Raw genomic sequence first — 45,208 nt, 5'->3', positions numbered from 1 at the left:
ATCCAGCTCCGCCGCGGCAAGATCCTCGTTCACGACCAGGCCCGACTGGCCGCGCTCGCCGAGGGCACCAACCCACGAACTCCCGCTCCGTGAACACCCGGTCGAGGTCGTAGTGCCCACAGCCCCTCGGCCTGACCGAAGCCGCCTGTAGTTGCAGGCGGCGCGTCCTGGCCCGCCGCATATAAACAGGCCGAGCACGCTCGTCTCGCACACGGTGCCGACGTGCACGGCGTCAAACTTCGCCGCACCTGCAGTTCCACCGGTGTTGGGCGGCGGGAGCGACAAGCTCGAAGGTCCGGCGGAGATTGTCCGCTGTGTGACAGTTGCCGAATGGCGGGCGGTGCCGCGGGGAAGTCTGTTCCTAATCGGCAGGGGTACCCGGCTGTCATGCCGGTACCCGCCGGGCCGCAGACAGGAGACAATTCATGTCGACCCATGGCAACCCCAGCACCTCGTTCGATCCGGCGCGTACGGCGGTTCTGGTGATCGATCCCGTCAACGACTTCCTGCACGAGGAGGGCGCCGCGTGGGAGATGACGAAGTCGACGGTGAAGAAGAACGACGTGGTGGCGCAACTTTCGCGGCTGGCGGAGGGCGCGCGGGCGGCGGGTGTGCCGGTGCTGTTCGGGCCCATGGCCTACACGGCCGAGGACTACGCCGACGAGGGGCTTCAGCGCCGCAGTGGCATCAACCGGCTGATGTTCGAGAACCGGATGTTCCTCGCCGGGTCCTTCGGCGCCGACTTCCACCCCGACATCCAGCCGCAGCCGGGCGACATCATCCTGGCACCGCACAAGGGCACCGACGTCCTGCAGACCGATCTGAGGGAGCACCTCGACCGGCTGGGCACCACGCACCTGGTCATCGCGGGGATGACGGCGAACCTGTGCGTGGAGTCCACCGGCCGCCACGCCACCGAACTGGGCTACGACGTCACCTTCCTCTCCGACGCGATCGGCGCGGAGAGCCTGCCCGCCTACGAGGCGTCGATCCACCTGAACTTCCCCCTCATCGCCAACGCCGTGCTCGAAGTCGACGAATTCCTTGGCTCCATAGCGACTGGGGCCACTCCTGCCGAGGAAGGTGCGCAGCCCGGCGACACCGTGTACGGGTCGGACCGCGGCCAGGTCGGCACCGTGGAGGAGGTCGTCGCGGCGAGCGATGGCGTGCCCGCGTACCTCGTCGTGCAACGGGGAGCCATCTTCGACAAGCACCTGTTCGTGCCACTGGATGCCGTCACGCACCGCAGCGGCACCAGCACCTTCATCAACATCCCCAAGCTGGTGGTTTCCAAGCTGCCCTGGGACGAACGCCCCACGGCGGAGGCCGCCGCCGCCAAGCTCGGCCCGTCGGCCGCCGAGGTCGCAGCGCTCTACCGCACCCACGCCCCCACCGGTGGCTGAGCCCGACGACGGCAACCGGTCGACCGGTGCAATGTCACTCACGACGCAGCCGGGCGAGTCGCCGTGGTCTCGGCTCGTTCGACGCCATTCCGTGTACTGCTGGACAATTCGACATCGCCTGGCGGGTCTCAGGACATACTGTCGCATGTGGACAGTCGTGCCACTGTGCTGACCGAAGCCGCACGCGTTGTCATGCCAATGGATCCGGGGCGAACGACTTGGCCACGACGGCGCGCAGGCCGAGGAAGCGCAGGGTGATGGCCGTAGTTGTCGCGCGCGGCCACGACTTGTCCGCCGTGGTCCTCGTCCGCGACACCGTCACCCAGGCAACGACGACTCACTACGTCAACGTCTGGCCCTGGCGCACGAGCGAATCAATCAGCGGGTTCAGCGCCGGTTCCCGCATCCCACCGCCACCCACCTCCGGTGAGGCCAATACTCCAGCGAAGTCAGTGCTTGACCGGCGGAAGCATCGCTCACACAGCGGTCATGATCGCGAGAACCCTAACGTCGCGGAAGAAGGTGTTGGTGCGCTCAAAGCCTGTGCCAGCACGGTTCCGGCAGTCTCGACGGAGGCCATGAGGGCGCCCAGCAGTGACTTCGGTATTGATCCGGCGTCGAGGCCGGCTCGGTCCACCAGACCTTGCAACGTTTCGGCCTGGCCTGCTGTCATTCTCGTGCGGCATGTCGGGTGGTTCAGTAGTTCACGAGCGGCGTAGGAATCGGTGGAACGTTCGGCGTCCTCGATCAGCTCGGCGCACAGGGGGTCCGTTTCGAATTGCTGCGCCTCCATACATAGGTCCAATGCGGCGAGGCCGAGTCGAATGCGGAACAGCGTTGTTGACCTGTCGGTGGGCTTTCGGGCGAGCCTGACCGCGGCGAGCGTGGCGGCAACGTCGTCCACGCTCAAGCGTCCGCCCTTGAGATACGCGTAGCTGCGAAGACAAGCTGCCAGTGCGTACTCGTGTGGCTCGGTCATCATGCTGGTGTCGATGAGCCTGAGTGCGTCGTCGACTTGTCCGCTGGATGCGTACGCGATGACGCGCGTCTGGCGGGATTCACGGAGCATCTCTTCGGCTTCGTCGTGTTGTTCCGCGTGTTCTGTGGCTTCTGTCCATTTGCCTGCGGCGGCCAGAGCTCGGGTGCCGTCCTCACGCAGCAGTACCTGGAGCCAGCGATCGAGCTCGGATCGATCGCCGTCGGTGGAGATGAACTCGTCGAAGGGGATCGACGTGCCGTGGATCGTGGCGTTGCCGCCGTGGCGGGCGGCTTGGTCGATCGCGTGAAGGGCACGGTAGGCGCCTTCGGGGTCGCCGGCCCTGCTGGCGAGGCGGGCGAGGTTGACCAGTGGCTGGAGCGAGGCGATGGCCGTGCGACCGGATAGGGGCCAGGCGGCGTGGAAGATCTGAAACTGCCGCTCGCACAGCTCGACCGCCAGGCCGGGCAAACCGCAGTCGGCGGCGATCAATGCTGCCAGGTTCCAGACTGAACAGGCCCGGTCGATCCGGTCCTCGGGTTCGGCGGGGTTCTGGCAGGTATCGGCGAACTGGCGTACTTCGCGCACCCGTGCTTCCAGTTCGGCGCAGCGCCGGCGGCCCTGAAGTACCAGGGGGAATTTCCTCATCGCCAAGTCCGCGGCGGCCTCGGCTGCTGCGGTCGGAGTCACCTGTCGCGCCGAGCCTGCAGGTGGTGAAGCCGGTGGTCCCGCGGCCGCTGCGGGGGCGTCCAGGATGGCGGAGCGAGCCGCCCAGGCGAGGATGCTCTGTGTCCTGGCGGGTAGTCCCAGGCGGTTCCAGTGAAAGATCACCAAATAGCTCACGACCTCGCGCAGTCCCCGCCGCAGCGTTCCTCTGCGAGCGGCGGACCCCAGGGTTCGGCCGGCCTGGCGGAAGGCGTCCGCCCACTCGGCGGCGGAGGCCAGGGGGCCGTTCGTGCCCAGTAGCGGTCCGTCCGGCGAGACGTCGGCGAGCATCAACTGTCTGAGGTCGCCGGCCATCGCGGTCACCTTCGAGACCGGGACGTCAGCGGGGAGGTGTCGTTCCTGTGCGACTCGGTGCCAGACGTCGCCTTGCTCGTACCACTCCAGCCCGGCGGCGCGCATCAGGGTGGTGCACAGCAGAAGGGACAGCTCGCGGCGGCCGAGCCCGATTCCGCCGTCCCGGAGGAGATTTACGACGGAGCGGCTGTCGGCGCAGAACAGTTCGTGGGCGAGATCCATGCCCATTTGGCCACCGAACGCCATGGTTTCAGCCTCGTAGATGCCTGGCCACCACCCGGTGATCTGGCCGTTGGTCGCGAGGTCGTCGAGCGCCGTACCGAAGCGGTGTCTCATGGCGCGTCCGGCCGATCCTGGTTGCAGGCGCAGTCGCCAACAAGGGTGTTTGCGCATGAACCACCACGCGGTGATCACGCCCTCGTCTTCGGCACTGTGGATCAGGGGTGCGAGGTGATCGACGACGGCGCGTTCCGCGTCGTGCCAGTCGGTGAACTGGATGTAGAGCTGCCACCAGCCAGAGGCGATCTGCTGTTCGAGGGCGTGCTGTCCGGCGCGCCGGTAGACCTCGGCGGCCTCTGCGAGCTCCGCCGAGTCGAGGGCCTCGGCGCAGGCGGCCTCGGCCAGCGGTGTCCCGGTCAGCACAGTAAGCACGGCGCGCTCGGTGTTGCGTACGACAGCCGACTCGTCCATTGCACGCGAGGCTTGTGTCGAGGCTTCCGGAGCTAGTCGATCAGCAGACATGCGTCCCATCCGGAGATCGGCGCGACATTGTGCGCAGCGGTGTGCAAGGCCAGGGCGGTTCCTGCCCCGCCCTCAAGAAGCCCTGTTCCGGCCGTAGCGCTGGATCGCGTGTAAGGGATCAGGTTCTCGGCCAGACGCGGCAGGTGGTCGGCGAGAGCTGGGCTTCGGCTGTCCTGGGTGGCCCGCCACACGGTCTGATAGATCCCGGCCCAGCCGTGGCACAACCCAGGGTCGGTGATTCGGGCCTGCTGTGCGGGGTCGTCGAGGCACCGGACCAGTGCTTGTTCGTACTCCTGCTGGAGACGCACGTCGTTGGTTGCGATTCCGGCTAATTGCCCGGCACGGGCGATCCCCGGCGTGCCGTAGCACCAACTGGGGCGAGCCGGGCCAGGCTGGCTGGGGTGACCGCTGCGCAGGTCGGCCAGGGTGATCCATTCCGGCCACCACGGTCCGGCCTCGCCGTCCTGTTGCCAGGCATCGAGCCATCCGCAGATCGTGGCGATCGCCTCGTGGTGCCCGTCCACGGTGACCCCGCGCCGCATCGCCTGGCTCAGCAACGCCAGAGGGCCGCCGACCCCGTGTGCTGCGCCCAGGTTTCCGTGGCCGTCGCGGTAGGCGCTAGAGGACCGGCGGTGCGGATCGTGACCCACCCACCACCCAGGCAGTGCGTGGCTGTCGATCTGCAGTGGCAGAGTCAGCGCTACGAGGTAGTCCAGCACTCGCTGCATCGCGCTGCCGCCGGGATCGCGGCGCAGCAGCAGCGCACCGAGCCCGCTCAAGCCGAAAAACACGTCATACTCGCGGAACCCAGGAAGTTCGCCTGCGCTGATACGTGCCATCGCGGACTCGACTCGCCGGTGCGCAAGCGCGGCCACGTGCACATCGACGTCCGCGAGGGCCTCGCGGTAGCGGCTGGTGTTGCCCGCTGCCGCCGCGTCGAGCATGAGCGTGACCGCCGGTGCCCCCAGGTACAGGCCGGTGGTGTTCGTGGCGCTGATCTGACCGGCCACCGCGTTCACGATCCAGTGATGGGCTTGCTGCCACGTCCCTGTCCCGGCGTGAGCGCGTTCGATGTGCAGCAGCGCGATCCCGGCGGCGCCTCTCGTGAGGGACTGAGCTACCCAGGGCTCGTTCTCGGGAGGCGGCCCCGGCAGCGCGATCTGCTCGGCGTAGCGCTCGGAGGCTTCCGCGAGGGTGGCCGTGGAGCTCGTCGTAGCCGCCACTTCAGGATGCTCCACGGCGGGCGGTGTGGCGCAACGCGCATGCCCGCGCGAGCCGGCCTGTGACCCGTTCGATGGCCGGGTCGACGCCGACTGCGCGAATGTGGTGCAGGTGCAGCAGTGATCCCAGGACGGACAGAGGGTTTCGCTGTTGCGCCAACTCTTCCCGATAGGCGATCAGCGCCTCGGCGCGCGCCTGCCACGCGGCCACGACGTGTTCTCCGCCGGGTAGGGAACGCAATGTCGTCCACCCGCCGTCTGGATCAGCCAGCTCCAGTGCTTGGTTGCGCAGTGCCGGATCGACTCGTCCGTGCTCTCGCCGAAGTTCAATGATCAACCAGTCCAGTCCCTTGTGGATTGTTCCCGCGAAGCGCACGGTGAGGTCGACCATGCTGGCGGCGGCAAAGGCCTGTGGATGGCCCCCGGTTTTGACCGCAGCGCTGATCTGGGCGAGTGCTGCGACCGAGTCGGCGGCGAAGACGTCCTGTGCGCGGTCCAGCGCGGAACCGTGGCCGTAGCGGCCGATCTGGGGTTCGTGGGCGGCGAGAGTGAAACGGGACAGCAGTCGGCCTCCGTGCAGGCTGTCCGCCCACGTGGCAACCCGTTCGGCGGCCGAGCCATACGCGGATGCGTCGGACAGGCGCAGGTATACGGCGAGGTACTGGTCGACTTCGGGGCGGCGCATCTCGCGATGGCGGCGAAACCACCAGGACGGCACGTGGTCACTGAAGGTGCCAATCAAGTCCGGCACCTGTTCGGTGAGGATCTCGTCGAAGCGTGCCGGATGCCCGTAGATCTGTGCACAGAGGACCGTGGAATTCCCAGGAAGGTGGCCCGCGGTCCGAGTGGCGGTGCGGGCCGCACTCGTGACGAACGAGGGGACTTCGGGCGAGGGCGCGTCCAGAACCAGGGGTATGAGCACCTCATGAGCGCGGCCCAACCAGGCGAGGTCCTTGGGTGCCGACGTTTCGCGGAGTTCGAGGCGGTCGGCGCGTTCCAGGCGGGTGCGCAGCAGGAGCCGGTGAAGTGGGTGACCGAGGTCCACCGGTTGCCGTCGGTCGTGGTCAACCAGCGCGACGCGATCGGGTACGCGCCACCTGGCCCGCCAAGAATCCAGCCCAGCGTGCCACTCGGCCATCGGGGCGTCACGGCCCGGAAGATCACCAGAGGCGAGCAGCCACCGAGCCGGGGACAGAATGGTTCGCCGGTATCGAATCCGCGGAAGGTACGGGAGTTGGGCGGCGGCGCCGAAGTGGAACGCCTTGTAGACCGCGGACCGTGCGGTGGTGATCTCGGCGAGGAACCTCGCCAACGGCGGAGTTTGAACCCCGGCCTCCAGGGCGTGGGTGACCCGCGGCTCGACCCGACGACCGGTGGACAACTCGATGAGGTGGAACCGGCTCTCGTCCGTGGTGATCGCGAGGTCCGCCAACGGGATCAGGTGCTCGTCTGTTCCGCGGTGTTCGGCCACGGGGATCACGTGCGGCAGCAGCTGCCCGGTGCGGGCTACGTTCTCATTGCGGCGCCGGCGCGGGGCAAAGGACAGTTGGGCGGCAATCGTGCCGGGCCCGGCCGCGGTGTAGGTACCCGCGAGAATTTCCCGGCCTTCGTGGGGCAGCAGGTAGGCGTGGCGACCGGCCATGCTGCTGCCAGGCCTGGGTGTTCCGGTCACCGCCAACCCGAAGCGCCCGCGCGCCAGCGCCTCGACAGACTCCGCCCGAACTTCCACGGCCACTTCGACACGAGGCGGAAGGTGCACCAGATCCGCACGGTCGCCGGCCGTCAGGTCCTCGATCACCTGATCGGTCAGCACGATCTCACCGCTACCGTCCATTATGGCCCGCTGGATCAATGCCAGGAGCTTCTCGTCGCGTTCACTCACCTTGCGCGCCGCACGCCCGTGTGCGGAGCCGAGATACTCGGCCGGAAGGCCGAGCCCGCTGTCGGCGACCAGCTCCAGCACCGGCACGAGCGCGCCGGTTCCGTAACGGGAACGAAACCGTGTGTGGTAGTCGCGCCACGCTGGATATCCGAACGCGTACGGGGAAAGGCGAAGCAGGACGCGGACGGCATCGGAGGCTTCCTGAGCCACCTGTTCGGGGATCAGAACGTCACAATCCAAGATCGTGTCGACGACCAGTGGCACCTTCGCGGCGGTGCTCAACGCCCTCATCCGATCGGCCACAGCCGACGTCGGCGCCACAGCTGATCCGCCGGTGGACAGGTCCCGGTGAATCGCGGTCAGTTCGTGCACCGTGCCCCTGATCTCGGCGATGGTGAGGGCGTCGGCGGCCTTCAACACCGCGCAGGCGTGGCCGAGCGCGTCCAGACCCGTCATCGGCGCCCACAGGCTGCTGATCAGTAGTCCTTCGTCGAGCAAACCGCGAAGCACGCGGTCGATCTGGTGCTCACTGGCAGTGGCGAACTGGCTCAGGAGCACAGCGCGCAGCGCGGCGAAAGGTATAGGTGCACGGGCGGCTTCCAGTGCGGCGCGAACCGGGCGGCTGTGGCGCACGGACACCTCGACGGGGGCCAACGTTGTGGCAGCTCCGACCGGTGGTGACCCTGGTGCTGCGAATCGGTCACCTCGCACGGTTCCGGCGTCGTTGACGACCACGGGCAGCCGGTCCAGTAGCCCTTGGCATCGGTGCAAGCGGGTGAGAATGTCGCCGAGCCAGCTTGCGTCCGCTCGGACTGCGACTGAGTGCTCGCGGCCCCACTGAACCTTGGCCCCGGTCCCGATCCGGGCCATGCCGACCCCTGCGAACAGACCGAACGGGGTGGGGCGCTGTTGCCACCGCACCAGATAGGACGCCAGCGAGAGCACGGCGCGGTGCATCGTCCGAGCATCGCGGCTCGGGGCGGACAGCAGGTCGTCAATCTGCCGGGACAAGGCGGGGCTGGCATGGACAACCGCGGCGCGAACATCCTCGCGCTGCCACACCTGCGACAACCACGTCTGGCATTGCTTCGCGGCGTCCTCGCCGGGCAAGTCCAGGGTCGTGGGCAGGTCCAGTCCGCCTGGATCAGTGCTGGCACGTAGTAGTGCCACGCCGGACCATCGATATACCGGTGATGCAGATGTGGCGGCCACGTCGTGTCTCCCCCTCGGAGCTCTTACCGGACCCCTGCTGCTGCCGGTGCACAGTGGCACCGGCAGCAGCAGCAGCCGTCAGGACGGGTCGTCTGCGAACGAACCGCAGCTACTGGCGTCGCCCTCGCAGGTGTTGCCGCAGCCATCGTCAGTGGGGCAGTCCCCCATGACCGGGCCGTAGGCCACGACGACCCGCACATCCAATGCGAACTCGTCGTCCTCGGCTGGCCGTTCGGCCAGCGCGGTCGCGCCGCCCGAAAACTGAACCTCCGACATCTAGGCCACTCTCCTCACTCGGTTGGGTGTTGCAGGGCACCCTGACCTGCTGCGGTGATCGCCGCCTGCGGCCAGGAGATCGTGACCCGGCTGTGCTTCTTGTCGATGACACGTCCCTCGGACAACTGGTCGTCGGGGGTGCCAACCGGGTAGACGCGGAACTGCGGGCCGGGTCCACCTCGGTGCTCCCTGCCCCAGATCCGGAGCAGTTCGGCTACTTCCTCGCCGAGATCGTCGGCGTCGGGGCCGAAGGCGTGCACGCCCCACTCGAGGTTCTCCTCGTCGGCGCGACGGGTCGTCACGTAGGCGAAGCTGCCGCCGGCAACGACGGCCGACGCCCCTGACTGCCGCCCCGGTGGGGTGATCACACCGGAATCGAGCTTGCGATCCAGCACGACGCGGCAGAAACCGGGCAGTGCCGACGCCAGCCACATGTGCGCGTCGGCCCACAACTCGAACCGCCCGATGGTCGCCCCGCTCCAGACCTCCACCCGCGGCGTGTCGAACAGACCCTGCAGCGCGGTCGCGTCGACAGGGAACTCGTCGTCGAAGCGCAAGGTGACCTCGCCCCCGCGCATCACCAACTGCTTGCCCTGGTGTGCTCCGGCGCCCTGCATCGGCACGAAGCCGAACAACCGCGACGACCTGCTGATCAGGAAACCATCGGCACGCTCAAACGCGAGCGTGCGTGACAGACCCCTTACCTGCAACGGAACCAGCAGGCGACCACCCTCGGCCAGCTGCGCGATCCAGGCAGGCGGGATATCCCACGTACCCACCGTGACCAAGATCCGGTCGTAGGGCGCGTACTCGGGCACACCACCCTCGGCGTCGACGAGGACGACATTCACCTGCGAGTAGCCGGCTTCCGCGAGCTGGCGCTCGGCGCGGTCGGTCACGTCTTTGTCGATGTCGACCGTGGTGACCTGACCGGACGGACCGACGAGCTCGGCCAGCAGCGCGGCGTTGTAGCCGCCCGAGCCGATCTCCAGGATCCTCATGCCGGTGGTGATTTCCGCTTGCTCCAACATGTGCGCCTGGACCTGCGGCGCGGAGATGGAACTGGTCGCGTTCCCCTCCGCGTCCCGCTTGGTGACGAAGCCGTTGTAGCAGTGGTAAATCTCGTCCAGGTCCCCGCCTGGAGCGAACAACTCCCGGCGGACCTTGCGCATCGCCTCTTCAACCGGTCCCGAGACGATCGTGCCCTCGGCGATGAGGTCATCGACCACCTGCTTCCGAAGTTGCGCGGCGCGATCCGAGTTCGCAACCTCGCTAGCCGTGTCTTCGTGAGTCGTCCTGTCGGTCACTAAGGGCTTCCTTGTCCTGGTGCGGTGCGGACGGTGAGAGGGGACGCCCTCGCGGTGCGTTCGAGGGCGGCAAGTCGTATCCGTGAGATTACTCTCAGCAACCGTTTGCGCCGGTTCGATCTGGGCGTGTCGGTCAACCATCGCGTCGCTTCTGGTCGAACCACCCGTCCCGAGCCTGGGGTGGTGGTCGGTGGGTCAAATGCCGGAGACGCTCGTGTAGGTCCGGAGGTACGAGATCGTCAAGCCGCAGTCCGATGGCTTGCGCGCGCTGCGCTGCGTCGCCGAACTGCGCGCAGGGCCAGGGTTGAACAGAGCAAAGCGGACATGTATGGGGCGTCTCTGGAGCTGGCAGATGCGCAGCGACGTCATCGACCGCTCGAGCAGCCCGCCCGAGTCGGCTGTCCGCTGCGACGATCACAGCTATGACGTTCCGTATCGCGCCCATGCGTCACACCGCCGCCGCATGCCCGGCATCCACCGGCTGAATGAATCCCGCGAACGAATCTGACGTGCCATCTCCAGCATCGACAATCGCGAACCTCGGCGACCACGACCAACGTGGCCGGACGCATCGGATGTTCGGCACATCCCTCCTTCCGTCACAGCACGTGGTTCTCCCGAGGCAGAAAGTCAACACCCCAAGATCGTGACTAGATACCGTCCACGGCCCGTCCATCCACCATCCGGTGTGCCCTCCCGAACGCCGTGCACTGTCGTCCGGCACCATGGGGGGAGAGCAGCACATCGTGCGGGGGAGGAACTCCGGGTGGCAAGGATCGAAGCGGTCTTCTTCGACGTCGGCGAGGTACTGATCGACGAGACCCGCGAATACGGAACCTGGGCAGACTGGCTCGGAGTTCCGCGCCACACGTTCTCCGCCGTGTTCGGCGCCGTGATCGCCCAAGGGAAGGACTACCGCGAGACCTTCCAGGTGTTCAGGCCGGGGTTCGACCTCGCTGTAGAACGCGAACTCAGGGCTGCAGCAGGGCAGCCGGAGAGCTTTTCCGAGGAGAACCTGTACAGCGATGCGAGGCCCTGCTTCCAGGCCCTTCAGAGTTCCGGCCTGCGCGTCGGTCTCGCCGGAAACCAGACCGCACGGGCAGAACAGATTCTCAAGGCACTCGAGTTGCCGGTCGACGTGATCGGCACATCCGACGGCTGGGGAGTCGAAAAGCCGTCACCGGAGTTCTTCGATCGGGTGGTCGAAGAGGCCGGCGTTCCCGCGAGTTCGGTGCTGTACGTCGGAGACCGGCTGGACAACGACATCAGTCCGGCTCAGGACGCTGGCATCGCAACGGCTCTCGTCCGCCGTGGGCCATGGGGACACATCCTCCGCAAGCCCGAAGTCGAAGAGCGGTGCCTGTTCCTCCTCGACAGCTTGGCCGAGTTGCCTGCTCGGGTGGCGGCTCATAACGCCGACCACAGCTGAGTCAGGCTCTCTCGCCCACGCTGGCCAGCGCGCGGACCTGCTCGTCCAGCAGTTCGACGTGGTGCGCTGTGCTCAGGGCGGCACGCAACTCGGGTACACGCTGGAGCGCGGTGGCGTAGTGGGTACGGCCGACCACGTCGCACGCCTGCTGCGCCGTGGCGAGCGCTCGGTCAGCGTCGAGTGGCGCCTGCGCTGCAGCGAGGTCGAACAGTAGGACGGCTTGTTGCTTGCCGGCGGTCTCGGCGAGGGTGTCGACCGCCTGTTCCAGCCTGCATGCGGCACCGCGGTTCTGGCCCGCCAACAGCAATGCGTTGCCGGCAAAACCGTCGAGTCGAGAAGCATCGAAGTAGTCGAGCCAGACCGGATCGGTTCCGGCCGTCGTCAGCGCGTCCTCGGCCGAGCGAATACGTGCAAGGCTCGCTTTCGGCTGGCCGGTGCGGGCGGATACCTCGGCATCAACGCAGTGCAGCCACGAGCGCAACAACGGCCCGGTGCCGTAGCGCGCGTGCGCATGCGCGGCCTTGAGAAAGCCGCGCGCAGGTTGTTCCTGCCCGGCGAAGCCAGGGACGAACGCTCGATGGGCCAGCACCGCGACCGCCAGAGCGTGATCTTGTGACGCAAAGGCGGCGTCCTCTGCCAGCTGAAAGAACGGTCCTGCGGCATCGGCACGGTTCAGATCGAAGAAGTTGAGACGTGAGGCGAGAAGGGAAGACTCCGCCACAGCGGCGGCCAGTCGCCTAGGCAACGGTCCATCGACGTCCGACACCGACTCGAGCATGCCGGCGCCGAGCTGAACGTGCGCAGCGACGGACTGCAAGAGATCCGATGCCGGGGTGGTCCAGTAGAGCTCACGGTGCGAGGCGGTGATCGCGGAGTACGCCTCGATTGACTGCGGGTCCAGCCGAGTCCGCTGTTCCTTGGCCAGAGCATCGACGCCGTCGGGAATCGCGAGTCCGTTCGACAGCAACGCACCCAAGCTCAAACCGAGCAGCCCCTTCAGGAACACGTGTCGGCCAAACTCGGGTTTGCCGCCCAGCAGCACCAGGATCACCTTCTCCGCCACCGCATCGACGAGCTGCTCGCTCATGGGTATGTAGGTCGCTGCACTCGGGCCAGGTCGGTGCGTCGGACACATCGCCGACTCCTCCTCGGACAGCAGACCGAGTTCGTCGGCGAGCATTCCGAAGACCAACACGAGGTGCTTCCGGTACCGCGGCTCAGGCTTGCGGTCCCCGGTTTCCCATCGCCGAACGACATCCGCGTTGAGGCCCGGCCCCGCCTCGTCGCACTGCTTCATGCTCCGCTTGATCTGCTCCACCAGCTCCTCGCGACTCCACCCACGCTGGAGGCGTTGCCAGGTCAACCGGGTGTTCGGCGGGTGCTTGGGGGCAGACGTCCGACGTGATCCCACCTCATGTCCCTTCGGTCGACTTGACGATGTCTCACCGTGCCCGAGCGTAGGAGCCGACACCGCCATTTCGCGACGCTGGTCGAGCCATGGACGGGCAACGGACGGTTCGTGGACGGTAGTCAAACGCAGCGTCTGGAGGTTTGATCAACGGTGGACAACTACCAGGCGCGAACCTCGGGGGCGTTGACGATCGTGGGCGAGGAGCTGCAGGTGCCGACATGCGGGCAGCGAGTCTTTCGCCGCCCGGTCGCTCTACTGCGGCAGTCGGAAGCTTCCCCGCCTTACTCCGCCACAGAACGCCTCCCACTCGCCGTGGTCGAAGACCAGGACGGCTCCGTCCGGGTTCCGGCTGTCCCTGAGACCGACGGCGTCGCAGGTGAAGGAGACCTCGACACACTGGTTGTCCGGCGGGCCGCTGAGGGGCGACTTCTGCCAGTCGACGAAGTTGGTGTCGAGGTGGCTCTTGTGGGTGTCCTGGATGTACATCAGTGGCCGTACTCCTCCCGATCTCCAGCCGCGCCAGCGGCTACAACGACGCGGCGATGTCGAGCAACATGCGCCGGGTCTGTTCGGGCCCACTGGCCACGGCCTTCTGGTAATCCCAGAGCGTCAGGTACCGCGCCGTGCGCTTGCTGTTGTCGACGTACTCACCGCCGTCATGCTGCTCAAGGTAAATGATGTCAACCAAGGGCTTCGTGTCATAGCCGAAGATCGTGTAGTCATGCCCTTGGCCCATGTAGTAGCCGACATCGAACGGCACGACCTGCAGCTCGACGTTCGGCCGGTCGATGGCCTCGACCAGCTTCATGATCTGCTTCTTCGTGACCTGGCCACCCTCGGTTCGGCGTAGCGCCGCCTCGTCGATGATGAACCAGAACTGCTGGTCGAGGTTGTCCAACACCTGCTGTCGTCCCAGTCGATTGGCTGTCGACTGGTCGATCTCCTCGACCGTCAACGATGGCCGCCACGCGCGGGCGTTCGACCGCATGTACTCCTCGGCCTGCAGCAAGCCGGGGATCATGAGGGCCTGGTACGAGAAGTACCGGTTGCAGCTGGGCTCCATGTCGACCAGCAACCGAAGATACTGGCGAAACCGCGTGCTGAACGCTCCGCGCTTGGTGCGGCGGTTGCTCTCTGCCTGCAGGTCTCGCGTATACGCCCGGTCGGCTTCGTTGGCGCCGACGTGATCGAGCAGCGCATTCAGCTCGATCAACTTGATCCCGCTTCCGGCTTCGATGTGGGCGATCTTCTGCTGGGTGCAGCCGAGCACCGCTGCGATGTCGTCCTGGGTCACGCCGACGGCTTCGCGCAGCCGAGCGAGCTGGTTGCCGAGGACGACCTTCATCACAGGCGGCGGCAACTGCAGGTGCTGCGTCACAGAGTCGTTCACCTCCACAGGGTGTCCGGTTGCGGAACGTGCACGCAATTCACCCAATCGGCGACAACCTTAATCTGTGTACACAAGTTATGGTTGGTTGCGCGGTAGCAGGTCCATAACCACGAGAGACCGGTGAACATGAGTACACAGATTACCGTCGCTGCGATGATCACCGTAGTCGCCACAGCGGTTGATGGACGTCGTGAGCGTCCATCGCGCAGGCGGCGCACCGTCGCTGGTATCGATCTCCGTGTCACCGGTCGATCGGATCGACGGGTTCCGACGCATGACACCACTTGAGGCCACAGTTCCGGTTGTCGTGAACCTGACCCTGTTGCAAGCCGCAGTGCTCGCCAGGGCAGCGGTGGTGGTCACTTCCGCACTGGACTGCAAGGACGCGAACGCCGCCGCACAAGGGCTGCTCATGTTCCGCCAAGCCGTCGCGCATGCCGTATCGAACGACACGACGCACCACTCGACCGAACAGCTGCGGCCGGTCAATCGGCCTCGCCGCCGTGCCGGCTAGCCATCGAAAGGCTGGAGGCCATGAGCAACCTGGTCTTGTTCGCGGGACTTCGTCAAAGTCTCGACGATCACCTTGAGCGGGTATCGCGTGTCGCCGTCGATGGTGATGCCGGATCTGCGCTGGCGGTGATGCGGCAGGACGTTCCAGGTCTGGTGGCCGCGCTGCGGGTGCTGGCCGACGAGCATCAGCCGGATGAGAACGGCTGCTGCAGGAAGTGCCGCAGCGGACCGTTCTGGCGCAGGGTGGCGGCGCCGTGCCGGATGCTGCTCAACGTGCACATCGCCGTCGGGGCGGCGATGGCGACAACACGCGCCTGCTCCAGTTCGCCGCGGCGGCACAGGTTACGAACGTCCTCATTGGACTGAAGTAGGTCGCCCTCGAAATCTTCTTACCAGTGCAAGGAACTCGGATATGCCAAAGAGGCTCTCGACCGCACGTGGTCGCGAATTCGGTGAGGGTATGCGAAAGGCGATCGCGAACGCTGGCCTGAGCGCACGCGAGGTCGCCGAGCTGCTGGACTGGGACGAGGCCAAAGTCTCGAACGTGTTGACCGGGAAGGGTGGCGTCAGCAAGCTCGAAGTCGCGTTGTTGCTGGGTGTGTGCAGGGTCGAGGCCGCTGAGCGCGATCGCCTCCTCGCGTTGTTCCCAGTGAGGCAAATTCAGGGCTGGTGGCAGCAACACGGAGCGTGCGCACCGATCCGGCCGAGCACTGCGCACGCGCACGTCGCCAAGGCGAAGACTCTGGTCTGCTGGCAGCCGCATGTGGTGCCGATCTTCCTCCGGACGGACGCCTACATGCGTGAACTGCTGGTCGCGTCCGCCACTGCGCCGGCGGATGAGCTTGAGGATCGCTTGCATGCGCAGTCCGAGTTGAGGGCACTGCTCGGCAACCGGCTGGCCTGCACCTTCTTCATCCACGAGTTCGCTCTCCAGCTTCAAGTCGGCGGACCTGCGGCACATGCCGACCAGATACATCACCTGATGTTCATGGCGAACTGGAAGAACATCGAGATCCGCGTCGTGCCCGCCGAGGTCGGGGCCCACGCGGGCGTCGCCGGTCCGTTCTGGCACTTGAAGTCCACGAAGTACGAGCCGGTCGTCTGGGTGGAGGTCGAGAACTCCAGCCTCTTCATCGAGAAGGCAGAGTCGATCACAGGCTACGAGGCGGTGGTTCGCGAACTCGACAGGGTGAGCCTGGACAGGCAGAAGTCGATCGAGTTCATCGACCGCCTGCACACGAGGTTGCGAGAGCTGGCAGGACAGCGCGAACCGAGTTGCGAGGGCGAAGGGACAAGGCGATGACCGAGACTGGAGTGCGCCTGTTCGATGCTGCCGCGGTGGAGGCCGTGGCCACACGACTCAACGAAGCAATGGAGAAGGGAAGGCGGCAGGACCGTTGCCTGAGGCAAGAAGTTCGAGCTGAGGTCGACCAACTGATCCGCTTTGGACCGTCGCGCCTGCCACTCGCGTCGGCAATCGTGGTCCTGCTTGCGCTCGCGGCGTGTGGAGCCTGGGGCTTCCTGTGGGGGGTCACAACGGGGAGTTGGGTGGCTGCGGCTCTCTTCATAGTTCTTCTGTCGTTGGGAGTCTTCCTCCTCGACCAGGTGTGGCTGATGCAGAAGCGTGAGGACGCACTGAAGGCCGGCCTCTACGTCGCAGCCACGAATCAAGACTGAGATCTCTTATGCCGAAGGATTTCCGGGCCACAACGCTCGAACGCGCTGTAGGGCGCCAGCTGGCTGGGTGGCGCAACGAGCGCGAGCTCAGCCTCACGGAGGCTGGCCAGCGTGTCGGCTTCAGCAGTGCCAAGCTGTCCATGATGGAGAACGCGGTGCAGCCTTCGGCGCCCGTGGACGTCATGGCGCTCGGGTACGTCTACAAGGTGCCCACTCCGGAATGGCAGGCCGTGGTGCTGCGCGCACAGCACGCGGAACGAGTCCGCACGAGCGCGCTCAACAACGCGCTGAACTTCGACTCGGCCGCAGACTTCGCGAATCTCGTGTTCGAGGCGTCAAGGCTGCGCGCGTTCACGACCGATCTTATTCCTGCGGTCCTTCAAACTCCCCGATACACCAACGCAGTGATGCAGAACGATGACCCGGTACGCACCGCGCGGTTGGCCACGGTGCGCGAGGCGTGGGCAACACGCCTCAACGGCAAAGATCCACTCGTGGTCCAGGCGGTCTTTCCCGAGTCCGTGCTGAGGCAGGTGATCGGCGGGCCACGAGCGATGAAGGCCCAGCTGCTGCACCTGATGGAGATCAGCGAGCATCCGACGGTGAGCGTCCAGGTAGTGCCGTACGGCGCTGGGGCCTACCCGGCGATGGGCTCGCCCTTCACCTTGCTCGACTTTCCACACCGCCAACACAACGACGTCGCGTACCTGGAGACGTTCATCAAGGGCGAGTACGTCGAGGACCCGGTGCTGACCGAGCAATGTGCCCAGCGGTTCATGAGCCTGCAGCAGCTCGCACTCGACCCCGGCGAATCGCTGGAACTCATCGCCGAAGCCGCCGCTGAGTCGTCGTGCACAGGCATACGTTGAGATCCTCCGATTACTTGCTGCTGAACGCCTCGGTGCCCGACAAAGACGATCAACGAGTCATCGTGGTGACGCGCAGATCCTGCGCCAGGACGCGCTCATGGATCTTGCCGCGCCCATGCGGCCAACGGCAGGCCTGGACCAGCAACACATTTAGGTCGGGAACGTCTTAGAGGTCCTAACAGAATCGTTGGACGTGGCGGTAGCAGATGATGCAGGTAGCGAGGCCGAGGAAGGCTTCGTGGATGTCGTCGCGACGTTCCCAGCGGATGCGTAGGCGTTTCATGCCGTGGTACCAGGCGATCGTGCGCTCCACGACCCAGCGGACTGTGCCCAGGCCGGAGCCGTGGGACTCGCCTCGGCGGGCGATCCGAGGCGTGATTCCCCTGGCGCGCAGGCGTCTGCGGTACTTGTCGTGGTCGTAGCCGCGGTCGGCGTAGACCGTCGTCGGGCGTCGGCGCGGCCGGCCCAGTCTGCCGCGCACGTCGGGCACCGCGTCCAGCAGCGGTTCCAGACCGGTGACGTCGTTGCGGTTGCCGCCGGTGAGCAGGACCGCGAGCGGGATGCCACCGCCGTCGGTCAGGACGTGGTGCTTGGAGCCCGGCCGGGCGCGGTCGACCGGGCTCGGCCCGCTTTTGGGCCGCGTCGAGCAGCACGGACATGCGAGGTGTCGATCACGGCACGGTCCCAGTCCAGCCTGCCCGCCGCATGCAACTCCGCCAGCAGAACCTCATGCAGCCGCGACCACACGCCCGCCTCGTTCCAGTCCCGCAACCGCCGCCAGCAGGTCATCCCGGAACCGAACCCCAACTCCTGCGGCAGGAACTCCCACTGGATCCCGGTATGCAGCACGAACAAGATCCCGCACAACACCTGCCGGTCCGGCACCCGCTTACGACCAGGATTACGCGGCCTGCGCGGCACCACCGGCAACAACGGCTCGATCCGCTCCCACAGACCGTCCGAGACGATCCACGGCGGCGACTGACCCCTCCTCACGACCGAACATGATCCATATCGGACGCGCTGCACGCCAGCACGTTGATCATTCTGTTAGGACCTCTTAGACAGCGGAGCGCAGAGGTAGCTCATCGGTGCCGCGGGTTCCGGTCGTATCCGCAGAGTGTCCGTGGGCATCTCGGGTGGAACCCCACTGCACGGCTGGCGCGAGGACCGCCAGCAGTGTCGCAGCCAACGGGGTCAGTTCGTACATAGTCGACTTCGGAAACCGTGCCGGTTGCTCGTGCCGCACGACGAGCTTCTTGTCCTCCATGCTGCGCAGGGTCCGAGTCAGGATGCTGTCGTGCAACCACCGGTCCGAGTCGGGTTGCCCGATCGCGGTGTTGTGAATGGTCGCCAAGATCTCGCAGAAGTGCTGAGGGCCGTCAGCGAGTGCGCCGAGGATGGCCGGCACCCATTCGCCTTTCAGCAGCTGGAGCAGCTTGTACAGGCCGAACCAGTACGTCGGTTCTCGAGCTGGAACGACTGTGCGGCAGGTCATGCACGGCGTCGGTCGCTGCAGAGGCACGTAGTCGTGCCGAGACGATCCGGATTTGCTGTGCAACTCGTCGGGGTCGTCGAGTTCGGTATCGAGTGCCGGCGAGGCGATGCGGATCGTGTTGCGTCCCACGCGCTTGGCGCGCCGAAGGGCAGCATCAGCCTCGAACAGCAGCTTGTCGACGTCGACATCATCCGCACCTGGTGCGTGAACGGTGATGCCGATGGATGCACTGAATCCGCTGAGGCCCGCATTGATACCGGTGGCAGCGGCGGGGGCGAGGCTGATCGCGGCGATATCTGCATGGATGCGTCGCCCTACGGCGAAGGCACGTTCGGTGTCTGCGCCAGGTACCAGGACGACGAACTCGTCGCCACCGAAGCGCCCCACCAGGTCGGAGTCGCGCACGGCGTCTCGTAGCACCTGGGCGGTTGCACGCAGGACGGCGTCACCAGCCGGGTGACCGAACTCGTCGTTGACGGGTTTGAAGTGGTCGAGGTCGATGATGAGCAGCGTGACCGGCCGACCACGGCGTATGGCCTCGTCGAGGGCGTGTGGGGCGTGAACGTCCCAGCCCCACCGATTGAGCAAGCCTGTCAGTCGGTCCCGGTCCCAGCTCCCGTGCGGCTGCCCGCACGATGCGCACTGCCGGGGTGGCGTTTCACACGGTCGTGACGATGTGGCTGTGGCTGTAGTTGGCGCAGTCATCCTGACGGTCCCCCGAACGGTTCTACCCGGCGTCACCCACCGGAGTTGTACTGGATTGCTGATTCAGGTTTGTCACCCTTCAGGGCGGTTGAAGGCGAGTGCTCGTGACATTAGGCTGACAAGAGCAAGACTTCAACCAGAATGCGCCGATCTGGTGAAGGAGCAGCAATCCGGTACAAGCTTGGCGGGGTGGGGCGTATGGACGCAGCGACATGGCCTTCGTTCGCCGATGTCCTTGGCCAGCTGTGTTCCACTCAACGAGCCGACACCGGTCGGCCGTACTCCAACGTCGAACTTGGGCAAACCATCGGCGTCACCCATAGCTACATCGCGCATCTGCGCAAAGGACGCCGCGAGCCCACATTGCAGACCGTCCTCGCCTTGTCTGAGGCGTTAGACGTGCACCCGGCGTTCTTCGTCGGAGGCCGCCGTGATCGAACGCCAGACCTGCCTGGCCGTCCGTTCGCAGTCAAGCTCAACCGCTTGTTCTCGCTGGTGCATCCGCCTGGCCAGGGCGAGATCACGCCTGAGGCCGTGGCGACCGCGGTGCGCCGGAGGGCGGAGGCCATTGGCGACGACGGTTGGACGATCGCACCGAACACCATTCGCGACCTGCGCAGCGGCAAGAACCCCAGCCCAAAGCTCAAGCACGTGATCGCCCTCGCTGTCGCCTTCGGTGCGGAGCCCGCCTACTTCTTCGACGAGGAGCTGGCTGTCCGTGTGGAGGAGCAGTTGGAGACCCATCAAACGATGGAACGCCTGGGGGTCAACGAAGTCATCCTGAGGGCGACAGCGACATCCCCTTCGGCCGAGGTGCGGACCAAGGTGGTGCTCGCGCTGGTGCGCGCGTTGCGGCCAGAGGTCGAGTCCGAGGAGTTACGGCGGCTGCTGGAGCAGCCCGCTCTTGACCCGTTCGGCGCTCGTGGCGAAAGCAAGCCTGAGGTGATTCGTGATGAAGCGGCCGACTGATGCCTGCGATCTCGCTGTGGCGCCGCGCCGGAGCTGGGGAGGGCGGTGATGCGGCTATGAAAGCTCGGCACCTGCGAGGTTTACGCGACGAGTTGATCCGCGATTTGGATCTTGCACCCTCGGCGACGACCGAGACCGTGTGCCTCCGCCTGTGTGAGGTGATGGCTCAGCGCCTGCAGCGCGAGGTCAGACTGCGGTTCGACGATCTTGGCGCCGGTGTGAGCGGCCTGTGGGCGGTCACCGATGACGATGTTCACGTGGTCATCGTGACCACCGCGCGCAGCTGGGTGCACCGGCTGCTGATTCTTTTGCACGAGATAGCGCACATGCTCTGCGATCACCGACCCATGCAGCTGACCGCGGAGGAAGCTCGTGCGTTGTTCTATCCCGATTTGTCTCCGGACATGCTGCGCATCCTCGCTGGACGCACCACGCTTTCACGCGCCGAGGAACGTGAGGCCGACCAGGTCGCCGGCGCACTGACGCAAGGGCTGATCGACTGGGCTCAGCGGCAGGACACCCCTCCCTTCGAACCTGGCCGTGACGACCTGGCCACCAGAGCTTGGTACACCCTCGGGTACTCCCCGCGAGGTCGCCATGGTTGACGCCTTCTTCCTCGTGGCAGCGCTGGGCATCGCAGCGTTGGGCTTGTACAAGTACCAAGCGCTGCGCCACGCTCCGGCCGATCGCAAACCGGCGATTCGGCCCGTCTGTGTTTCCTGCCTGTTTGCCGTTCCCGCAGTGCTGCTGGCCGCACCAGCGATCGGTGTAAACCTCGACCGAGTGACCGGTGTCCACAGCCTCTCGATCTTGCTGGGGTTCTGCTTTGCCCTGGGGTTTGTGTGTTCGGTACAAACCATGCTCGTCTACTGGCTGCACCCACCGGCGGCAGCGTGGCGGACCTCGCGGTGGTTGGTGCTGACATACACGAGCGTTGCGGCCGCGATCATCGTGCTGTTCTTCCTCGGCGACCGTCCTGCCGAGCGTCACCTCGACTTCGCTGCCGCCTATGCAGGCGAGCCCTACCTGGCAGAACTGCTGGTTCTGTACTTCCTGTCCTATGCAGTCGGCGTGGCCAACGTCGTCCGCCTGTGCTGGCAGTGGTCCCATCATCCTGAAACCACCGACCGACCTTGGTTGCGTCGAGGACTGCGCCTGACGGCAGTGGGCATCCTGTTCCCGGTCGCCTATGGCGTCATCAGCTTGGCCGCGGTGATCGGCAGCTGGTTCGGTGCCGAGTTGGACTCCTGGAGCAGCGAGATCGCGCCGGCGCTCTCCGTCCTTGGCGTGCCTTTGGTGATCGTCGGCAACAGCATCGCCGCCTGGGGCCCCGGCCTATCGTCGGTATGGGGTCGCGTCACGCATCTCGGTGCCGACCTTCGCGACTACCGTGCGCTCGCAGACCTGTGGCGGGCCCTGCGGAGCGTCGAGCCGGAGATGGTGCACACGCCCGGTTCACTGGCCGATCGCTTCAGCCTTCGAAGGCGACTGTTCTGGCGCGTCATCGAGATCAACGACTGGCTCCATCAGCTCTCCTCGCAGCGCGATGCCAATCTGACGGCCGCTGCTCGACGGAAAGCACGCCAAGCTGACCTTGACGACGTGCAAACCGCAGCCCTGGAGGAAGCCGTCCATCTCAAGACCGCGTTGCTGGCCCGAACGGCTGGCGGCAGCAGCACCAACCGTCCAAATCAGACTCACGCGGACGACACCGACGACGCCGGACATGCCTTCGCCGGCGAACGTCGACGGCTCGTTCTCATCGCCCGTGCCTTCACCAGTCCGCTGAGCGACGAGGCCGTCCTGGCCGCATCCCAGACAACTCGTTCCATGCGCGCACAGCCGCATCCCTAAGCCCTGGCAGCCATTCGGGAAGGACGCTCGCCCATGCCCACCGGAGAGCCATTGCACGCAGTCGTCCTGGGAGGCGGGCTGGCGGGCACCCTTGCTGCGACTGTGCTGGCCCGTCATGCCGACGTGGTCACCATCATCGAGCGCGATCGACTGCCCGACGGACCTGTCCACCGCGGTGGCACACCACAAGCCCACCACACCCACGTACTGGTCTCTGGTGGCGCCCGCGCGTTGGATGAGCTGTTGCCTGGCACTACCCGAGAACTGCTTGATCACGGTGCGCAGCACATCGGCGCGCCCAACCGCCTGCTCACGTTGGTCTCGAGCGGATGGTACGAGCGCTTCGGGGAGATGCAGTTCCTCATCGCCTGCAGCCGCAGCCTGCTCGACTGGGTCGTCCGCCGCCGCGTCCTTTCCGACCCCTGCATCAACGTTCGCCAAGCCACCGACGCCGTCGGTCTGCTCGGAGGTCCGAAGCAAGTCACCGGAGTGCGCGTTCGGGACCGGCCGACCGGGCAGACGAGCGAGATCGAAGCCGACTTTGTCGTCGATGCCACCGGCCATGGTTCCGCCGTCATGCAGTGGCTCGCTGCGCTCGGGGTACCGGCACCGGCCGAGGTGCACATCGATCCGCAGGTCTTCTACAGCACCCGCCTGTACCAAGCACCAGATACCGCCAGGGACGAATTCCCTGAAATCAACATCATGTCCGACCCGGCCCGCACCGACTACGTCAAAGCCGGGGTGCTGGTACCCATCGAAGACGGTCAATGGATCGTCACCCTCGTCGGCACCCGCGACCACCAACCGCCCACCGACGAGACCGGGTTCGCTGCGTACGCCCGAAGCCTGCGCCACCCCATCATCGCCGACCTCATCGGCACGGCCCGACCACTCACCTCACCTCGCGGCTTCCGCATCCCAGGCAACCGGCGCCGCCACTTCCACGATCTACCGGACTGGCCGAACGGACTTGTCGTACTCGGCGACGCCGCCTGCACTTTCAACCCCATCTACGGACACGGCATGGCGATCGCCGCCCGCGGCGCACTCGCCCTCGACGCCGGACTTCAACGGCACGGCATCGGGAACGGCGCTCATGACATCCAACGCGACATCGCCGACGAAGCCGACCTCGCTTGGGAGATGGCCACCCGCCAGGACCTGCGTTACCCGACAACTCTCGGGCCGCGTCCCGGCCCCGTGGCCCGCCTGCAACAACGGTTCCTGGATCGCGTGATGTCGGCAGCAACCGCGCGCCCGGCCGTCGCTGCCGCGCAACTGGATGTCTACACCCTTTCGGGACCTCCCAGCCGTCTACTGACTCCTCGCGTCCTTTTGGGCACCTTGCTAGGCCCGCGACGGCGTGCGCGGATCGAACCTCCTCTGACCGCCGACGAACGGCCCGCGTCCTCGCGACCGAGTTCGTAGCCGGCGGCAGGAACTAGGCAGGGCGTTACCACGGTGGTGCCGCTGTCCTGTCCCGAACAGCTCAGCGTTGACCCGAACGAGTGATCGCTCCTCCTGGACTCTCATACTGACTTCAAAGTCAGCGCCTTACGCACGTTGAAGCACGTAGGGGGTCACGGTGTAGACCTTGGAGACAGCTCCAAGTCTCAGATTCCAGAAGCAGGAGGAGGTGTCCCGTGTGGACGTTGACATCGCCGGAAGGCAGCATGTCGATCTTCCTGTTCTGTGGCTTGCTCGGAGCAGTCGCGGGGCCTACTGCCTTGATCCTCAGCCAGTCGATAGCACGCGACAAACCGCTGTCGTGGGATCTCGTTGCGATGATCGGCTGGGTGCCGCTTCTCTTGGCGGGAGCATTTCTCAGCGCCACGTTGATCTACGTGATTCGGGTGGTGCCTCCCGCAACAGTGGCGGTCGTAGCCTGGCTGGTGATCCTCGGCTTCCTGCTTGCGTTGATCGATTGGAGTTGCCACCAGTTGCCACACCGCGTCGTCGCGGTACTGCTTGCTGGCGGACTTGTCCAGTTCAGCCTCCTTGGAGTCGCGGAGCGCAGTGTGGGACCGCTTGCTCGTGCAGGTGCGGCCGCGGTGGTGGTGTTCGTGGTGTGGTTTGTGATCTACCTTCGGCTTCGTGCGGACCTTGGGTTCGGCGATGTCACACTCGCAGCGACGTGTGCGGCTTTCCTCGGATGGTTCGGATGGCCGTACGTCCTATTCGGACTCACGGCAGGCCTCGTTCTCGCGGCGATCTCGAACCTGGCTCTGCTCGCTTCGAGGCGCATCGAGTCCCGCGACCGCACTGCTCTTGGGCCTGCGCTGATCGTGGGGTCCATTTACACGATTCTTCACGCGTGATGGAGGTGGCGTGATGTGTCTGCTGCTCAAAGGCGACAACCCCGTCACCGCGTACGAAGCACTGCGGGTGCTGCACCGCGCGACCACGATCTTCATGTTGACCGTGGAGGTTGCCCTCGCCGACTACCTCCGCCCGGACATCAGCTTCACGCCGGGTGTACCGGTCGAGGTGGCCCCGCGCCCTCTCGAGGGGCCACCTCGACACCACCCCTCACGTATCCCGTTTGGAGGCCGCGATGAAAAGGGCTGTAAGCCTTCTCATTCTGGGAGGCGTGGTGAGCACACTGACGGCATGCGATCAACGCGCCGCCGACCGTGCAAACGATGGTTCGGTGTCTCGGCCACCGTCGTCATCAACGGGAGTTTCTGCTGACGTCGCTCGAGATCATGCGGTCTCGGCCTATCGGGAGATGTGGTCTGCCTTCGCCACGGCGGGGAAGACGTCTGATTGGCAGTCTCCCGCGTTGGGGCAGCACGCAACAGGAATCGCACTGGACAAGCTGACGCGCAGCTTGCGCGCGGATCAGGACAAGGGTCTGGTCACCAAGGGAAGTCCAACCCTCAGTCCTCAAGTGTCCGCTGTGGACCCAGCGAGTGATCCTCTGAAAGTGACGATCACCGACTGCGGCGATTCGACAAACGCACTCAAGTACCGCAAGGACAACGGTCAGCCTGCCGACGACGTGCCAGGTGGCAGGCGACTCATCAACGCCATCGTGGAGAAACAAGCGGACGGGAAGTGGAAGGTTACCGACTTCGGCGTCCATGACCTGGGGACGTGTAAGTGATGCGACGAACTACAACAGTGGCAGTGCTAGCAACGATAGGACTGTGCACGGGAACAGTGACGGCACTCGCCGACGACATCTGGGGCGGCACGAACTGCAACCAGTCGCCATCTCCGGTATGCGAAGTCTCGGCAGGTACTCGCCCCGACCACTCAACGAGCCACGGGCACAACAACACCAGCGGCAACGATGCCTCTGGCGACGAAGGTTTCGGCTGCCGCTATGTACCAGTCGACGGTCAGCCGCCGGAGGGTCAGCAGAAGGAGTCTGGCGGTTGGTACATGGTTCTTTGCTCGCCGGATGGCAAAGATCCTGACTCGCACGGTCCGGTCTGGATTCCCGCTGGCGCACAGCGTCCCGCGACACTCTCACCTGAGCAGGTCGCACAGATCGCCCGGAAGCGGTTGCAGATGCCGCGGCCCACTATCTCGGCAAGTCCGGGCGGAACCCAACTGGTGAACCTCCCGACGTGGTTGTGGCTCTCAGACGGATGGACGCCGGTCTCGGCCACTGCGTCTGTGCCGGGCGTGTCCGTGACCGCCGTGGCCAAGCCCGTCTCGGTGACCTGGTCCATGGGGGATGGCGGCTCGACCACCTGCAGCACCTCAGGCACTCCCTACACCGCAGATCGCGATCCGAAGAGCACGTCGCCCGACTGTGGTTACACCTACCGGACGTCTTCGGCAGGGCAACCTGCCGACGCATTTTCTGTCACCGCAACGGTGAACTGGACCGTGACGTGGTCCGGTGCAGGACAGGCCGGGACGTTCCCGAACATGACGACCTCAGCCGTAGTGGCCCTGCGAGTGGCCGAAAGCCAGGGGATCGCGGCCGGCTGAACGACGCCCCCGCCCGACGACGGCGGGCGCACGCAACGAATACCCGGTTGGAAACAAGGCACGTCTGACACCTCAGTCGACGCGCCGCGATGGCGTCATGCCTGAAGGAGGTAGGCGGTGACAACAACCGCAGCTTCGACCAGCACAGATACGGCGCCGCGGAAGGCATCGTCGAACGCGTGGGCTGGCCGTGATGGCAAGGCTTCCTCGCGTCTGACCGGCGGTGCTCGGCGCCGCAGCGTGCCGTATCTCTTGCTTGGTGTCCTCCTGGTTCTCGTGTGCGCGGCCGGAGGCGTCTTCACCGGCATGCAGCTGGGTGACCGCGAGGCCGTACTTGCACTGGCCCGCCCCGTTGCCGTAGGCCAGATCCTGTCTGCGCAGGACCTCAAGCAAATCGGCATGCCGAGGAATAGCGGCATGGACCTCGTGCCCGCAGCGGCTAGGTCCGCAGTGGTGGGACAGCCCATGGCATTCAGCCTGCCCGCCGGTTCTCTGCTAAGCCGTTCCGTTCTCGGCGCACCGCTGATTCCCGTACTTGGCAAGGCCATCGCTGCTGTGGGACTCAAGCCGGGCCAGTTTCCACCTGACCTGTCACCCGGAACCACGGTGACGGTGCTGACCACGCAGGGGCAGAACACGACACCCGGAACGGCAACGGGAACCGGGCAGACATCGTCATGGACCGCAGTGGTGGCTGGCGTCGCGACGCTCGAGACAGAACAGACCACCGTGGTGTCCCTGCATCTGTCCGAATCGGACGCACGCGCCCTGGCTGCTGCCCCAGCAGGTCAGCTGAGTCTGGTCGTGATCGCAGGAGGAGTCCGCTAATGCTCATCGCCGTTTGCTCACTGAAAGGATCGCCAGGCGTGACCACCCTGGCCACGGCGCTCGGCGCCCGCTGGCCGGGCCAGGAGAGCCCGATCGTTGTCGAAGTCGACCCAGCCGGCGGTGACCTCATGGCCCGCTTCCGACTGCGGGACACACCTGGTCTGGTCAGCCTGGCTGCAGCAACCCGTCGCCGCGGCGGTACCGACCCCAACCTGGTTGCCCAGCACACCCAGCTCCTGCCTGGGGGACTGCGAGTGGTGCTCGGACCTGTTGGTGCTGAACAAGCTCGCGCGGCCCTCGGCGTCCTGGCGTCGGGTCCGTCGTCACCGCTGCGCCGCGCCGCTGACCAACCTGGCAGCACGGTCATCGCCGACTGCGGCCGGGTAGACCCAGACTCCCCGGTGCTCGCGATCATCCGCAGCGCTGACGTGATGCTGCTCGTCGCTCGTCCTCACGATGACGAGCTCGCACACGTCGCACTCAAGTTGCAGACTGCCCAGCAGTGGTCGCGCCGCCCGTGCTTCGTCCTGGTCGGAGACGGCTACCCAACCGCAGAGGTGTCCCAGACCCTCCGCATCCCCGTGATGGCTCGTGTGCCTCGCGATATCAAGGGTGCGGCTGCGTTGTGCGGTCAGAGCATTAGCGGCCGTGCCCCCAGCAGGTCCGCGCTCGGCCGTGCCGCCGCCAAGATCGCGCTCAACGTCCACGTGACCTCACAACAGCCGATCCACAACGGTACCTACGCATCGCACCTGCGGCCGGCACGTCCAGAGGAAGTCGCCTTGAGTGTCGCCCCGCAGTCGCTCGCGCCGAGCTCCGGCAACGGGGTGGTGGCACCATGACCCGCTCCGAGCTCGGCGACCCGCGCCTGACCACATCGGCCAGCGGCGCCGGCCCGAACCTGCTCACGACACAACACGTGCCAGGGCCCGCGCAGATTCCCTACCAGTCGGTCGACGAGACCGCGGCCATCGAACGACTGCGCCAGCACCTGCGTCGTGAGCTCTCCTCCCAGCTCACTCAACGCATTCGTACTGACGAGTCCGCCGGCCGGCCACCGATCGATGGTCCGCATCGCCGCCAGCTCGCCCAGGCAATCCTGACCGATGCTGCCGAGGCGCACGCTCAGGCCGAGCTACGCAACTCCGCTACCGGCGGCATGCTCGTGCCGCCCGACGTCGAACAGCGGCTGATCCACCAAGTTCTCGACGAAGTCTTCGGTCTGGCTGGACTGGAACCGCTGCTGGCCGACACCGACATCGAGAACATCAACATCAACGGCGACCGCGTCTTCATCAAATGCGCTGACGGTCGCCGCCATCGATTGCCACCGGTCGTCGGATCCGATACCGAGCTGATCGAGCTCATCCGAGACCTGGCCACCCGCAGCGGCGTGGAGGAACGGCGCTTCGACCGCGGCAGCCCGATCGTGAACTTCCAACTTCCCGGCGGAGAGCGCGTCTCAGCCGTCATGGCGGTGACCACACGGCCGTCGGTAAGCATCCGCCGTCACCGGTTCACCACGGTCACGCTCGCCGAGCTGCGGGGGAACGGCACCATCGACCTCGCCCTGGAGAGCTTCCTGGCGGCACTCGTGCGAGCCAAGCGCAACATCCTGGTCACCGGCGGTACGGCCATCGGCAAGACCACCTTGCTACGCGGCCTCGCATCGGCCATCCCGCCGTGGGAGCGATTGATCACCATCGAGGACGTCTTCGAACTCGGCCTCGACGAAGACACCGATGCGCATCCCGACGTGGTGGCACTGCAAGCACGCGAACCGAACATCGAGGGCCAGGGCGCGATCTCGCTGTCCGACCTGGTGTGGCAGTCCCTGCGAATGTCGCCGGACCGGGTCATCGTCGGCGAGGTCCGCGGCCCCGAGGTCATCCCGCTGACCAACGCGATGTCCATGGGCAACGACGGCAGCATGGGCACCCTGCACAGCAGCTCAAGCCAGGGCGCCTTCACCAAGCTGGCCGCCTACGCGGTGCAGGGTCCTGAACGGCTGCCGATGGAAGCAACCAACCTGCTGGTGGCCGCCGCACTGCACTTCGTGGTGCACCTCGAGAAGCCACGCGACGACTCGAGCAAACGCGTCGTCTCCTCCGTCCGCGAAGTCGTCGGAGCCGACGGCGCCCAGATCATCAGCAACGAGGTCTGGCGACCAGGCCCGGATCTGCGCGCGGTGCCAGGTGCTCCGCTGCGCACCGACACCCTCGACCTGCTCGTCGAGCGCGGCTACGACCCTGACCTGTTCGAGCGGCGCGACGGGTGGTGGACACCGTGACCGCGACCGCTGCCCTGTTCTGCTTGCTCGGCGCCGGCGCAGCCGCAGGTGCCCTGCTCATCGTGGCAGGAATGCGTGGTCGCACTGTGGGCGCGGCTGCCTCGTCGCGGCTGAGCGTCTGGCTCGCTGCGCGCCCCGACCGCAAGCAAGTCGGCTGGCTGGTCGTGGCTGTCCTCGCCGGCCTGGCTGTCGGCGCGGTCACCGAGTGGGTGATCGGTGCTGTCCTGACCGCGTTCGCAGTCGTCGGCCTACCGCGGATCCTCGGCTCGAACATCGACCACAAGCACCACCTCGAACGCATCGAGGCGATCGCAGGGTGGACCGAAATGCTGCGCGACACCCTCGTGGCCGCGGCAGGTCTGGAACAGGCCATCCTCGCCACCGCCCCAGCCTGTCCCGTGGCCATCCGCGACGAGATCACTGAGCTCGCCGTCCGGCTGGAGCGCGGCGAACGCCTCGCACCCTCCCTCCGCCATCTCGCCGACCAGCTGCACGATCCAACAGCCGACCTGGTGATCTCCGCGCTCGTTCTCGCCGCAGAGCACCAGGCCCGCCAGCTGGCCGACCTGCTTGGTGAACTCGCTAGCGAGGCACGCGAACAAGCGTCGATGCGGATGCACGTCGAAGCCGGCCGCGCCCGCACTCGAACCAGTGTGCGCGTCATCGTGATCACCACGTTGTCCTTCGCCGTCGGTTTGGTGCTGCTCAACCGTGGCTATCTCGCGCCGTACGACTCCGCGTTCGGGCAAATCATGCTGCTGCTCGTAGGCGCGCTGTTCGCTACTGCTTTCGCTTGGCTGGCAAGGATTGCGCGCCTGCGCGGATCCGAGAGGTTCCTGACCGAGCTGGGAGCGATCCGACAGCACGACACCGAGGTGGACGTCGACGACCTGCTCACCGGCAAGGGGGCGACGTCATGATCAGCACGTTGCTGTGGGGAGCTGGGCTTGGTGTCGGATTGTGGGCGTTGGCGATCTATGCCTTCCCGCCGCGGCCGCCGCTGCGAGCCCTGGTCGACCGGTTGCACACGATGCCCGCGCCGCCACCGATCCTCACCGCGGACTCCACCGGATGGGCTCTGCGCGTTGGCCGCCCGTTCGTCAAGCCGCTGGGCATGCTCGGATTGCCCAACCGCAAGCTGCGCAACGACCTAACGGTCACCGGAAAGGGCATTGAGCACCATCTCGCCGAGAAGGCCACATTGGCGCTGACGGGGCTGCTGCTGCCGACTCTGATCTACCTGATCTGCACTGTGGCTGGCGTAGGGCTCGGTTGGAAGGTTCCGGCCGTCGCGAGCCTCGTCTTCGCCCTTGGCGGATTCCTGTTCCCGGACCTCAGCGTTCGACAGGAGGCCGAGCGACGCCGCTCTACCTTCCGCCATGCATTGTCGGCCTACCTCAACCTGATCCGGGTCCTGCTGGCCGGTGGCGCGGGAGTCGACGGCGCGTTGTCCGATGCGGTCGGCATCGGCAAAGGATGGGCATTCCAGCAGCTTCGTCGCGCACTGGTCACGGCCAAACTAACCCGAACTACGCCTTGGTCCGTGCTCGGTCAGCTCGGCACTGAACTCGATGTGCACCAGCTATCGGAGCTGGCTGCGTCGGTGAGCCTCGCGGGGACCGAAGGAGCTCGCGTGCGCCTCAGTCTCGCAGCCAAAGCGGCCGCGCTCCGCACGCGTGAACTCACTGACGCCGAAGGAGAAGGTCAGGCCGCCACTGAGCGCATGAGCCTACCCGTAGTGATCCTCTTTGGCGCCTTCTTGATCTTCATCGGATTCCCAGCACTGGCAAGCGTGCTGGGAGGGCTCTGATGCAGTGATCTGTCGAGATAGGACTCTTTAGGGAGAAGAAGATGTTTACAGAGGTGCAAATCCTAGTCGCACAAATCCGCGTCGAGCTGGAGCGGCTGCGGAACGACGACCGAGGCTACTCGACCGAAGCCGTTGTAGTGACCGCGCTGCTGGTCTCACTTGCTCTCGCCGCCGTCGCCGTCCTAGCGGTGAAAGCCATCCAGAAAGCCAACAGCATCAACCTTTAGGTCGGTGACCACCATGCCTCACGGCAATCGCCGAATCGGCCAAAGAACGCCGCGCGTGCGCTCAGCCTGGATGTACTCGCGAAGCGGATTGTGTCGACTGCGGACCGATCAGCGTGGGACCGGCACGGTTGAACTCGTCATCGCCATGCCGCTGCTGCTCCTGCTGCTCCTACTTGGCGCACAGTTCGCGCTCTACATGCACGCCACGCACATTGCCCAAGCCACTGCCGCACAAGCTTTGTCCGCGGCTCGCGTCTCAGGCGGCAGCGCTGCAGATGGGCACATCAAGGGGCAGCAGGTTCTTTCTCAACTGGGGAGCGGTCCTTTGAGGGAGACGTCGATGGACATTCAACGTGGACCGACTCGAGCGTCTGTGACAGTGACCGGAACGGTGATCGCTTTGATCCCGCTCACCACCTTCTCGGTGCAAGCCGAAGCCGTTGGTCCCGTGGAGAAATTCACTGCCCCGACCGGTGACGAGGTGGCAGCACCATGACCGAACTCGTATACCAGTCTGCGTTCGCCCGCGTAGTGCGTATCAGGTTCCTGGCGCTTCGGAGGGAGGAGCGAGGCTCCGCCGCAGTTGAGCTCACCCTCGTGGCGCCACTGCTGATCCTGCTGTTGTTGTTCGTCGTGCTCTGCGGTCGACTGGCCGAGACCAAACTGCGTATCAACGATGTCGCACACCAAGCGGCTCGTGCCGCAACCCTCGCTCGAACATCATCGCAAGCAATCGCCAACGCCGAAGCCACTGCCAACGCCGCGCTGGCCTCCGCTGGGATCAGCTGTCAGGCGCTGTCGGTGTCCACTGACGTGAATGGCTTCAAGCCTGGATCCACGGTGACCGTCACAGTGTCCTGCAGCGTCGGCTTCAGTGACCTCACAGCGCTGGGCGTGCCGGGAACCAGGACCTTCCACTCCAGCTTCTCCTCCCCAGTCGATGTATGGCGCGGCACCCCGTCACTCAACCGCACTGGAGACGTCTGATGAAGCCAATCACGTTGGTGCGCAAGCGAATGGACCGGTTGCGCGAAGACCAGCACGGCAGGGTGACAGCTTTCGTCGTCATCATCGCCGTTGCGGCACTCTTGTTCGCCGGCCTCGTACTCGACGGCGGACTTGCTTTGGCGGCAAAGGTTCGAGCGATCGGTGAGGCTCAGGAGGCCGCGCGGGCAGGAGCTCAGGAGATCGACCTAGCCGCCTATCGCGCGCACGGAAGTCTGCGGTTGGCACCGCAACAGGCCAGCGCAGCCGCCCGCAACTATCTCACCGCCGCTGGGCACAGCGGCACTGTGTCGGTCAACGGCAACACGATCAACGTCACGGTCACCGTCAACGAGCGAACCCAACTTCTCGGACTCGCTGGCGTCGGATCGATCACAGTCACCGGGACCGGGCAAGCCCAACCGCAACGCGGTATATCCGGAGTTCTCCCATAACCCGGCTCACTGCTCGAACCAAGCGCAAGCATCAACGCAGAAGGAGGCCACGATGCCTACTACAGAGGAGATCCAGCGTCGCGTCGAGGAAGCTGATGCCGCCCGCGGCGCCAAGCGGTCTGCAACAGCTGCGAGGGTCGGCGACCTCGCCAAGCGACGGGCCGCCGTCGCCGAGCAGTTGGCTGGCATCGACCGAGAACTCGGCGACGTGATCGCTGAGTCCAGCGATGTCATCGAGATCGACGAGCTGGCACGGTTTACTGACGTTCCGGCCGCGGATCTCACGCAGTGGCTCAACAGCCGGAAGGCGACTCGTCCGAAGCGCAAGCGGGCGACCGCTGGCACGTCCACCGCGAAGAGCGATACGCGCCAAGGCGTTACCACAACGGACACTCCGTCGACGAGCCAACTGCCCACGTCGACAGAGCGCGCGCCAAGTCAGGCCGACGCCCTGCAAGTCTCCGCGCGTGTCCCCGCAGAGGTGGCATGACAGACGCCTCCGCTCCTTGTGGCGCTCAGCTTTGAACGTACCCACACGGAAGCGATCGGCGAGCGATAGAACCGTTCCTACCGAGGAATCGAGTACGTCGTGACCGCACACGCCACTCGTCGGAAGCCGACTCGGCACCACAACACTGGCCGCCGGGCTGGCTGGACACCGGCTGCGGCGTGGCAATCTGTCGTGCGGATCATCCGCGGAATCCTTGCGACTCTCGTTCTCGCGGCTCTCGTCATCGGCCTTCCGCGGGTTCTTGTGCACTTCGTGGGCTGGACCCTGCCCGACCACATGCCGACCTGGGACGAAATCCAGGCGACACTGCTCAACCCGATGAGCCCCCAGCTCCTCCTCAACAGCCTCGCGGTGCTGTGCTGGATCGTCTGGTTCTTCTTCACACTCGACGTCGTCCGCTGTGCCATCGACGCCGCGCGAGGCCTCACCTGGCCACAAGTCCGCCCGCCGGGCCCGCTGCACGGGATTGCCGCCGCGTTGATCGGCAGCATCGTGCTCACTCTGCTCGGCAACCGCACCCCCTACACCGCGATGGCGCCAGCGGTGGCCACTCTGACGAACGGGCTCGCGCCAGTCGCTGTCAGTGCACCGCTGACTCCAGGCGTGACTGCCACCTCCGCCGAGACAGCGGCGGCCGTCACGGCGCAGACGACCTTGGTGATCGACCGGGCAGCACCGGCACCGCCAGGCATGGTTCAGGCCAGTGAGGAAGTCCGGCTCCCGCGGTATGGGATCTACGACAGCCTGTGGCGCGTCGCTGAACGCATCTACGGCCCCGGAGGCGGCCCCCGCTGGCCTGAGCTGTTCCAACTCAACCGCGGCGTCGAGCAGTCGGACGGCCATGCACTGACCAACCCCAACCTCGTGCGTCCTGGCTGGAAGATCACTGCTTACGTTCCCGCACCGCCCGACGTACATCGACCGGACGAACACCAGCCGCAGGCTCCAACCGAGCAGCCGGCGCCGCCGACGAGTACGCCACGTTCAACGCAATCCCCACCGACACCAGGCGAGGCTGCAGACGAACACGGTGCTGGCCAAGCGGAACCAGGGCTGAACTTGACTAATGGCGCCTTCGTCAGTCTCGGCTTGGCTGCGGCGATCACCGCAGCTGTCACGGCTGCCCGTCTGTGGCGCCGACGCCGCTACCGCATCGGTAGTGGCGACCGCGCCGACCTGCAGCGCACCATCGCGCCCGTGGTCCGCGCCCTACACGCCGCACATCAACCCGACGGCGAGGGGCACGCCTCAGGACCGATTGACGACATGGAGGTCGTCGACCTCGCGCCCGTTCCGCCACGCATCCACATCACCGCTGCCGGAGGCGTCGAACCCGTCGATGAACCGGCACCAGTTTCGGCACGGGTCGGCGTGCGCGGCGGACGCGAGCTCGCACTCAACCTCGCCAGCGCCCGCGGACTTGGCCTGACCGGGCCTGGCGCGATGGCCGCTGCCCGCGCGCTGCTGCTGCACCTGCTCACCGCGCCTGGGCAACCGGCCAGCGCTCACTGCGTGATCGTTCCGGCCAGTGATCTGCTGCTCGTCTTCGATGGCACAAGCGTCGAGAAGCTTCCATCCACTGTTCTGGTGGTCGACTCCCTCGACGCCGCCCTCGAAGAGATGGAAACTACCCTGCTCACCCGGACCCGCCACGCCATCGACGAGGCCGCCTCGCTGACCACCTTCGGCTCGCTCGTGCTACTCGCCAGCCCTGCCCCGCACGCTGAGCGCCGCCTGCAGGCTGTCCTGGACAACGGCTCCGCCCTTGGCTTGGCCGGCATCCTGCTCGGCCAGTGGAGGCCAGGTGCGACCGTCCGGACTCGCCATGACGGCACCGTCAGCGCGACCAGTCCCGGCCTCGGCACCGCCCTTGCCGACACGCGGCTCTTCACCCTGCCATCCACCGATGCGAACGACTTGCTCCGAGTCCTCCGCGACGCTGAAGGTCCCGATCCTCGGGTACCGAGCCACGATCGCGGGATGGTGAACGACGAGATCCATCGCCCGGACGCCGTCCACAACACCACAATGTCAGCATCAGAGCAGGACGACCTCCAGGCCGCGCCCGGTCCTCTCGATCAGACACCGACAGCCGCGCCGATCGGATGCGACGACGACCTGGGCACCGAAGACCAGGATGCGGGGACTGCAAGGGCCTCGTCATCGCGGGCCAACGAACATCACCAAACCGTCAACGACGAGCTGGCATCACCGCGGCTGCCGCTGGCTGTTCGTGTCCTGGGTCGTGTCCAACTCATCCTGCACGACTACGGCGAGCGCGAACTCGACAGCGCGCTCACCCCCAAGCAGCGCGAAGTGCTTCTCTACCTCGCTCTGCACCCTGAGGGCGTGCGGCGTGAAGCTCTCAACGACGCCGTATGGCCCGACAGCAAGCCGCCACGGCCGTACAACAGCTTCCACAACACACTCTCGCTCCTACGTCGCGCGCTGGGCAGCGCCACCGACGGCGCGTTGACCGATGTCGTCGTCAACGACGATGGCCGTTACCAACTCAATGCCGAGCTGGTCGCGGTCGACCTCTGGCAACTCCAGGATGCCCTTCAGGCTTCCCGACCTGTCGACCGCGAAGCACAGGCTCGACTGACCAAGGCAGTCGAGCTCTACCTAGGCGACCTCGCAGAAGACCTGACAGCGTCCTGGGTTGAGCCTTTCAGGGAATCCGTCCGCCGCGACGTACTTGACGCACTCGGCGCCTTGATCCGAGCCTTGAGCGACAGCGAGCCAGAAACCGCACTCGCGTTGCTCGAGCGCACTCGCAAGCTCGATCGCTACAACGAGAGCATCTACCGCGACATCATCCGATTCCAGGCCCGGCTCGGTCAGCACGCCGCGATCCCGCGCACCCTCACACTCCTGACCACGACCCTTGAGGACATTGGTCAGTGCCCAGGTAGCGACACCCTCAACCTCGCCGAGTTCCTCCAACGCCGGAGCAATACTCGACGGCCGGCTCGCGGCAACGCCGCGGCCAGCTGATCTCCGCGCGAGGGATCGCAGTCAGCGGATCTCGGGCCGACAACCGTCGCCGTCGATCGACTTCGGCTGGTGACCAAGTCCCTGTGCCTTTGCGTACGCTCGCTCAAAGCTAGGCATTCCTCCACTCAGCTGATGCGGAGCCGAGCTCTGGGCGGCAGAAACCGCCGCCGGAGTAAGCAATAGGTGACCGACCGCGGTAATGTCTTTTCCGCGAGCCTGCCCAACAGACACCCGCCAGGTCCATCCGGCGCTACGTCCGAACCAAGGCCTGGCTCTGAATGCCTCGCTCGTTGCCCGTTCACGGATCGAACGTGGTCATACCTTGAGCGGTGGGTATAGAGCTCGCGGACATTTCAGCGGACCGCATTCAATACCACAGAATGTGCATCCGTCACTCACGTGTCGGCCAGGTGACAGAGATCCCGCGACCACTGCGGGCTAGTAGATCAACAGCGCGCCGTTTGTGTCTTGTAGGGTCTCAGCGCGCGTGACATGTTGATCTTGTGTGACCTGCGGCTTCTTGATTGTCTCACGGCGATGTCATCTGAGGTCGATCTCAGTTCCGTGGCATTTCCTCGGCGGTTCGGTGGACTCTGGCGTGTTTGCGGCGGAGTCACCGTTGCCGACTCGGTCGAGCACAGCCAGGACCGGAGTCGCGTCTTGTGCGAATTTCTCCCCGGCGTGAGTGACCTGACCTGGGCCACGATTCAGGTCCTACAACGGGTTCTCCGCCAGGATCCGGTTCGGCAACCAGGGCATGATCGCCGAGAACGATCCGGCCGAACAGGAAAAGTCGGTCAAATGGAACTCGCTGCTGTGCAACCTGATCGAGACCAGTGCTTGCCTGCAAGGCCTCTCGGTCACCCGCTGATCTGACCGGGTGGCCGGCCGCCGGGTCGTAGCGTTGCCGAGTTCAGTCACCTGCATCGACTGAGACTGTGGCAGGACCTTCGACCACGGCCCAGTTCCACGTTCCCTTGACCTTCCGCAGGACGTCACCAAGGTCTTTGCCGGTCCCAGGGTCGGGGTGAACGATCGTGTCGATGAGTTTGGCCCGGCACGCCTTGTTTTAGTGGTACTAACGTTGTAACTTAGTTCTGTGGCTGCCGTCGAAGACCTCCAGGAGCTCAGGACAGGGCTCAGTGTCGCGCTGGCGCGCGTCGAACGCCTGATTGAGCGCGGATCCGCGCCCCCTGCGGCAGCCGACAACGGTGCCGTCGACGTGATGAACCTTCCCCGCACCAAGGCAATCGAGTGGGTCCTGGTCCATCAAGGTCGGCCGATGCGACCTGTGGAGATCTGGTCGGCACTTCAGGCGGTCGGCCGCAACGACCCCAAGACGGAGATCCAGGTAACGACCTACGACCTATGGCAACGAGGTCGCATCGACAGAATCGGACGGGGTGTCTACCGCACCGCTCCCAGTATCCAGCCCGACGAGCAATCGGCAACTGATGACCAAAACGCAAAGGCGGGTGAAGAGATGGAGAGCAGAACCACCGACCAACTCAGAGTTGAGCTTATGCGTTTTGAAGAAGAGTTGCGGACGGCTGGCCTCAAGGAGAATTCGATACGCACCTACGTGGATCGAACCGCCTACTTCCTACGCTGGCTCGACGGCGACTACGAACCAGGGTCGAGTGCTCACAACCATTAGCAACCGGCCGCCGGGCTCGACTATGACTGACCACCGACCTGAACCCTGAACCGCCGGCGCCTGCGGCAGTCTGGACACCCCGCCGAGTAATGCTCAGGTGGCTTGACCACTGCCCACGCACTGCTCACCGAGCGGTTCGGCTGCTCAGCTCACCAGGATTCCCAAATGATCTTGTAGGACCTCACCGCCGACGGCATGTCGATCTTGCGCGACCTGCGGTTTCTCGGCTTGTCTCACTGCAGTCTCACCAAGATCGGCCTCAGTGTCGTGGCATTTCCTCAGCGGTCCGGCGCGTTGTGGCCCTGTCGCTGTTGCCGCTTCGGTCGAGGATCGTCAGAACTGGCACTGCGTCTTGCGCGAAATTCGCACCGGCGGGTGTCAGTCTGATGCCGCCGGAGTCAGGCGTGGTTTCGAGCAGTGCGGCGCCGATGGCGTGTTCGAGTTGGTCGATTTGGTGCCTGAGAACGGCTTTTCTGGTGCCGAGGTGTCTGGCGGCGTGGTCGAGGTTGGGGTGTCCGGCGGTTGCCAGGAGTCGTCGGACGCGTTGTTCGGCTCCGCGGGTGGCGAAGACGGTCCAGATGGTGACGGAGAACGCGTCCGGCCCGCCGTGCGCGCTGAGGATGTGCTTGTGCGCAGCGACGCCGTGGCGGATCGCGAGTCCGAGTTCGCGGGCGTGCCGAGCCAGATTGGCCGCCGGAATGCCCAGATCGGCGGCGATGTCGGCGAAGGAACGGTGGTTGTCTTCGTATTGCTCGCGCAGCCAGGCTGGGTTGACCGTGCGGAGAACCTCTCGTGGCGTTGGTGGTCCGATTCCGTTGCTGGTGAGGAGTTCGTTGATGCGTTGGTGGTTGTGGCCGGTGAGTTTCGCGATCTGACCTGGACGGAGTCCCTGGCTCACGTAGGCGCGTAGATCGTGCTCGTTGGGCAGGGCTGTGGGCGGGCTGTTCGTGCCTGGTGCGGGTTGGTGTCGTGGGGTCCTGGGTTGTGGGTGCCGGACGGCGGCCAGGTGGATGTGTTCGGGTGTGGTGTGCAGGCGGGCGGCGATCTCGTTGCGGGTCAGTCCTGTCTGGACGAGGTCCCAGAGTTGTTGTGGGAGAACGTCGTCGGGGTGGGGGCCGGGCCAGGAGACGGTGCCGGTGTGGTCGAACGGCGGTTCCCAGGTGACGGGTTCGTCGATGTGCAGGCGCCGCAGCAGGGTCTGGGCTTGCTGGTGCAGATGCGTGGACAGCTGTGCGGGAAGGTGGAAGACGAAGGCGGTGTAGTGCTCGCCGTCGAGTTCCGGGGACAGCGTCAGCGGCTGCGGGTAGTGGTAGGGGTGGCTGCCGGTGAGCAATTCGATCAGGTGTAGTCGCGCGAAGCGTTCCTGGCGCTCGGACGAGCGGTGGCAGATCTGTGCGCAAGTCGCCCGCCAGGCTGTGCTGTCGAGGGTGGCGGCGCAGATGCGGCGCCATCGGCGGCGGCGTCCGTAGTCGATGGGTGCGGGTTGATCGTCGAGTGCGCGGGCGAGTTGTCCGAGCACGGCGAGCACGGGTTCCCAGGCGCCGGCCTCACGGAGTGTCTTGGTGAAGTGGGGGCAGACGGCGTTGCTGGCCGCAGGCAGCTGAAGCAGTGTGCGGGCGGTGGTGTAGTCGACGTCGCCGAGTCCGGCGATCTGCAACAGCATGCTCAGCGCTTGGCGGTAGGGCAGCGGGTCGAACAGGCCCTGGGGGTTGAGGCGCAGCGCCCACCCTCGCCAGAACAAACTCGGGACGCTGGCCGCTCGTGCCGTGCCGTGCCCGGATCGCGGGCGGCGTGGGGTGCTGGTCGCGATGCCGTAGCGGAGCTGGTGCGCGGGGTTGAGACGAGGACCGATGCAGGTGAGCAGTGAGCTTTGGAGTCCGGGGCTGGCGTTGTTCCATTGGTCCAGCAGGCGGGAGAGGTGGGCTTTCGAACCGCCCGTGGGAGTGTGCGCGAGCCAGCCGGTGATCACCGGGTCCGGTGTGGTGGAGCCGGTGGCGAGCATGAGGTCCGCCGCGGTTGCGCCGACCGCGACGTGGGCGGCGTCATCGTCGTGGGCGTTGTCGGAGAAACCGTGGTCGGCGACCAGATCGCGGATGATCGCCGCGATGGATTGCGGTGGTATGGCAGGGGTTCGCAGAGCGGCCAGTGCCGCGCGGGCGGCGGCGTGCAGGTCATCGAGGATCTGCTGCGGTGCAGCCAAGGCGGCCAAGGCGGCCGGGGTGCGCCGGGCGGCCAGCAGCGCGGCGATGGTGGTGTTGACGTGGCGTTGGGCCCGCAGCACAGGGCTGTCGGCGTCGAGTGGGACCGCGTCGGCCTCTGACAACGGGTAGGTGCAGGCGGGTGGCCCGCCGTGCGGCGAGTGCTCGAGGAGAGCGAGCCCCAGATCACCGAGGTAGGGCGAGCCGGCAGGCTGGGCGCGGGTCCGGACGTGGCGACGTCCGCAGGCCGGACAGGCGTCGAGCAGGAGCGTGTGGTGGCGGGTGCAGGCGAAGCTCCAGGCCAGCCGCCAGGACAGCATCCACCGATTTCCGTTGTCGGACAGGCACTTGGGGCAGAACCGTGATCCTCTCAGTCCGCGCCACCAGCGTGGACGGCTGCCTGCTCGCGCGGGCCGGTCGATGATCAGCCCGGTGCCGGAATAGCGGTCCAGGGTCAGGGCGGCCAGGGTGTCGGCCGGGACCCCGGTGGCGATACTCACCGCGGTGAGTTGGTCGGCGTCGAGGTGGCGCACCCAGGGTTTGCGGCTTCTCGCGGTGTTCCACCGCGTGGTCACCCCCGCGAACCGGAAGAGGTCGAAGACGTTGGTGTGCAGGCGTTCGGCCAGTGCTTCCAGCCAGCTGTCCAGTGCTTCGCCGGGCAGCGGTGCCAGCCGGATCGGCAGGGTGCGCGGGCGGTTCATCCGGCGAGGCAGCGGGCCGGGGCGACGCGGGTCGACAGCCGGCGAGCCTGGATCGCGGCGTCCAGTTCGCGGCGAGCCGTTTCCGCGGCGGCATCGTTCTTCACGCCGTCCAGCAGATCTTGGCTCAGGTGCTCGCAGCCGGTGCGGACGGCGCGCTGGCAGCCGCGGTTGATCAGAGTCATCAGCGAGCCGATGTGCCCGGTGCTGCGGGCGAACAGGTAGTCGGACAGCTCATCGGCCAGCATCCCGGGGTGTTTCTCGGACAGCGCCAGGCGTTGTTCGATGGCCAGCAGCATCTGCCGCCACTCCCGCCGCCCTGCGTCGGTGTCGACGGTGAACGGCCGCATGTCCAACGCGGTAGTGCGGCGTCCGGTCTGGGCGAGAACGGCGTTGGTGTAGGAGTCGCCTTCGGAGAACAGGCCGCGTTCGGCCAGACCGACGCCGATGAGCACCAGCGTGACCGGGAACTCGTTGGCGATGTATTTGAACTGGTTGCTCACCTCGATGCCGGATGTCGCCCGCCAGCGCAGGAAGTGCAGATCATCCACGATCAAGACGCGGACCGCGCAAGAAAGCATGCAATCCAGAGCCCGGTGCGCGAACTGTGCGGTCGTGCCCCGCTGATGGCCGGGATGACCGAAGTACTCCAGCATCGCCCGGTTGAAGTCCTTCATGCCGGTGTTGCCGGTCAACCCGACCCGGCAGACCGGCCAGCGTTCGTGTCCGTCCGCGGTGAACGCGCCGTTCTCGGCGATCTCGCGGAGGTGGAACTGTTTGGCGAACGCCAGCACCGAGGTGGTCTTGCCCAGCCCGGGGAACGCGTCGATCGCGATCGCGCCCTTGGCCTTGTCCCCGTCCTGGACGTTGCTGTCCACGATGTCCCACAAGTCCTCGTGCAGCCCGGCCAGCTGCGGGGTCTTGATCGGACCGAGGTTGGCGTGCCAGACCCGCCGCCGCTGGTTGTAGTCAGCGAGCGCGTCGTCCCCGAGGCGCCGCAGGTCCTTTGTGGTCAGTGGTTCGGGCTGGCTGCGTGCGGGGGCGTCGACGAAGCTGCGCCAGCCTTCCTTGCGCGCCAAGGTGAGGTTATCCAGGCCCGCGGGGCGATCCGCTGCTCGTTCTGCGCCTGGTGAAGGTTGCTCGCGACGTGTGTCGGTCACACGTCCTCCAGAGCATCGGCGTAGAAGTCGTCCTCGGCGTCGACGGCCTCCAGGTCGTCGATGTCGTCGTCGCCCATCTCCGCCACCGGCTCGTCGGCCGGGACTTCGCCAGAGGCTGCGGTGGCCGCCAGGACTCGGGCCACTGACGGCAAGACCGACACCGCCTGCTCCCGTGGTTGCTCGGGCAGCCCGATTGCGGCCTGTTCGCGGGACAGCCGCAGCGCCATCCGCCGTTCTGGCAGCGTCTGGCCCAATCCGATGTTCCAGCGCTGGAACAGGTCGGCGACCGCGATCTTGTCGTCGGGGTAGGTGTATTTCGCGGCGGCCAGCTTGCGCGCGAACTGCAAGGCGTCCTCGCTCAGCGGCATCGTCAGCGACGGAGCGTGCTCCCATGCCAGCGTGTGCCATCTGCGGGAGGCCGGGTCACGGAAGTAGACGCGGGTGATGTCGTCGGGATCGACCTGCAACGGCCAGCGGCCGTTGGCCTTCCCGGTGTAGGGGCTGGTCTCGTTCTCCTTGCCCGTGAGGATCGGGCCGTTGTAGCGGCGGCCGTCGATCTCCACCCCGTAGTGCTGAATCGTGCGCCACTCGGTCTTGAGGAACTCATAGCCCAGGTCCGGATCGCGCGGAACCTCGATATAGCCGGCCCGCGCGACACCATGCTCGAACATCATCGCCGGCGACATCCGCAGTTTCGGCAGGTGCGGATCAACCAGGCCGCTGTGTGGCTTGTGGTGGTAGACCGTCGCGACCCATTCGCGGATGATCGCTTCGAGTTCGTCGAGGAAGAAGAACGCGTCCGCCTCGGGATTCAGACCCCGAGAATGGACGTCCGGGCCCTTGTAGCCAGGCAGCGCCTGCAACAGATCTTCCCGCAGGGTACGGAAAAATCGCTCCACCGGCCCCTTGTCCCGGCCCGTCCGCAACCTGGCTGGCTGTATCGAGATCCCCATCCGACGACACACGCTGGTCAGATGCTCCGACACGTAGATCTTGCCGTGATCAACCACGATCGTCTCCGGCACCACCGCCGGCGACGCCGCACCCGGCCGCTCGACCGCATCGGCATCCAGCAGCACCGACCGAGGAATCCCGTGCTCGGGCCAGACCGCATGCGCGGGCCAATCCCGCCCAGCCGGCCGCGGCCGGAACGCCTGGTAGAGAACCGAAGCCGCGTCCACCGACTTCGTCGACACCGGCGTGAGCCGTAATCCGACGACACACCGGTCATACCAATCCATCGCGACCGTGAGCTCGGAGTTGATCCACCGCAACGTGACCGGGTCCAGCGCGAACACGTCCAGCCGGGTGGTGTCCATCAGCACGTACTCGCCCGGCCGCGTCGGCCGCAACTTCCCGTAAACCTCATCCGGCCGGTCGGCGATATCCCGATTCCGCTTGGCGCTCAACCGAAACGTCGGATGCCGTCGCTCCAACTCCTCCAACACCCGAAACGCCGTCGCCCGGCTCGGCACCTTCACCACGCCCGACCCGAACCGCACGGCCACCCGCGCGTCGGTCCGATCGATCACCATCGTCCGCGACGGCTTCGACTCCCCGGTGTGCTCGACCATCACCGCCAACGCCGTCTCCACCCACCGCTCGTCGGTGTGCCCCAGCGGCCCACCCGCTGCGCGGCCCTTCTTCGGAGCCAGTCCCGCTTCACCATGGCGGCGGTAATCAGCGACCCAGCGTTTGACAGTCCGCAACCCAATCCCCAGCTCAGCAGCCTTCGACTCGTATCTGCTCGTCGCCGACAGGCCAGGTGCGTATTCGGGACGGGGCTCACCAGCGGCCGCCAGTTCCGCAGTTCCAGAGCGGTAACCAGTCAAGACCTCACGCACATGAGCGGCCCGTTCCAACACCTGCTGCCGTTCGGAATCGGTCAGCTCGGCCAGCAGCACGCTCGCCAACTCCAGCGGGTCATCAGCGCAGGGACCAGGAGAGGTCGGGATGATCTGGGCCCGCTCCGAAACCAGCAACTCCCGCACCGACACCCGCACGATCCGCTGGTCCGTGGCGTACTTGAGCACGACCTCGTTGCCGGCCATGGTGGCCAGCAACTCCACCACCTCGACAACCTCACCGTCGTAACAGACGCGCGTGCCGACGCCAACACGCACCGCCGCGCTGCTCATGCAGCAACCCTCCTCAGCACATGGGCGCCGCTGAGCGGGCGGGTCAAATCGACCTGGAAGTGCTGTTGCCACAACAGATGCAGGACCGCAGACCTCACCATCGCGGCCGGTTGATCCGGGAAAGACCGGCAGGCCGCCGCCAGTGTGGCACCGTCAAGATCCGCAGAGCGGAGCTCAGCAACAAGCTCATGATCGAACAGCCAGTCCCGGCGGTACCCGGCCAGGAACCGCACGTTCTCCAACTCAGCACGGGGCGGTTCGCTCCACACCTCGTACCGCCAGCCGCGTGACTCCACCACCCGCCGCGTCCAGGCGAAAGTGAACGCATTCTCCGGCTTGACCACCCGATGCCGCGGCTTGACGTCCACCACCAACGGCCCGGCGCTGGTGAACAGCAGATAGTCCGGAATGTGCCGGCGCAACACCCCACCAACCGCAGCGCGCAGCAGGAACGGCTGTGCCACAATATGATCTACGGACCTGTCGAAATCCGCGAACAGTAAACGCGCTAACTCCAGCCGAGATTCGTAGATCACCAGATCCCGCTCGGTGGACGACCAGAAGGCACCCGGGTAATGCTTCTGCCCCTTGTGCCAGCGGAAAGTCCGCCACGGCAGTGCGGAGATCAAAACGCCGACGTCCACCTCCGTCCACGGGCACACGAGCTCCGCCTCCGGCGCGAATCTCCGGACATGGATCGACACCGAGCAAGGCTCGGCTGCAACCATCATGGGCTCGTCCTCCCGCTGCTGGTCGGTGAGCGGCAGAGCGGCCAGGGATACACCACACGCGCCAGCGACGTCGCGAGACAGGGCGGCCAGTCGGCGACACCACCCAGACGGCCCAAAAGATCAAAACAACGATGACGGCCAGCGGCAAGTCTCATACCGATGGCACAAGTGTCATCCAGGTGCCAAGATCATTGAGAATGTGCCATCAGCGGTGAGACCCTACA

At 65.9% G+C, this 45,208-nt stretch carries 43 protein-coding genes; 28 read left to right on the top strand and 15 right to left on the bottom strand.

Annotated elements, in window-relative coordinates:
* The first annotated feature begins 425 nt into the window (after positions 1-425).
* A complete protein-coding gene (locus tag BLR21_RS39420; RefSeq protein ID WP_090014998.1) occupies positions 426-1,403 on the top strand; it encodes a cysteine hydrolase family protein in 978 nt (325 codons plus the stop codon).
* 190 nt (positions 1,404-1,593) lie between these two features.
* On the opposite strand, the gene BLR21_RS44285 is transcribed toward BLR21_RS39420, so the two are convergent.
* The 6 genes from BLR21_RS44285 to fxlM form a co-directional block, all read right to left on the bottom strand.
* Entirely contained in the window at positions 1,594-1,719 is a 126-nt protein-coding gene (locus BLR21_RS44285; RefSeq protein WP_256335230.1) for a hypothetical protein, read from the bottom strand.
* Between the two features lie 171 nt (positions 1,720-1,890).
* Entirely contained in the window at positions 1,891-4,089 is a 2,199-nt protein-coding gene (locus BLR21_RS44280) for a thiopeptide-type bacteriocin biosynthesis protein (protein ID WP_090014996.1), read from the bottom strand.
* A 32-nt stretch (positions 4,090-4,121) separates the two neighbouring features.
* Positions 4,122-5,378, bottom strand: a complete 1,257-nt coding sequence (locus BLR21_RS39410) for a lanthionine synthetase C family protein (RefSeq protein ID WP_256335229.1) — start codon at positions 5,376-5,378, stop codon at positions 4,122-4,124.
* On the bottom strand, positions 5,365-8,352 hold the full coding sequence (locus tag BLR21_RS39405; protein ID WP_218131107.1) for a lantibiotic dehydratase: 2,988 nt from the start codon (positions 8,350-8,352) through the stop codon (positions 5,365-5,367). Before BLR21_RS39405 ends, BLR21_RS39410 begins: the two co-directional genes overlap by 14 nt.
* Positions 8,353-8,532: 180 nt before the next feature.
* Positions 8,533-8,730 carry an FxLD family lanthipeptide gene (locus BLR21_RS39400; protein ID WP_030480361.1) on the bottom strand — a complete coding sequence of 66 codons (198 nt, stop codon included), beginning with the start codon at positions 8,728-8,730 and terminating at the stop codon, positions 8,533-8,535.
* A 14-nt stretch (positions 8,731-8,744) separates the two neighbouring features.
* Positions 8,745-10,178: a methyltransferase, FxLD system gene (gene fxlM / locus BLR21_RS39395; protein ID WP_084402169.1), complete on the bottom strand. Its 1,434-nt coding sequence runs from the start codon at positions 10,176-10,178 to the stop codon at positions 8,745-8,747.
* A gap of 211 nt (positions 10,179-10,389) precedes the next feature.
* Between fxlM and BLR21_RS42980 the strand changes: the two genes are divergently transcribed.
* Both BLR21_RS42980 and BLR21_RS39390 read left to right on the top strand, forming a co-directional pair.
* Positions 10,390-10,545, top strand: a complete 156-nt coding sequence (locus tag BLR21_RS42980) for a hypothetical protein (RefSeq protein WP_157513030.1) — start codon at positions 10,390-10,392, stop codon at positions 10,543-10,545.
* 258 nt (positions 10,546-10,803) lie between these two features.
* A complete protein-coding gene (locus BLR21_RS39390) occupies positions 10,804-11,466 on the top strand; it encodes an HAD family hydrolase (RefSeq protein WP_030480363.1) in 663 nt (220 codons plus the stop codon).
* A gap of 1 nt (position 11,467) precedes the next feature.
* On the opposite strand, the gene BLR21_RS39385 is transcribed toward BLR21_RS39390, so the two are convergent.
* The 3 genes from BLR21_RS39385 to BLR21_RS39375 all read right to left on the bottom strand — a co-directional run bounded on the left by BLR21_RS39385 (position 11,468) and on the right by BLR21_RS39375 (position 14,267).
* Positions 11,468-12,784 (bottom strand): NsdA family TPR-like regulatory protein, encoded by a 1,317-nt coding sequence (locus BLR21_RS39385; protein WP_051771057.1) that lies wholly within the window; start codon positions 12,782-12,784, stop codon positions 11,468-11,470.
* 345 nt (positions 12,785-13,129) lie between these two features.
* Positions 13,130-13,363: a DUF397 domain-containing protein gene (locus BLR21_RS39380; RefSeq protein WP_036016373.1), complete on the bottom strand. Its 234-nt coding sequence runs from the start codon at positions 13,361-13,363 to the stop codon at positions 13,130-13,132.
* A 40-nt stretch (positions 13,364-13,403) separates the two neighbouring features.
* The gene (locus BLR21_RS39375; RefSeq protein WP_256335228.1) at positions 13,404-14,267 is read right to left on the bottom strand and encodes a helix-turn-helix domain-containing protein; all 864 of its coding nucleotides are present in this window, start codon (positions 14,265-14,267) and stop codon (positions 13,404-13,406) included.
* A 190-nt stretch (positions 14,268-14,457) separates the two neighbouring features.
* Here BLR21_RS39375 and BLR21_RS39370 point away from each other — a divergent pair, with 190 nt between their 5' ends.
* The 5 genes from BLR21_RS39370 to BLR21_RS39350 are packed head-to-tail and all read left to right on the top strand — an operon-like array spanning position 14,458 to position 17,326.
* Positions 14,458-14,781: a hypothetical protein gene (locus tag BLR21_RS39370; RefSeq protein ID WP_143028092.1), complete on the top strand. Its 324-nt coding sequence runs from the start codon at positions 14,458-14,460 to the stop codon at positions 14,779-14,781.
* 20 nt (positions 14,782-14,801) lie between these two features.
* Positions 14,802-15,146 (top strand): hypothetical protein, encoded by a 345-nt coding sequence (locus BLR21_RS42975; protein WP_159460521.1) that lies wholly within the window; start codon positions 14,802-14,804, stop codon positions 15,144-15,146.
* 46 nt (positions 15,147-15,192) lie between these two features.
* Positions 15,193-16,083: a helix-turn-helix domain-containing protein gene (locus BLR21_RS39360; RefSeq protein ID WP_338061093.1), complete on the top strand. Its 891-nt coding sequence runs from the start codon at positions 15,193-15,195 to the stop codon at positions 16,081-16,083.
* Entirely contained in the window at positions 16,080-16,457 is a 378-nt protein-coding gene (locus BLR21_RS39355) for a hypothetical protein (RefSeq protein ID WP_090014988.1), read from the top strand. Before BLR21_RS39360 ends, BLR21_RS39355 begins: the two co-directional genes overlap by 4 nt.
* An 8-nt stretch (positions 16,458-16,465) precedes the next feature.
* Complete coding sequence (locus BLR21_RS39350) at positions 16,466-17,326, top strand: helix-turn-helix domain-containing protein (protein WP_090014986.1); 861 nt, start codon at positions 16,466-16,468, stop codon at positions 17,324-17,326.
* A gap of 175 nt (positions 17,327-17,501) precedes the next feature.
* On the opposite strand, the gene BLR21_RS39345 is transcribed toward BLR21_RS39350, so the two are convergent.
* A protein-coding gene (locus BLR21_RS39345) for an IS5 family transposase (RefSeq protein ID WP_420843937.1) occupies positions 17,502-18,295 on the bottom strand; the annotation gives its coding sequence in 2 pieces (ribosomal slippage) (positions 17,502-17,962 and positions 17,962-18,295; 795 coding nt in all).
* Positions 18,296-18,386: 91 nt separating this feature from the next.
* On the bottom strand, positions 18,387-19,529 hold the full coding sequence (locus BLR21_RS39340) for a diguanylate cyclase (RefSeq protein WP_090014983.1): 1,143 nt from the start codon (positions 19,527-19,529) through the stop codon (positions 18,387-18,389).
* A 198-nt stretch (positions 19,530-19,727) separates the two neighbouring features.
* Here BLR21_RS39340 and BLR21_RS39335 point away from each other — a divergent pair, with 198 nt between their 5' ends.
* From BLR21_RS39335 to BLR21_RS39245, 19 genes are all read left to right on the top strand, one after another.
* The gene (locus tag BLR21_RS39335; protein ID WP_176930008.1) at positions 19,728-20,498 is read left to right on the top strand and encodes a helix-turn-helix domain-containing protein; all 771 of its coding nucleotides are present in this window, start codon (positions 19,728-19,730) and stop codon (positions 20,496-20,498) included.
* Positions 20,498-21,103, top strand: coding sequence for a hypothetical protein (locus BLR21_RS39330; RefSeq protein WP_090014980.1), 606 nt, complete (start codon positions 20,498-20,500; stop codon positions 21,101-21,103). Before BLR21_RS39335 ends, BLR21_RS39330 begins: the two co-directional genes overlap by 1 nt.
* Positions 21,096-22,352, top strand: a complete 1,257-nt coding sequence (locus BLR21_RS39325) for an MAB_1171c family putative transporter (protein ID WP_143028090.1) — start codon at positions 21,096-21,098, stop codon at positions 22,350-22,352. Before BLR21_RS39330 ends, BLR21_RS39325 begins: the two co-directional genes overlap by 8 nt.
* A gap of 33 nt (positions 22,353-22,385) precedes the next feature.
* On the top strand, positions 22,386-23,783 hold the full coding sequence (locus BLR21_RS39320) for an NAD(P)/FAD-dependent oxidoreductase (protein WP_090014976.1): 1,398 nt from the start codon (positions 22,386-22,388) through the stop codon (positions 23,781-23,783).
* A 215-nt stretch (positions 23,784-23,998) separates the two neighbouring features.
* On the top strand, positions 23,999-24,673 hold the full coding sequence (locus tag BLR21_RS39315) for a prepilin peptidase (protein ID WP_143028089.1): 675 nt from the start codon (positions 23,999-24,001) through the stop codon (positions 24,671-24,673).
* 275 nt (positions 24,674-24,948) lie between these two features.
* Positions 24,949-25,461 (top strand): hypothetical protein, encoded by a 513-nt coding sequence (locus tag BLR21_RS39310; RefSeq protein ID WP_256335227.1) that lies wholly within the window; start codon positions 24,949-24,951, stop codon positions 25,459-25,461.
* 56 nt (positions 25,462-25,517) lie between these two features.
* Positions 25,518-26,300 carry a hypothetical protein gene (locus BLR21_RS42100; protein WP_143028088.1) on the top strand — a complete coding sequence of 261 codons (783 nt, stop codon included), beginning with the start codon at positions 25,518-25,520 and terminating at the stop codon, positions 26,298-26,300.
* Positions 26,301-26,417: 117 nt separating this feature from the next.
* The gene (locus BLR21_RS39305; protein ID WP_176930007.1) at positions 26,418-27,128 is read left to right on the top strand and encodes an SAF domain-containing protein; all 711 of its coding nucleotides are present in this window, start codon (positions 26,418-26,420) and stop codon (positions 27,126-27,128) included.
* A 38-nt stretch (positions 27,129-27,166) separates the two neighbouring features.
* Positions 27,167-27,970, top strand: a complete 804-nt coding sequence (locus tag BLR21_RS42095) for a chromosome partitioning protein (RefSeq protein ID WP_143028087.1) — start codon at positions 27,167-27,169, stop codon at positions 27,968-27,970.
* Positions 27,967-29,418 carry a TadA family conjugal transfer-associated ATPase gene (locus tag BLR21_RS39290; protein ID WP_090014967.1) on the top strand — a complete coding sequence of 484 codons (1,452 nt, stop codon included), beginning with the start codon at positions 27,967-27,969 and terminating at the stop codon, positions 29,416-29,418. Before BLR21_RS42095 ends, BLR21_RS39290 begins: the two co-directional genes overlap by 4 nt.
* On the top strand, positions 29,415-30,338 hold the full coding sequence (locus BLR21_RS39285; RefSeq protein WP_256335226.1) for a type II secretion system F family protein: 924 nt from the start codon (positions 29,415-29,417) through the stop codon (positions 30,336-30,338). The genes BLR21_RS39290 and BLR21_RS39285 overlap by 4 nt, the downstream gene beginning before the upstream one ends.
* On the top strand, positions 30,335-31,228 hold the full coding sequence (locus tag BLR21_RS39280) for a type II secretion system F family protein (RefSeq protein ID WP_090014966.1): 894 nt from the start codon (positions 30,335-30,337) through the stop codon (positions 31,226-31,228). Before BLR21_RS39285 ends, BLR21_RS39280 begins: the two co-directional genes overlap by 4 nt.
* A 41-nt stretch (positions 31,229-31,269) precedes the next feature.
* Positions 31,270-31,455: a hypothetical protein gene (locus tag BLR21_RS39275; protein ID WP_090014964.1), complete on the top strand. Its 186-nt coding sequence runs from the start codon at positions 31,270-31,272 to the stop codon at positions 31,453-31,455.
* 13 nt (positions 31,456-31,468) lie between these two features.
* A complete protein-coding gene (locus BLR21_RS39270; RefSeq protein WP_256335231.1) occupies positions 31,469-31,951 on the top strand; it encodes a TadE/TadG family type IV pilus assembly protein in 483 nt (160 codons plus the stop codon).
* Positions 31,948-32,442 (top strand): TadE/TadG family type IV pilus assembly protein, encoded by a 495-nt coding sequence (locus tag BLR21_RS39265; protein WP_090014960.1) that lies wholly within the window; start codon positions 31,948-31,950, stop codon positions 32,440-32,442. The genes BLR21_RS39270 and BLR21_RS39265 overlap by 4 nt, the downstream gene beginning before the upstream one ends.
* Entirely contained in the window at positions 32,442-32,894 is a 453-nt protein-coding gene (locus tag BLR21_RS39260; protein WP_256335225.1) for a TadE/TadG family type IV pilus assembly protein, read from the top strand. The genes BLR21_RS39265 and BLR21_RS39260 overlap by 1 nt, the downstream gene beginning before the upstream one ends.
* A gap of 52 nt (positions 32,895-32,946) precedes the next feature.
* Positions 32,947-33,384: a hypothetical protein gene (locus tag BLR21_RS39255; RefSeq protein WP_090014958.1), complete on the top strand. Its 438-nt coding sequence runs from the start codon at positions 32,947-32,949 to the stop codon at positions 33,382-33,384.
* A gap of 273 nt (positions 33,385-33,657) precedes the next feature.
* On the top strand, positions 33,658-36,402 hold the full coding sequence (locus tag BLR21_RS39250; protein ID WP_143028086.1) for an AfsR/SARP family transcriptional regulator: 2,745 nt from the start codon (positions 33,658-33,660) through the stop codon (positions 36,400-36,402).
* Positions 36,403-37,501: 1,099 nt separating this feature from the next.
* Positions 37,502-38,059 carry a hypothetical protein gene (locus BLR21_RS39245; RefSeq protein ID WP_090011793.1) on the top strand — a complete coding sequence of 186 codons (558 nt, stop codon included), beginning with the start codon at positions 37,502-37,504 and terminating at the stop codon, positions 38,057-38,059.
* A 259-nt stretch (positions 38,060-38,318) separates the two neighbouring features.
* Here BLR21_RS39245 and BLR21_RS39240 read toward each other — a convergent pair whose 3' ends face one another.
* The 3 genes from BLR21_RS39240 to BLR21_RS39230 form a co-directional block, all read right to left on the bottom strand.
* Entirely contained in the window at positions 38,319-40,958 is a 2,640-nt protein-coding gene (locus BLR21_RS39240; protein WP_090011791.1) for a TniQ family protein, read from the bottom strand.
* Positions 40,955-42,034 carry an AAA family ATPase gene (locus tag BLR21_RS39235; protein WP_218131023.1) on the bottom strand — a complete coding sequence of 360 codons (1,080 nt, stop codon included), beginning with the start codon at positions 42,032-42,034 and terminating at the stop codon, positions 40,955-40,957. The genes BLR21_RS39240 and BLR21_RS39235 overlap by 4 nt, the downstream gene beginning before the upstream one ends.
* Before the next feature lie 77 nt (positions 42,035-42,111).
* Positions 42,112-44,019: a helix-turn-helix domain-containing protein gene (locus tag BLR21_RS39230; protein ID WP_218131022.1), complete on the bottom strand. Its 1,908-nt coding sequence runs from the start codon at positions 44,017-44,019 to the stop codon at positions 42,112-42,114.
* Positions 44,020-44,068: 49 nt separating this feature from the next.
* Between BLR21_RS39230 and BLR21_RS43395 the strand changes: the two genes are divergently transcribed.
* Positions 44,069-44,209 (top strand): hypothetical protein, encoded by a 141-nt coding sequence (locus BLR21_RS43395; protein ID WP_218131021.1) that lies wholly within the window; start codon positions 44,069-44,071, stop codon positions 44,207-44,209.
* A gap of 40 nt (positions 44,210-44,249) precedes the next feature.
* Here the strand turns inward: BLR21_RS43395 and BLR21_RS39225 are convergent, their stop codons facing one another.
* Positions 44,250-44,984: a TnsA-like heteromeric transposase endonuclease subunit gene (locus tag BLR21_RS39225; protein WP_218131020.1), complete on the bottom strand. Its 735-nt coding sequence runs from the start codon at positions 44,982-44,984 to the stop codon at positions 44,250-44,252.
* Positions 44,985-45,208: the final 224 nt, after the last annotated feature.

Source organism: Lentzea albidocapillata subsp. violacea (assembly GCF_900100275.1).
Classification (GTDB): Bacteria; Actinomycetota; Actinomycetes; order Mycobacteriales; family Pseudonocardiaceae; genus Lentzea; species Lentzea violacea.
This window is presented reverse-complemented; position numbering and strand designations above follow the sequence as displayed.

Excerpts from the sequence above, each read along its gene's own strand:
- BLR21_RS39420 (WP_090014998.1), top strand. The coding sequence starts at position 426 with ATGTCGACCCATGGCAACCCCAGCACCTCGTTCGATCCGGCGCGTACG.
- BLR21_RS44280 (WP_090014996.1), bottom strand. The coding sequence starts at position 4,089 with ATGGACGAGTCGGCTGTCGTACGCAACACCGAGCGCGCCGTGCTTACT.
- BLR21_RS39400 (WP_030480361.1), bottom strand. The coding sequence starts at position 8,730 with ATGTCGGAGGTTCAGTTTTCGGGCGGCGCGACCGCGCTGGCCGAACGG.
- fxlM (WP_084402169.1), bottom strand. The coding sequence starts at position 10,178 with ATGGTTGACCGACACGCCCAGATCGAACCGGCGCAAACGGTTGCTGAG.
- BLR21_RS42980 (WP_157513030.1), top strand. The coding sequence starts at position 10,390 with ATGCGCAGCGACGTCATCGACCGCTCGAGCAGCCCGCCCGAGTCGGCT.
- BLR21_RS39380 (WP_036016373.1), bottom strand. The coding sequence starts at position 13,363 with ATGTACATCCAGGACACCCACAAGAGCCACCTCGACACCAACTTCGTC.
- BLR21_RS42975 (WP_159460521.1), top strand. The coding sequence starts at position 14,802 with ATGAGCAACCTGGTCTTGTTCGCGGGACTTCGTCAAAGTCTCGACGAT.
- BLR21_RS39360 (WP_338061093.1), top strand. The coding sequence starts at position 15,193 with ATGCCAAAGAGGCTCTCGACCGCACGTGGTCGCGAATTCGGTGAGGGT.
- BLR21_RS39355 (WP_090014988.1), top strand. The coding sequence starts at position 16,080 with ATGACCGAGACTGGAGTGCGCCTGTTCGATGCTGCCGCGGTGGAGGCC.
- BLR21_RS39350 (WP_090014986.1), top strand. The coding sequence starts at position 16,466 with ATGCCGAAGGATTTCCGGGCCACAACGCTCGAACGCGCTGTAGGGCGC.
- BLR21_RS39340 (WP_090014983.1), bottom strand. The coding sequence starts at position 19,529 with ATGACTGCGCCAACTACAGCCACAGCCACATCGTCACGACCGTGTGAA.
- BLR21_RS39335 (WP_176930008.1), top strand. The coding sequence starts at position 19,728 with ATGGACGCAGCGACATGGCCTTCGTTCGCCGATGTCCTTGGCCAGCTG.
- BLR21_RS39330 (WP_090014980.1), top strand. The coding sequence starts at position 20,498 with ATGCCTGCGATCTCGCTGTGGCGCCGCGCCGGAGCTGGGGAGGGCGGT.
- BLR21_RS39325 (WP_143028090.1), top strand. The coding sequence starts at position 21,096 with ATGGTTGACGCCTTCTTCCTCGTGGCAGCGCTGGGCATCGCAGCGTTG.
- BLR21_RS39320 (WP_090014976.1), top strand. The coding sequence starts at position 22,386 with ATGCCCACCGGAGAGCCATTGCACGCAGTCGTCCTGGGAGGCGGGCTG.
- BLR21_RS39290 (WP_090014967.1), top strand. The coding sequence starts at position 27,967 with ATGACCCGCTCCGAGCTCGGCGACCCGCGCCTGACCACATCGGCCAGC.
- BLR21_RS39280 (WP_090014966.1), top strand. The coding sequence starts at position 30,335 with ATGATCAGCACGTTGCTGTGGGGAGCTGGGCTTGGTGTCGGATTGTGG.
- BLR21_RS39275 (WP_090014964.1), top strand. The coding sequence starts at position 31,270 with ATGTTTACAGAGGTGCAAATCCTAGTCGCACAAATCCGCGTCGAGCTG.
- BLR21_RS39270 (WP_256335231.1), top strand. The coding sequence starts at position 31,469 with ATGCCTCACGGCAATCGCCGAATCGGCCAAAGAACGCCGCGCGTGCGC.
- BLR21_RS39265 (WP_090014960.1), top strand. The coding sequence starts at position 31,948 with ATGACCGAACTCGTATACCAGTCTGCGTTCGCCCGCGTAGTGCGTATC.
- BLR21_RS39260 (WP_256335225.1), top strand. The coding sequence starts at position 32,442 with ATGAAGCCAATCACGTTGGTGCGCAAGCGAATGGACCGGTTGCGCGAA.
- BLR21_RS39255 (WP_090014958.1), top strand. The coding sequence starts at position 32,947 with ATGCCTACTACAGAGGAGATCCAGCGTCGCGTCGAGGAAGCTGATGCC.
- BLR21_RS39240 (WP_090011791.1), bottom strand. The coding sequence starts at position 40,958 with ATGAACCGCCCGCGCACCCTGCCGATCCGGCTGGCACCGCTGCCCGGC.
- BLR21_RS43395 (WP_218131021.1), top strand. The coding sequence starts at position 44,069 with ATGATCTGGGCCCGCTCCGAAACCAGCAACTCCCGCACCGACACCCGC.
- BLR21_RS39225 (WP_218131020.1), bottom strand. The coding sequence starts at position 44,984 with ATGATGGTTGCAGCCGAGCCTTGCTCGGTGTCGATCCATGTCCGGAGA.